48 protein-coding genes (1 of these 48 only partly in view) are annotated in these 55,106 nt (G+C 33.0%); 32 read left to right on the top strand and 16 right to left on the bottom strand.

The annotated features are described in order from the left end of the window. Both LX78_RS13325 and LX78_RS13320 read left to right on the top strand, forming a co-directional pair. Window positions 1-3,807: T9SS type A sorting domain-containing protein (locus tag LX78_RS13325; RefSeq protein ID WP_146192586.1), on the top strand; the 3,807-nt coding region annotated here is incomplete at its 5' end. Window positions 3,808-3,967: 160 nt separating this feature from the next. Continuing rightward, window positions 3,968-9,130, top strand: a complete 5,163-nt coding sequence (locus LX78_RS13320; RefSeq protein ID WP_109683272.1) for an immunoglobulin-like domain-containing protein — start codon at window positions 3,968-3,970, stop codon at window positions 9,128-9,130. A 90-nt stretch (window positions 9,131-9,220) separates the two neighbouring features. Here LX78_RS13320 and LX78_RS13315 read toward each other — a convergent pair whose 3' ends face one another. Together LX78_RS13315 and LX78_RS13310 are read right to left on the bottom strand one after the other, a co-directional pair. Continuing rightward, complete coding sequence (locus LX78_RS13315; RefSeq protein WP_109683271.1) at window positions 9,221-10,336, bottom strand: BamA/TamA family outer membrane protein; 1,116 nt, start codon at window positions 10,334-10,336, stop codon at window positions 9,221-9,223. Beyond that, entirely contained in the window at window positions 10,336-10,959 is a 624-nt protein-coding gene (locus LX78_RS13310; protein WP_109683270.1) for a hypothetical protein, read from the bottom strand. The genes LX78_RS13315 and LX78_RS13310 overlap by 1 nt, the downstream gene beginning before the upstream one ends. A gap of 226 nt (window positions 10,960-11,185) precedes the next feature. On the opposite strand from LX78_RS13310, the gene era reads away from it, so the two are divergent. Beyond that, window positions 11,186-12,061, top strand: coding sequence for a GTPase Era (era, locus tag LX78_RS13305; RefSeq protein ID WP_109683269.1), 876 nt, complete (start codon window positions 11,186-11,188; stop codon window positions 12,059-12,061). Here the strand turns inward: era and LX78_RS13300 are convergent. Further along, a complete protein-coding gene (locus LX78_RS13300; protein ID WP_109683268.1) occupies window positions 12,058-12,570 on the bottom strand; it encodes a GTP-binding protein in 513 nt (170 codons plus the stop codon). The genes era and LX78_RS13300 overlap by 4 nt on opposite strands. A gap of 13 nt (window positions 12,571-12,583) precedes the next feature. Further along, window positions 12,584-13,315 (bottom strand): SIMPL domain-containing protein, encoded by a 732-nt coding sequence (locus tag LX78_RS13295; protein ID WP_109683267.1) that lies wholly within the window; start codon window positions 13,313-13,315, stop codon window positions 12,584-12,586. Between the two features lie 82 nt (window positions 13,316-13,397). Here LX78_RS13295 and der point away from each other — a divergent pair, with 82 nt between their 5' ends. Then, window positions 13,398-14,705: a ribosome biogenesis GTPase Der gene (gene der / locus LX78_RS13290; RefSeq protein WP_109683266.1), complete on the top strand. Its 1,308-nt coding sequence runs from the start codon at window positions 13,398-13,400 to the stop codon at window positions 14,703-14,705. A 75-nt stretch (window positions 14,706-14,780) separates the two neighbouring features. Here der and LX78_RS13285 read toward each other — a convergent pair whose 3' ends face one another. The 5 genes from LX78_RS13285 to LX78_RS13265 are packed head-to-tail and all read right to left on the bottom strand — an operon-like array spanning window position 14,781 to window position 17,990. Beyond that, window positions 14,781-15,590 (bottom strand): TPM domain-containing protein, encoded by an 810-nt coding sequence (locus LX78_RS13285; protein ID WP_109683265.1) that lies wholly within the window; start codon window positions 15,588-15,590, stop codon window positions 14,781-14,783. Next, window positions 15,590-16,027: a TPM domain-containing protein gene (locus LX78_RS13280; protein WP_109683264.1), complete on the bottom strand. Its 438-nt coding sequence runs from the start codon at window positions 16,025-16,027 to the stop codon at window positions 15,590-15,592. Before LX78_RS13280 ends, LX78_RS13285 begins: the two co-directional genes overlap by 1 nt. Before the next feature lie 5 nt (window positions 16,028-16,032). Further along, complete coding sequence (locus LX78_RS13275) at window positions 16,033-16,632, bottom strand: LemA family protein (RefSeq protein WP_109683263.1); 600 nt, start codon at window positions 16,630-16,632, stop codon at window positions 16,033-16,035. 57 nt (window positions 16,633-16,689) lie between these two features. Next, entirely contained in the window at window positions 16,690-17,019 is a 330-nt protein-coding gene (locus LX78_RS13270; protein WP_109683262.1) for a MerR family transcriptional regulator, read from the bottom strand. Then, window positions 17,019-17,990 carry a M23 family metallopeptidase gene (locus LX78_RS13265; protein ID WP_109683261.1) on the bottom strand — a complete coding sequence of 324 codons (972 nt, stop codon included), beginning with the start codon at window positions 17,988-17,990 and terminating at the stop codon, window positions 17,019-17,021. The genes LX78_RS13270 and LX78_RS13265 overlap by 1 nt, the downstream gene beginning before the upstream one ends. Before the next feature lie 231 nt (window positions 17,991-18,221). On the opposite strand from LX78_RS13265, the gene alaS reads away from it, so the two are divergent. The 7 genes from alaS (at window position 18,222) to LX78_RS13230 (ending at window position 26,338) form a co-directional block, all read left to right on the top strand. Then, window positions 18,222-20,837, top strand: coding sequence for an alanine--tRNA ligase (gene alaS, locus LX78_RS13260; protein WP_109683260.1), 2,616 nt, complete (start codon window positions 18,222-18,224; stop codon window positions 20,835-20,837). Window positions 20,838-20,840: 3 nt separating this feature from the next. Further along, window positions 20,841-21,791, top strand: coding sequence for a GSCFA domain-containing protein (locus LX78_RS13255; protein ID WP_109683259.1), 951 nt, complete (start codon window positions 20,841-20,843; stop codon window positions 21,789-21,791). A 114-nt stretch (window positions 21,792-21,905) separates the two neighbouring features. Continuing rightward, entirely contained in the window at window positions 21,906-22,436 is a 531-nt protein-coding gene (locus LX78_RS13250) for a DUF6252 family protein (RefSeq protein WP_109683258.1), read from the top strand. Window positions 22,437-22,800: 364 nt separating this feature from the next. Then, the gene (locus LX78_RS13245) at window positions 22,801-23,010 is read left to right on the top strand and encodes a hypothetical protein (RefSeq protein WP_109683257.1); all 210 of its coding nucleotides are present in this window, start codon (window positions 22,801-22,803) and stop codon (window positions 23,008-23,010) included. A gap of 4 nt (window positions 23,011-23,014) precedes the next feature. Further along, a complete protein-coding gene (locus LX78_RS13240; RefSeq protein ID WP_109683256.1) occupies window positions 23,015-24,970 on the top strand; it encodes a tetratricopeptide repeat-containing sensor histidine kinase in 1,956 nt (651 codons plus the stop codon). A 55-nt stretch (window positions 24,971-25,025) separates the two neighbouring features. Then, complete coding sequence (locus LX78_RS13235) at window positions 25,026-25,676, top strand: response regulator (RefSeq protein ID WP_109683255.1); 651 nt, start codon at window positions 25,026-25,028, stop codon at window positions 25,674-25,676. 47 nt (window positions 25,677-25,723) lie between these two features. Then, window positions 25,724-26,338: a DUF4230 domain-containing protein gene (locus LX78_RS13230; protein WP_109683254.1), complete on the top strand. Its 615-nt coding sequence runs from the start codon at window positions 25,724-25,726 to the stop codon at window positions 26,336-26,338. On the opposite strand, the gene LX78_RS13225 is transcribed toward LX78_RS13230, so the two are convergent. Further along, window positions 26,333-26,638 carry a rhodanese-like domain-containing protein gene (locus tag LX78_RS13225; RefSeq protein WP_109683253.1) on the bottom strand — a complete coding sequence of 102 codons (306 nt, stop codon included), beginning with the start codon at window positions 26,636-26,638 and terminating at the stop codon, window positions 26,333-26,335. The two genes, LX78_RS13230 and LX78_RS13225, sit on opposite strands and share 6 nt — an antisense overlap. A 179-nt stretch (window positions 26,639-26,817) precedes the next feature. On the opposite strand from LX78_RS13225, the gene LX78_RS13220 reads away from it, so the two are divergent. The 19 genes from LX78_RS13220 to LX78_RS13135 all read left to right on the top strand — a co-directional run bounded on the left by LX78_RS13220 (window position 26,818) and on the right by LX78_RS13135 (window position 44,283). Further along, window positions 26,818-27,387, top strand: coding sequence for a TetR/AcrR family transcriptional regulator (locus LX78_RS13220; RefSeq protein WP_109683252.1), 570 nt, complete (start codon window positions 26,818-26,820; stop codon window positions 27,385-27,387). A 67-nt stretch (window positions 27,388-27,454) separates the two neighbouring features. Further along, on the top strand, window positions 27,455-28,528 hold the full coding sequence (locus tag LX78_RS13215; protein ID WP_109683278.1) for a 2Fe-2S iron-sulfur cluster-binding protein: 1,074 nt from the start codon (window positions 27,455-27,457) through the stop codon (window positions 28,526-28,528). A gap of 124 nt (window positions 28,529-28,652) precedes the next feature. Beyond that, window positions 28,653-29,609 (top strand): 1,2-phenylacetyl-CoA epoxidase subunit PaaA, encoded by a 957-nt coding sequence (gene paaA / locus LX78_RS13210; RefSeq protein ID WP_109683251.1) that lies wholly within the window; start codon window positions 28,653-28,655, stop codon window positions 29,607-29,609. An 11-nt stretch (window positions 29,610-29,620) separates the two neighbouring features. Then, on the top strand, window positions 29,621-29,905 hold the full coding sequence (gene paaB, locus LX78_RS13205; RefSeq protein WP_109683250.1) for a 1,2-phenylacetyl-CoA epoxidase subunit PaaB: 285 nt from the start codon (window positions 29,621-29,623) through the stop codon (window positions 29,903-29,905). A 92-nt stretch (window positions 29,906-29,997) separates the two neighbouring features. Next, entirely contained in the window at window positions 29,998-30,753 is a 756-nt protein-coding gene (gene paaC, locus LX78_RS13200) for a 1,2-phenylacetyl-CoA epoxidase subunit PaaC (RefSeq protein WP_109683248.1), read from the top strand. A 76-nt stretch (window positions 30,754-30,829) separates the two neighbouring features. Next, window positions 30,830-31,330, top strand: coding sequence for a 1,2-phenylacetyl-CoA epoxidase subunit PaaD (paaD, locus tag LX78_RS13195; protein ID WP_109683246.1), 501 nt, complete (start codon window positions 30,830-30,832; stop codon window positions 31,328-31,330). A gap of 81 nt (window positions 31,331-31,411) precedes the next feature. Then, window positions 31,412-32,197 carry an enoyl-CoA hydratase-related protein gene (locus tag LX78_RS13190; RefSeq protein ID WP_109683245.1) on the top strand — a complete coding sequence of 262 codons (786 nt, stop codon included), beginning with the start codon at window positions 31,412-31,414 and terminating at the stop codon, window positions 32,195-32,197. Window position 32,198: 1 nt separating this feature from the next. Next, complete coding sequence (locus LX78_RS13185) at window positions 32,199-33,353, top strand: 3-hydroxyacyl-CoA dehydrogenase NAD-binding domain-containing protein (RefSeq protein ID WP_109683277.1); 1,155 nt, start codon at window positions 32,199-32,201, stop codon at window positions 33,351-33,353. Next, complete coding sequence (locus tag LX78_RS13180) at window positions 33,354-33,758, top strand: hotdog fold thioesterase (protein WP_109683243.1); 405 nt, start codon at window positions 33,354-33,356, stop codon at window positions 33,756-33,758. 134 nt (window positions 33,759-33,892) lie between these two features. Beyond that, on the top strand, window positions 33,893-35,101 hold the full coding sequence (gene pcaF, locus LX78_RS13175) for a 3-oxoadipyl-CoA thiolase (protein WP_109683242.1): 1,209 nt from the start codon (window positions 33,893-33,895) through the stop codon (window positions 35,099-35,101). A 2-nt stretch (window positions 35,102-35,103) separates the two neighbouring features. Continuing rightward, window positions 35,104-37,602, top strand: a complete 2,499-nt coding sequence (gene paaZ, locus LX78_RS13170; RefSeq protein ID WP_109683240.1) for a phenylacetic acid degradation bifunctional protein PaaZ — start codon at window positions 35,104-35,106, stop codon at window positions 37,600-37,602. 87 nt (window positions 37,603-37,689) lie between these two features. Further along, entirely contained in the window at window positions 37,690-38,442 is a 753-nt protein-coding gene (locus tag LX78_RS13165) for an enoyl-CoA hydratase/isomerase family protein (RefSeq protein ID WP_109683238.1), read from the top strand. Between the two features lie 63 nt (window positions 38,443-38,505). Then, window positions 38,506-38,643 carry a GIY-YIG nuclease family protein gene (locus LX78_RS14950; RefSeq protein WP_245881536.1) on the top strand — a complete coding sequence of 46 codons (138 nt, stop codon included), beginning with the start codon at window positions 38,506-38,508 and terminating at the stop codon, window positions 38,641-38,643. Next, the gene (locus tag LX78_RS14945; RefSeq protein WP_245881535.1) at window positions 38,630-38,803 is read left to right on the top strand and encodes a GIY-YIG nuclease family protein; all 174 of its coding nucleotides are present in this window, start codon (window positions 38,630-38,632) and stop codon (window positions 38,801-38,803) included. Before LX78_RS14950 ends, LX78_RS14945 begins: the two co-directional genes overlap by 14 nt. Before the next feature lie 31 nt (window positions 38,804-38,834). Beyond that, window positions 38,835-39,458, top strand: coding sequence for an acyltransferase (locus LX78_RS13155; protein WP_109683236.1), 624 nt, complete (start codon window positions 38,835-38,837; stop codon window positions 39,456-39,458). Continuing rightward, window positions 39,455-39,775: a GIY-YIG nuclease family protein gene (locus tag LX78_RS13150; protein WP_245881534.1), complete on the top strand. Its 321-nt coding sequence runs from the start codon at window positions 39,455-39,457 to the stop codon at window positions 39,773-39,775. The genes LX78_RS13155 and LX78_RS13150 overlap by 4 nt, the downstream gene beginning before the upstream one ends. Continuing rightward, a complete protein-coding gene (locus LX78_RS13145) occupies window positions 39,765-41,111 on the top strand; it encodes a dihydrolipoamide acetyltransferase family protein (RefSeq protein WP_245881533.1) in 1,347 nt (448 codons plus the stop codon). Before LX78_RS13150 ends, LX78_RS13145 begins: the two co-directional genes overlap by 11 nt. A 53-nt stretch (window positions 41,112-41,164) precedes the next feature. Beyond that, window positions 41,165-42,235 (top strand): branched-chain amino acid aminotransferase, encoded by a 1,071-nt coding sequence (locus tag LX78_RS13140; protein WP_109683235.1) that lies wholly within the window; start codon window positions 41,165-41,167, stop codon window positions 42,233-42,235. Then, entirely contained in the window at window positions 42,232-44,283 is a 2,052-nt protein-coding gene (locus LX78_RS13135; protein WP_109683233.1) for an alpha-ketoacid dehydrogenase subunit alpha/beta, read from the top strand. Before LX78_RS13140 ends, LX78_RS13135 begins: the two co-directional genes overlap by 4 nt. A gap of 54 nt (window positions 44,284-44,337) precedes the next feature. On the opposite strand, the gene LX78_RS13130 is transcribed toward LX78_RS13135, so the two are convergent. Then, window positions 44,338-44,529, bottom strand: coding sequence for a cold-shock protein (locus LX78_RS13130; RefSeq protein WP_109307599.1), 192 nt, complete (start codon window positions 44,527-44,529; stop codon window positions 44,338-44,340). Window positions 44,530-44,727: 198 nt separating this feature from the next. Here LX78_RS13130 and LX78_RS13125 point away from each other — a divergent pair, with 198 nt between their 5' ends. Beyond that, window positions 44,728-45,084 carry a hypothetical protein gene (locus LX78_RS13125; protein ID WP_109683231.1) on the top strand — a complete coding sequence of 119 codons (357 nt, stop codon included), beginning with the start codon at window positions 44,728-44,730 and terminating at the stop codon, window positions 45,082-45,084. Window positions 45,085-45,134: 50 nt separating this feature from the next. Here LX78_RS13125 and LX78_RS13120 read toward each other — a convergent pair whose 3' ends face one another. The 3 genes from LX78_RS13120 to LX78_RS14845 all read right to left on the bottom strand — a co-directional run bounded on the left by LX78_RS13120 (window position 45,135) and on the right by LX78_RS14845 (window position 48,000). Further along, entirely contained in the window at window positions 45,135-45,728 is a 594-nt protein-coding gene (locus tag LX78_RS13120) for a DUF4136 domain-containing protein (RefSeq protein WP_109683229.1), read from the bottom strand. A gap of 15 nt (window positions 45,729-45,743) precedes the next feature. Continuing rightward, window positions 45,744-47,738 (bottom strand): urocanate hydratase, encoded by a 1,995-nt coding sequence (locus tag LX78_RS13115; protein ID WP_109683228.1) that lies wholly within the window; start codon window positions 47,736-47,738, stop codon window positions 45,744-45,746. A 109-nt stretch (window positions 47,739-47,847) separates the two neighbouring features. After that, window positions 47,848-48,000, bottom strand: coding sequence for a DUF5522 domain-containing protein (locus tag LX78_RS14845; RefSeq protein ID WP_170109854.1), 153 nt, complete (start codon window positions 47,998-48,000; stop codon window positions 47,848-47,850). A 48-nt stretch (window positions 48,001-48,048) separates the two neighbouring features. On the opposite strand from LX78_RS14845, the gene LX78_RS13110 reads away from it, so the two are divergent. Beyond that, window positions 48,049-48,372 (top strand): hypothetical protein, encoded by a 324-nt coding sequence (locus LX78_RS13110; protein WP_109683226.1) that lies wholly within the window; start codon window positions 48,049-48,051, stop codon window positions 48,370-48,372. Window positions 48,373-48,376: 4 nt separating this feature from the next. Here the strand turns inward: LX78_RS13110 and LX78_RS13105 are convergent, their stop codons facing one another. Then, window positions 48,377-53,890 (bottom strand): GEVED domain-containing protein, encoded by a 5,514-nt coding sequence (locus LX78_RS13105; RefSeq protein WP_109683224.1) that lies wholly within the window; start codon window positions 53,888-53,890, stop codon window positions 48,377-48,379. Window positions 53,891-54,150: 260 nt separating this feature from the next. Further along, window positions 54,151-55,106, bottom strand: the final stretch of a protein-coding gene (locus tag LX78_RS13100; RefSeq protein WP_109683222.1) for a fibronectin type III domain-containing protein. 4,756 nt of this gene lie beyond the right edge of the window; the window shows 956 of its 5,712 coding nt (coding positions 4,757-5,712); its start codon lies beyond the right edge, outside the window — the gene reads right to left on this strand; the stop codon is at window positions 54,151-54,153.

Here is a 55,106-nt window from a genome sequence, read left to right as displayed (position 1 = left end):
GGAGGTGGATTACAAGTAACCATAACAGTTATGGATGAAAATGGAAATTCAACGTCATGTCAAGCAGATGTTTCCTTAGTAGATGCAGGAAACCCAATACCAGATGTAGCAACATTACCAGATGCTATAGGTCAGTGCGATGTAACTTTAACGCCACCAACAGCAACAGACGCTTGTTCAGGAGTCATTACAGGAACAACAACAGATCCAACAACATATACAACACAAGGCACCTTTACAGTGACTTGGACTTATGATGATGGAAACAACAATAGTGTGACACAACAACAAACGGTTATTGTGGATGACACAGAAGCACCAGTAATTACATGTATCCCAGATGATGTAAGAAGTACAGATCAAGGGAATTGCGATTACACGATTCAAGGAACAGAATTTGATGCGACTTTTACAGATAACTGTACATCAGGAAGCATTAGCAATAGTGTTAATGGTGGTTCTAGTTTAGCAGGAGAAGTATTCACATTAGGAGCAACAATAGTAACATGGACAGTAGACGATGGACATGGAAATGTAGTAACATGTTCAACTACTATAACAATTGAAGATAATGAAGCACCAGAAATTACATGCATCTCAGATGATGTAAGAAGTACAGATCAAGGAAATTGCGATTACACGATTCAAGGAACAGAATTTGATGCTAGTTTTACAGACAACTGTACAGCAGGAAGCATAAGCAATAGTATTAATGGCACCTCTAGTTTAGTAGGTGAAGTATTCACATTAGGAGCAACAACAGTAACATGGACAGCAGACGATGGACATGGACAAGTTGTTACCTGTACGACTACAATAACCATAGAAGATAATGAAGCACCAGTAATCTCATGCATCCCAGATGGTGTTAGAGATACAGATCAAGGCGTATGTGAATATACCATACAAGGAACAGAATTTGATGCAACTTTTACAGACAATTGTACATCAGGAGTCATTACAAATAGTATTAATGGTACTGCAACTCTTGCAGGTGAAATATTACAAAAAGGAGACACGAATATTACATGGACTGTAGATGATGGCAATGGCCAAGTGGTTACTTGTGCAACTACAATTACAGTTGAAGATAATAAAGCACCTATTGTAGACTGTTTAAGCTTACAAGTACAGCTTGATGAGTTTGGTAATGGAAGTATTGATATTAGTGATATCAATGGGAACTCTACTGATAATTGTGAAATTGCAAGTGTAACTCTTTCTCAAATGAATTTTGATTGTAATGATATCGGAGGAGATTTAGACACCTTATTAATTTCAGAATATATAGATGGTTCTGGTAATGATGATTGTATTGAAATCTTTAATGGAACAGGTAATCCAGTGAATCTATATACTGAAGGATATACCTTAAGGTTTTATTACGATGGTAGTACCTCTTACTCAGAAATACCATTATTAGGAGTTATTGCAGATAGAGATGTTTATGTTATTTGCAACCCATTTGGACCAGGTGCAACCCAAGCAGATCAAACAGGAGGTTTTGCCTTTGATGGTAATGATGCGATTGCCTTATCACGTGCTGGTAATGTAGTAGATATTATTGGAGAAATAGGAGTGAACCCAGGAACAGGATGGAATGTGTCTCCTAATACAACTTTTGGAACAACATTGGTTAGAAATAGCGATGTATTATATGGAAATGTTACAAGTGTTTCTGGTATCGGTTCAGAGTGGACGCAATTCCCACAAAACAACATATCTCATTTAGGATATCATGATATAGAAATTACAGATTTAGCTAATAATGTGATATTAACTGTAACAGATACAAGTGGAAATGTGTCTACTTGTGAAGGAAATGTAACTGTAATTGATAATACACCTCCAGAGGCAATTTGTCAAAATGTGGTTGTTCAGTTAGACGCAAATGGGGTTGGAAGCACAACAGCTCAAGCAGTAGATAATGGTTCTAATGATGCTTGTGGAATAGCAAGTTTAACATTAGACAATGCAGACTTTACTTGTGCTGATGTTGGAACTAATACTGTAACGCTTACAGTAACAGATAATAATGGAAATACATCTACTTGTACAGCTACAGTAACAGTAGAAGATAATGTAGTTCCAACAGTAATAGCAAATGATATTACAGTACAATTAGATGCCAATGGGGATGTAAGTATTACGCCTTCTCAAATTGATGGTGGTTCAACAGATAATTGTGGTATAGCAACAAGTGTTGTTGCTCCAAATTCATTTGATTGTTCTAATATTGGACCAAATACAGTTACTTTAACTGTAACAGATATCAATGGTAATGTCTCATCAGATACTGCAATTGTTACGGTTGAAGATATGGTTAATCCACTTGCAGTTTGTAACCCAATAACGGTTATGCTAGATGCTACAGGTTCTTACACCTTATCACAATTTGATATGGATGATATTGCAAATGGAAGCTCTGATGCTTGTGGAATAGCTAGTTTGTCAGTCTTCCCAAATGTCTTTGGATGCGATGAAATAGGTGATAATACAGTGACATTAACTGTTACAGATAATTATGGTAATACGGACACATGTACCACAACAGTAACAGTTGAAGGTATTGTTCCAGAAGTTACAATTACACAAGGTGAACTTCCGGAATTCTGTCAAGGAGCAGTTGTTGTATTAACTGCTAATAGTGCAGAAGCTACCGAGTATTTCTGGAATTCTGGAGAAACGACTCAATCTATTGAAGTAGATGGAAATGGTATTTATGGCGTATTAGTAACATCGGCTACAAATTGTACTACCTATGCTGAATATGAAGTTACAGGATTTGATGCAGGCTCATTAATAGCTGCTTATACTATTTTAGCAATTGACGAGGTATATTTACATGGAGGAAATTTAGTGCAATCAGGAGGAGTAGGAGCTATGAATCCTAATACAGGGAACATAAAACTACATCAAGCCACTAATGTTGTCGAGTTTGCTCAAGCACCTACTATTACTTTAAATCATGGTAGTACAGTTGGAAATTCCATATTTGCAGCTGCTAATCTAACTATTCCACCATTTGTGTATAATACCTATTCAAATAGCAGTAGTCTAGACGCTACCATAAATAACAATCAAACAATTACTTTAACAGACGATGTGTATGATGTTGTAACAGTTAAGCAGAATGCTACAGTTATTTTTAGTCAGTCGAATGTGTACATCAATGAATTAAAAACATTTGATGGAGCAAGTATTGAATTTGCAGGTTGTGCTAATGTCTTTATTAACGAAAAGTTTATGTTAGCTCAAAATGGTACAATTAATTCAAATGGAAATAAAGTGGTATTCTATGTAAATGAAGATGTGCAAATTGAAAAAGGTTCTGACGTTCGAGCGAGCATTCATGCCTATAACCATGAGATAATGGCTAAAGGTCTTAATAGTAATGGGAATAATGGTGGTGAGCCAACGTATATGACAGGACTCTTTATTGCCAAAAAAGTTCATGGTAATAAAAATGTTATTTGGAATGCTGATGACTTATGTAGTCCGTGTCCAATATCAACACCATTAAATGGTACTAATGGAGAACAAGAAAATGTACAAAGATCGTTAGAACTGCATTTAGATGCTTGGCCTAACCCTTCAGATACAGATTTTAACTTAAGATTGAAAACTGATAATTTATTAGATATAGCTGAGATAAATGTATTTGATATGAATAATAGATTAGTCCATAAAGGAGAATTCAAACCAGAAGAAGTTTACACGTTTGGTAACGAATTTGATGGAGGTGTCTATTTAGTAAAAGTGACACAAGCAGGTAAAGATGTATATACTAGAGTTGTAAGATTTTAAATAGAATAATTATAAAAAGTCTAGCCCTAAATATTTTTTAGGGCTAGACAATAATTTACTACATTTAGTAGCTTTTATTTTGATTGAAAATCAGACAGATAGAATGATAATTTGAATTAAATAATTAAAAAGATGTTACTTTTTAATTTATTAAACGATAATGAAAAATAAATACACAACCTTTCTTTTTCTATTTTTTATATCTATTTACTCTTATAGTCAATGTTCTCCTGATGTTACACCACCTGAAATAATATGTCCAGGAAATATTATTGTAGCTTGTCCTCTAGAGGTTGGTTCTATTGTTCCAACTACATCAGATAATTGTGGCTCAATAGTTTTACAAACTTACACGTTAACTGGAGCAACAGTTCTGTCTAGCCCAACTACAGGTATTAATGATGCTAGTTCAGTTATTTTTCTAGCTGGTACAACAACAGTTACTTATACGATAGAAGATGCAAGTGGAAATTCAGCAAGTTGCAGTTTTACTGTAATTGTAAACGATTTCACAAATCCAATTGTAGTATGTCAAGGAGATATTACAACTACTAATGATTCAGGTCAATGCTCAGCTTACGTAAATATGTTTGCTTTAGATGTTTTTCCAACGGCTTATGATAGTTGTTCAGGAATATCAACAGTGGCTTCAGGTATTCCACCTGGTGGAATATTTCCAGTTGGTACAACTACTGTAATTTGGACAGTTACTGATGCTGCTGGAAATTTTGAAACTTGTTCGCAGAATGTTACTGTAACAGATGATGAACTACCAACAATAACATGTCCAAATAATATATCAGTAAATGCTATTGCTGGACAGTGTGATGCCAATGTCACTATACCATTGGTTGTGGCTTCAGATAATTGTTCCATTTCTTCAGTAACCAATGATTTTAATGGTGGAGGAGCAGATGCCAGTGACGTTTATCCCCTTGGAACAACAACTGTCACTTTTACAGCAACTGCTATAGATGGTAATGTGGTAAGTTGTACTTTTGATGTTACAGTAGTGAATGTTCAAAATCCAGTAATTACTTTATTAGGCGATAATCCTATAACAATAGAAGCATGTGGTACTTATTCAGAGTTTGGTGCTACAGCAAATGATACGTGCATAGGAGATATTTCTGGAGATATTATCATTGACGATTCCAATGTAGATACAAGTCAAGTAGGCACTTACATTGTTACTTATAATGTTACTAATGCTAATGGAAATACAGCTATTGAAGTCATTCGAACTGTTAATGTTGTTGATACTACAAGTCCTTCATTAAGTTTGGTAGGAGCAAATCCACTAACAATTGGTGATTGTTCAACTTATACTGAACTTGGAGCTCTAGCAATAGATCCTTGTTTTGGTGATATTTCTGGAAATGTTGTTATAGATAACTCTTCTGTAGATACAAGTACTTTAGGTACTTACATTGTAACTTATAATGTAACAGATGCTTCAGGAAATTCAGCAATACAAATAACCAGAACAGTAGAAGTTATTGATGTAAGTGGTCCTGAAATTATATTAGTAGAACCAAACCCACAAATTATTGAATTGTGTTCTCCTTATGTAGAACTGGGTGCCACAGCAATAGATCCTTGCTTTAATATAGATTATACATCAGATCTTGTTATAGATACATCTGCATTAAATATAAATATCGTTGGATCGTATCCTGTAACTTATAATGTAGTAGATGTCCATGGTAATGTAGCAGAAGAAGTTATTAGAACAGTTGAGGTTGTAGATACTGTAATGCCTACAATTACCTGTCCAGGAGATTTGATTATAAATTCTGATACTGGAAATTGTTCTGCTATAGTAAATTATAATATCCAATTTACAGACAATTGTCCAGGTGAAACAGTTATACAAACATCTGGCTTGGCTTCTGGTTCTGCTTTCCCTATTGGTATAACCACCAATACCTTTGAACTAACGGATGCTCATGGAAATATGGCAACATGTTCATTCACCATTACTGTGAATGATATAGAAGTTCCTACAGTTGTTTGTCAGGATATTAGCTTACAATTAGATTCGAATACTGGGACTATAACTCTTTTACCTTCAGATATAGATAATGGATCTTCAGATAATTGTAATTTTAATTTGAATGTATCACAATCTACATTCGATTGCAGTCATATTGGAGTAAATACAGTCACATTAACCATAACTGACGATTCTGGAAACTCTAGTTCCTGTGATGCATTTGTTACCATAACAGATTTAAGTGAGAATGCAGACGTAAGTATTATAAGTTCATCTTCTAGTATTTGCCAAAATGAATCTGTTTTATTTACTGCAACGCCAATTAATGGAGGCTCAACCCCTTTTTATCAATGGCAGATAAATGGTATGAATCAGACTGGAGAGACTTCAAGTACATTTACATCTTCGGCACTGCAAAATGGAGACATTATTACAGTAATAATGACTTCAAGTATGTCAGCCTGTGCTTTACCAATAACAAGTAATTCAATAACAATAATTGTAAATGATTATAATGCTCCAGCAGATGCTGGGTTAGATATAGTTAATACAATCTGTACAAATACGACTGTTACTCTAGCAGGAAATGCCATAACAGGTAGTGGTTCTGTAGGCCTTTGGACGGTTACTTCTGGGCAGATAAGTGGGTTTTCATTTTCTGATGCAACAAGTCCAACAGCTACTTTTATAGGAGACATTGGGGAAACATATACCTTAACTTGGACTATTGACAATCCAGAACCTTGTATAGATACAAGCGATAGTATGACTATAACTTTTATAACCTGTAATGCTTTAGATTTTGACGGAGTTGATGATAATATTACATTTCGTGATAATTATAATTTAGGAAATACGTTCTCATTTGAAGTGTGGATAAAGTCTGATGTTACCAATAATAACATTCAAACTATTTTGTCTAAACGAGAATCGAATAATTTAATGGATGGATATGATTTAAGATTGGTAAATAACATCATTTCTTTTAATTGGAATAATGGACAATCTTTAGCCTCACCATTTCCTATAGATGCGAACAAATGGTATCATCTAGCAATTACTTATGGAAGTGGAACGTATGTTTTGTATATCGATGGCATAGAAGTAAATAATGTTAGTGGTGCAGCACCAATAACGAATTCAGTTGATTTTATAATTGGAGCCATGGACCAAACATTAATAGTGCCTTTTAAGCCACTTAATTATTTTAATGGAGGCATGGATGAATTACGAATTTGGGATGTTGCTTTAACAGAAGCCCAAATTAGGCAGATGATGAATCAGGAAATCAACGATAAAAATCCATCTTCAAATACTTCAGATGGACCAGTTTATGGTTCTGTCTTGCCTTTGCCAATTTCTGAGCTTTCATGGGCAGGTTTAAATGGGTATTACCAAATGAATCAGAATACAGATTTATCTAGTGGTAGTTTAATATCTATAAGCAATACTATTGATGGTGTTTTACGATATATGACCACCTTGCAACCTGAAACTGCACCAATACCTTATCAAACAGTTGCAGGTGGCAATTGGGTTAATCCAAGCACCTGGCTCTATGGCAATACACAAGCAATACCCAATAGTATGGGAATTGATGGCGCTACAATGGTTGATTGGAATATAGTAAGGAGCTCACATAACATCTCGTCAAGTGATGCTAATTTAACACTGCTTGGATTAGAAATTAATGCTAATACCTTGCAGATACGAAATACCGATTCATCTGATGGGCAAAGTCTTCGCATATCGAACTATTTAATTATAGATGGGCTAGACACGGTTTTAAAATTAGTGGGTGAATCACAATTACTTCAAGATACTGGTAGTGTAATTGATTATTCAGGAACCGGAAAATTGTATCGTGATCAACAGGGAACAAGTAACTATTATAATTATAATTATTGGGGATCTCCAGTAAGTGAAGATGGTTATACGTTTGCATTACAAAATATACTTTATGATGGAGCTCAGCCTGTACAATGGACTACAGCTCATAATGCTAATCCAAATACCACACCAATAACAATGAGTAGTCGTTGGTTGTATTTATATGAAAATTATCCTATTAATTCCTATGCTGATTGGCATGCAATAAATGAAGATGACCCTATCGATGTTGGTTTAGGTTACCTTATGAAAGGAAGTGGGAATACTGGACCTGAACAAAATTATACCTTTGTTGGAAAACCTAATAATGGCACAATTAGCTCTCCAATAACTCCTAATTATGAAGCATTAGTTGGTAATCCTTATCCTTCAGCGATTGATTCACATGAGTTTATAAATGATAATAGCGGAAGTATTCTTGGTGCTATTTATTATTGGGAACATTACACCACAAATGACACGCATGTGATTTTTGATTATCAAGGTGGTTTTGCTGCATATAATTTGTCAGGAGGTAATCCAGCTGTATCTCCTCCAGAAGTTAGTGGTTTAGGAGCACCATCTAAAATTCCAGAAAGATATATACCAATAGGACAAGGGTTTAATGTTAATGGAAGTGTCACTGGTGGTTCAGTTGTGTTTGAAAATGATCAGCGAGTATTTGTAAAAGAATCTGTTACAGGGGTTTTGGATGATGGATCGGTATTTATGAGAACAACAAGTGAAACACAAAATAATTCAGAACCTATTCAACGCGTTCGGATTGATTTTACGACTCCTGAACAAGCTATAAGACCAATTATGCTGGCTTTTGTTTCAAATAATTTAGCCACTGATAGTTTTGATTTTGGTTATGATGCAATTAATACCGAAAGCTTACCTAACGACATGTCTTGGATGATTAATGATGAACCATATATTATTCAAGGTGTTGGTGATTTTGATATAACTAAACAATATCCAATAGGTATCTTTCTAGAAGAACAAGGAACTATAAAAATATCCTTGAGAGCTTTAGAGAATTTTGACACAAATATTGATGTGTTTGTATTTGATTCTTTAATGGGAACCTATACAAATATTAACAACATTGATTTTCAGATAACCTTAGACGCTCAGGATTATCTTAACAGGTTTTATATAACCTTTATGCAATCAGAAATACTTTCTACAATTGATAATGCATTAGAAAACATAGGAGTGTTTTTTATAAATAACACTCAGGAAATTCTTGTACAGACTCCAAATAATATAGATGTAGAAGAAGTTTATTTAATTAATATGTTAGGACAAACGGTTAAATCATGGAACACTAAAAACCTGTCATTATCTGATGAATTAAGAATCCCTGTTAAGCAAATTTCAGAAGGAAACTATATTGTAAAAGTATTAACTACAGCAGGAATAACTACTAAAAAAATAATAGTCAAGATTTGATTTATGTTGTTATGGCATCGCTTATTGTTTGCATTTCTAAATTAATTCAAAAAACAGTAAAACTAAATAAAACTATTTTTTAGTATGTAATTAAAAAGCTTCATTAACACCAAAATAAATACCACTACTTCCATCTATACCTATACCAGCATCAAGTCTAACCCAAGTGTCTTGATTCTTTAATAGTTTGAACCTTAGGCCACCACCAGCACTTGGTTTTAAATCGTTAAGACTAAATAATTGCTTTTGATCACTTGCAACCTTCCCAAATAGTCCAAATCCAGCTAAAGCAAATCGTGGTTTAAATCGATATCTATACTCTGCTTGAATTAGGTATAAACTGTTATCTATATATCTGCCTTGGTAGTAACCACGTGTTTTATTGCCACCACCATACCAAGCTAAACCCTGAAATGGTGCATTTCCATAATTCCCTTCATATAATAATTGAAGCGCTACAATACTTTTATTACTAATTTTTTGATAGGTTCTAAGATCTGCAATAAATTTATTGTACGTTTCGGTAGCTCCAAAAAGTTCGCTTGAAAATTGGGCATTCATTTTAAGTAAATGTCCAGACGTAGGAGAGCCAACGTTGTTTCTGGAGTCTAAATTGAAAATAATTCCAAAACCACTAATAACTGCTCCATCGCTTCCTAAAATTTCACCAGTACTTAAAAGACCACCTTCTTCTACTTTTGTTACATCGTGGTTTTCATAAATATATTCAAAGCCAAAATTTAAGTCTGGAGGTAATCTTTTAAGAAAGCTTACTTTCAGTATTTGCGATGTCATGTCATATGACTCTAAATTACTATTTGGTGTAGTATTACCAATTCCCCAGAAATCGTTTGGAAAAATCTTCCATTTAAAATTCATGTCTAAGAAATAATCTCCTTTCCCAAAATAAATTTGAGGAATGACATCTAAGATAAATTGCTTTTTGGAAGTCATTATAAAATCTACAAACACATTAGAGACACGGTCGTTATAGATGTTTTTCTGATTTAATAAAAATATTTGTCCTCCAGCTCCAAAACCAAAACTTGTTTCTGGTGTGTAAAAAACAATAGGAAAAGCTACTAATTGAATTTTTTTGTTTTTTTTATTTATTGTGTCAGATTTAATAACATCGTCTTTATTCTGCCCAAAACTATTTGGGATAATAAATAAGCAGATTAATATGAAGAAGACTGTTTTTTTCATTAAAGAGGCTTGCTATCTAATAATATTTTAAATCCAAAAGAGAATGACAAATTACTTAACTCGTAAGAATCTGACCCTAAATCTTGTCCTGTATTACTTTCTTGATCTAAATTCAACCAATATACATTGTAATTTAATCCTAAATCGAAAGACACACGGTCATCTATAACATAGGCAAAACCAAATGTAAAAAGGAATCCAAAACCACCACCTTTATTAACATTCTCTATATAAACATTATCTACTACACTTCCAGCTTTATCTCTGTATAAGGCATAACCTGGAGATAAACTAAAAAATATAGAACCAATACTACTACCAGATGCATAATAAGTTCCTTTTGGTCCAATAAAAAAAGATTCGGAAGTAAGTACTTCAACATCACTTTCTTCAATATTACTACGTTCCATATTGGCAGAAAGTCCAAGGTTTATTCGGTCTTTAATAAATTTACCTGTATTTAATTCAATTCGATATTGATTGCTTATGGATTTGGTTTTTGTATTTGTGTTTTCTGTAGAACCTGAACCTATAAATCCTGTTAGACCAGTTATCCATCTTCCTTTTCTAAAAGGTGTAACAGATTCATTTTTAGTAGTATCTTTTTCGGTTTCTTGTGCCATGCAAATTGGAGTAGATGCATAAAAAAATGCAATTAAAAAAACTACTAAAATGGATTTGTTTATCACGGAAAGATATTCTTATTATTAAGGGTTTGGTATTCTGCTACGAAAGTATAAAAAAAAACCTATAATAAAATTAAACAGCTAAAAGATATATAGTCCAACTGTATAATGCTTGAGGATTTAAAAATATTAAGGTTATCTTTGTGCAAAATTAAAATAGGTAATGCATAAAGCTGGTTTTGTAAATATTATTGGAAATCCAAACGTTGGTAAATCGACATTAATGAATGCTTTTGTAGGCGAGAAACTTTCTATTATTACATCTAAAGCTCAAACGACGCGTCATAGAATTTTAGGGATTGTAAATGGTGAAGATTTTCAGATGATTTTATCAGACACACCTGGAATTATTAAGCCAGCGTATCAATTACAAGAATCGATGATGGATTTTGTAAAATCGGCTTTCGATGATGCTGATGTTTTAATTTATATGGTTGAAATTGGCGAAAAAGAATTAAAAGACGAAGCCTTTTTTAATAAGATTACAAGCTCAAAAATACCTGTGTTATTGTTATTGAATAAAATAGATAAATCTGATCAAGAACAATTAGAAGAACAAGTACAAAGTTGGGCTATAAAAGTTCCAAATGCAGAGATTTTTGCTATTTCTGCTTTAGAAGGTTTTCAGGTAAAAGAGGTGTTTAATAGAATTATAGAGTTGCTTCCAGAGTCGCCACCTTTTTATCCAAAAGACCAATTAACAGATAAACCAGAACGTTTTTTTGTAAACGAAACCATACGTGAAAAAATATTAATGCACTACAAAAAGGAAATTCCTTATGCTGTTGAAATTGATACTGAAGAGTTTTTTGAAGAAGAAAACATTATTAGAATGCGTTCTGTAATTATGGTTGAAAGAGATACTCAAAAAGGAATTATTATTGGACACAAAGGTTCGGCTTTAAAAAGAGTAGGTGTTGAAGCTAGAAAAGATTTAGAAAAATTTTTTGGTAAACAAGTACACTTAGAGCTATATGTAAAAGTGAATAAAAACTGGAGAAACGACCAAAGACAATTAAAGCGTTTTGGATATAACTAGAATTCAGTTCCTCTTAATGTATCTCTCATAAAACCATGTAGGAGATACATCTCGTCCATTCCAGCTTTTTTACCTAATCTTCCAACAAAATATAATATAAACCAAAGAATAACCATAAAGAGCATTAGACTTAATTGTATGGCATAAGAAGATTCTAGAGACCAGTTAGAATAAGCCCAAGCTCCAAATCCTAAGAATAGACAGACAACTAAAAAGTGAAAAAACATAAACATGGTCCAAACGGTAGGATTCGGTCCAAATAAACCATGAATTCTACTTGTATTTCCATCTATTTCATCTATTTCCAGATGTAATTGTGGCGACCAAAAATGTTGTTTACTTTTTGGTAATTTTAAAAACACATGGTTATCTATTCTGGAGACAATAAAATCTGATTGGTCATTTTTTGCTTTGTCGAATAATGTTAGTAATTCTTCATTATTGTTATTTTTTTCGAAATCGAAACGTGGTCTTAAAACCACTTCATTCAGTGTAGAGGAGTTAGACATAAATAGTTTGAAATTATTTTACTTTATAATCTAGTTTCATAGTTATAGACGCTGTTTTTTCTTTAGATTCTGTGTTAAACGTTCCTCCCCAAGAATAGTCTTCGTCTGAATTCTGTCCAGTAATTTGGAAAATACCCATTTTGGCCGAAATTAATTCGCCTAAATTTCCACCTGAGTTTTCAGCAATCATTTCTGCTCTAATTCTAGCATCTGAAGTGGCTTTGGAAATCATTTCAATTTTTAAATCGGCTAATTTTGTGTAATAGTATCTAGGAGATTGAGAATAAAATTGAATGCCTTTATTTAAAAGCTCGGTAATTTCTCTAGAAACAGATTCTACCTTTTCAACATCGTTAGAATCAACTTGTAAAGATTGAGTTAAAACGTATCCTAAAAACTCTTCTCCAATATACTGGCCATCGTTATTGTATTTTCCACGAGTATTTTTTCTGCTATTAACAGCATTGAAAACTAATTCTTTTTCAGTGATTCCTTTGGAAAGTAGATATTCCGTAATAATTTTCTTGTCTTTTTCTAGGTCGCTATACGCTTCTTGTAGATTAAAACTTTCTTTGGAAAAAGAGCCTTCCCAGACAATTAAATCTGAAGTAAAGTTAGTTTTACCCAAGCCAGTTACCGAAATAGTTCCATCGGTTTGGTTTCTATTCATAAAGGCATTTCCTAGTAAATAGGCAGCAAATACTATTGCTAAGGAAAAAATAATGGCAGCAATGTTTTTTTTCATTTTTATAAAAATTATTTTGAACGATACAAAATACAACGAAATCATAAGCATATCATTATATTTGCACCAAAATTTATTTAAAATGAGTAACATAGTTGCTATTGTAGGAAGACCAAATGTTGGGAAATCGACTTTTTTTAATCGTTTAATACAACGAAGAGAAGCTATTGTTGATGCTACAAGTGGCGTAACCAGAGATAGACATTACGGGAAAAGTGACTGGAACGGAAAGGAATTTTCGCTAATTGATACTGGTGGATATGTTAAAGGAAGTGACGATATATTTGAAGCTGAAATTGATAAACAAGTAGAATTAGCAATAGATGAAGCAGATGCTATTATTTTTATGGTAGACGTAGAATCTGGAGTTACTGGAATGGACGAAGATGTTGCAACCTTACTTCGAAAAGTAAAAAAACCTGTTTTTTTAGTGGTTAATAAAGTAGATAATGCTAAAAGAGCTGAAGATGCAGTTGAGTTTTACTCTCTTGGTTTAGGCGATTATTTTACCATTGCAAGTATTAATGGTAGTGGAACAGGAGATTTGTTAGATGCACTTGTTGAAGCATTACCAGAAAAAGAAAATGTAGAAGAAGCAGAATTGCCAAGATTTGCAGTGGTTGGGAGACCAAATGCAGGAAAATCGTCGTTTATCAATGCACTTATTGGAGAAGATAGATATATAGTTACTGATATTGCTGGAACTACAAGAGATTCTATAGATACTAAATACAACCGTTTTGGTTTCGAATTTAATTTGGTGGATACAGCAGGAATTAGAAGAAAAGCTAAAGTTAAAGACGATTTAGAATTTTATTCTGTTATGCGAAGTGTTCGAGCTATCGAGCATTGTGATGTGTGTTTAATTGTTATGGATGCTACTCGTGGATTTGATGGCCAAGTTCAAAACATCTTCTGGTTAGCACAACGTAATAGGAAAGGAATTGTAATTCTTGTAAACAAATGGGATCTTGTTGAAGATAAAGGAAATAATTCTATTAAAGAATATGAACGTCTTATTAGAAAAGAAATAGAACCATTTACAGATGTTCCTATTGTTTTTATATCTGTACTTAATAAACAGCGTATCTTTAAAGCTATAGAAACTGCAGTTGAAGTATATAAGAACAGAACTAAAAAGATTAAAACAAGCGTGCTTAACGATGTTTTATTGCCAATTATAGAACATAATCCTCCTCCAGCTTACAAAGGGAAATTTGTTAAGATAAAATACATTATGCAATTGCCAACACCACAACCTCAATTTGCATTTTTCTGTAATTTACCTCAATATGTAAGAGAACCTTACAAACGTTTTCTTGAAAATAAACTACGTGAACATTTTAATTTCAATGGTGTCCCAATTAGTGTGTATATGCGTAAAAAGTAAATAAAAACTCAGTATATCAAAAAAAGGCTCTACATGATGTAGAGCCTTTTTTTGTTAGTTTCATAAAGTGTTTTTTTACCAGCCACCAGAAGCACCACCACCTCCAAAACCGCCACCTCCAAAGCCTCCTCCAAAACCACCTCCAGAGAATCCTCCACCAGATGAGCTTCCAAAACCACCTGAAGAGCCTCCATAGCTACCTCGTCCCATATTGCTTAATATAATGGCGTCAAGTATGCTAAAGCCTCCTCCAGAGTTGTTTCCAGGACCACCTCTTCGGTTTTTTGAAATTGAAATTAAAATGATAATGAATACAATAATTAGGAAAAAAATAACACCAATGGGAAACCCAGAATCATTAGAAGATTTTCTAGAACCTTGATATTCGCCAGTTAAGACTTCAAATATGGCTTCTGTTCCTCGATTTAGTCCTCCAGGATAATCATTTTGTTTAAAGTAAGGTATGATATCTCGTTCAATAATACGTTTAGACATGGCATCGGTTAATAAATGCTCGACTCCATATCCTGTATTGATAGCTATTTTTCTATCGTCCTTAGCTAGTATAACTAAAACTCCATTGTCTTCATTCGCTTGACCTATTCCCCATTTTTGTCCCCATTGAGCTCCTAGATAATTAATGTTTTCGCCATTAGTTGAAGAAATAATTACAACCACAATTTGTGTAGACGTGGTATCTGAATACCGAATAAGATTTTCTTCTAAATTACTTTTCTCAGAAGCTGATAATAATGAAATATAATCGTAAACACTTGTTTGTTCTTTTGGTATTTCTGGAATATCAAATTGAGCATAGCTATTTTGCGCAAATGTCACGCAAAACAACAATGTAATTATATATGAAATTTTTTTCAAAAATATCATTAGCCTTTAGATATGTCGTTTCTCAATTCGTTAGTATCAGTATGATGCCAAGGAAAGTTTTTCTCTAAAGCTTCTCCAGCTTTTAAAATACCATCTATTAGTCCTTGTTTGAAATTTCCTTTCTTAAATTGAGCTAAAATGGTATCTCTTGTTGAATCCCAGAAATCTTTGCCAACTATATCGTTAATGCCTTTATCTCCGTAAATAACAAATGTTTTGTCTTCTACAGCAACATAAATAAGCACTCCATTTTGTTGCTTGGTGTTGTCCATTTTTAATAAATGAAACACATCTTTAGCACGATTAAAAGCATCAATTTTTGAAGATTTTTCAAGATGTACACGAATTTCTCCAGACGTATTTTGTTCTGCAATTCTAATAGCATGAACAATTTCCTGTTCTTCAGTAATACTTAAAAAATCTTCAATTTTAGACATAACTTTTATTCGAATTCAAAATCGACATCAGGTGCGTTTTCGCTTCCTGGATCTGCTTTATAGCGAGGCATTTCTTCAAAACCAAATAATCCAGCTAATAATTTTCCTGGGAATACTTTGATGTGTTTATCGTAAATATTTACTTTTTCGTTATAACGATCTCTAGCAACATTTATACGGTTTTCAGTGCCTTCTAATTGAGATTGGAGTTCAAGAAAATTCTGATTAGCTTTAAGTTCTGGATAACGTTCAACAGATACTAGTAATTTAGAAAGAGCACCACTTAAACCCGATTGCGCTTGTTGAAATTGAGCCATATTTTCAGCTGTTAGATTACCTACATCAATGGTTGTTGAGGTAGCTTTTGCTCGTGCCTCAATAACCTCTCTTAAAGTTGTTCTCTCAAAATCTGCAGCTCCTTGTACAGTTTTTACTAAATTACCAATTAGATCATTTCTACGTTGGTATGAGCTTTCAACGTCAGACCAAGCTGTTTTAGCATCAGCTTCATATTCTACTGCAGTATTATTAAAACTTACAGCCCAATTGTAAATACCAAAACCAATTACGGCAATTATTATTACAGGAATTAACCATTTTTTCATGATGTATTGTTTTTAAGTGTTAGTGTTTGCTTATTAGTTGTTAAAGTTGTAAAAATGTTACAACTGATCTTTAATTTTAATTAGCTGCGATTTGATATCTTCTAATTTGCTAATAATTTCAAAATTGCTAAGAGATTTTTTTTTCTCTTCTTTAAGATGAGTCTTTGCACCATCTAAAGTAAATCCACGTTCTTTTACAAGATGATAGATAAATTTCAGATTTTTAATGTCTTCTGGAGTAAACTTTCTATTTCCTTTTGCATTTTTCTTTGGCTTAAGAGCATCGAATTCTTTTTCCCAAAACCGAATTAATGACGTGTTTACATTGAAAGCCTTAGCGACTTCGCCAATACTGTAATATCTTTTTTCTGGTAGTTCTATATGCATTAGTCTAAAGATTGGTTTTCTAAGGAAGCTCGCTCAAGTAATGTGTTAAATTCTTCAGCAGATAAACTTCCATAGTAGAAATTAATAGGATTAATACGTTGGTCATCTTTGAAGATTTCGTAATGTAAGTGTGGAGCTTCAGATCGACCTGTACTTCCAACAAAACCTATAATGTCACCTCGTTTAACTTTCTGATTTTTTCTAACATTGTATTTATACAAATGTGCATACAAACTTACATAACCATAACCATGATCTATTCTAACGTGGTTTCCATAGCCTGCAGCTCCATTATCTGCACGTTCTACAACACCATCTCCAGTTGCATAAATTGGTGTTCCTCTTGCTGCAGTAAAATCCATTCCCCAATGCATTTTTCTAACCTTAGTAAATGGGTCAGTTCTCATGCCATAACCTGATGCCATTCTAGTTAAATCTTCATTTTTTACAGGTTGTATAGCAGGAATTGCAGTTAATAATTTTTCTTTTTCTTCAGCTAATTTAGTTATTTCATCAAGGGATTTAGATTGCACTACAATCTGTTTCTGTAGTTGATCTATGCGTTTATTACTTTCAATAATTAATTTAGAATTGTCGAAACCTTCTAAGTTTTTGTAACGATTAATACCTCCAAAACCAGCTTTTCTTTGTTCGTCTGGAATAGGATTTGCTTCAAAATATAAGCGATATATATTGTTGTCTCTTTCAGCAATACTTGCTAAAACAGTTTCAGTTTCGTCCATTTTTTTGTTTAATAATTCAAGCTGTAATTGAGCATTTTGCAATTCATGCTTTAAGCCTTTTTCTCTAGGAGATTCTATGTATTGACTTGCTATAAAAACAAATAAAAATGCAAATAAGGCAGAAGCTAATAAAAACAACGAAATGTATTTTGCTGTTCTTCTTTTTTTACGCTCTATTTTTCTATATGAAAGCGTATCTGAATCATAATAATATTTTACCTTACTCATTATCTAATTTATGCTATTTTTGCATGTAATTAATATTAAACGATTTATCAATTAGTATTCAAAACGAACAAACCTGCAAATTATTTTCATTGTAAATTTAGTAAAACTAAAGGATAAAATGATGTTGTTGCTTCTCTCAATCCTAAATTTAAAATAGATTTGTAGAGAAATTGTAAAAATCGCTTCGTTTTATAGAAAATTTAACAAAAAACAAGCTTTCAAAATAAATAGATGAAGTCTCAAGAAGTACGCTCAAAATTTTTAAGTTTTTTTAAAGATAAAAAACATAGCATTGTAGCATCTGCACCAATGGTGTTAAAGGACGATCCTACATTAATGTTTGTAAATTCTGGAATGGCACCTTTTAAAGAATATTTTTTAGGTAATGCTGTGCCAAAAAATAACCGAATAGCAGATACTCAAAAATGTTTGCGTGTATCTGGAAAGCACAACGATTTAGAAGAGGTAGGTTATGATACGTATCATCATACACTTTTCGAAATGCTTGGAAACTGGAGTTTTGGAGACTACTTTAAAAAAGAAGCTATTGCTTGGGCTTGGGAATTACTAACAGAAGTTTATGGTATTGATAAAGACATACTTTATGTAACCGTTTTTGAAGGAAGTAATGATGCCGATAAATTATCGATGGATCAAGAAGCTTTCGATTTGTGGAAACAATTTATTCCTGAAGACAGAATCCTTTTAGGAAATAAGAAAGATAACTTCTGGGAAATGGGAGACCAAGGTCCTTGTGGTCCTTGTAGTGAAATCCATGTAGATATTCGTTCGGCTGAAGAAAAAGCTAAAGTTGATGGAAAATCTTTAGTTAATATGGACCATCCACAAGTGGTAGAAATCTGGAATCTAGTATTCATGCAATACAACCGTAAAGCTAATGGATCACTAGAAATTTTACCAAACAAACACATCGATACAGGAATGGGATTCGAACGTTTGTGTATGGTTTTGCAAGGTGTACAATCTAATTATGATACAGATGTTTTTACACCAATAATTAGAGAGATTGAAACTATTGCAGATAAGGAATATGGAAAAGATGAAAAGATAGATGTGGCAATTCGTGTTATTTCAGATCATGTTCGTGCAGTTGCTTTTTCAATTGCTGATGGTCAATTGCCAAGTAATACAGGAGCAGGATATGTTATTCGTAGAATTTTACGTCGTGCTATTCGATATAGTTTTACTTTTTTAGATCAGAAAGAACCATTTATCTATAGATTAGTAGACGTATTGACCAAGAAAATGGGTGTAGCTTTTCCAGAGCTTAAAGCTCAAAAACAACTAATTGAGAATGTAATTAGAGAAGAAGAACAATCCTTTTTAAGAACGTTAGATCAAGGCTTGGTGTTGCTTAATAGAATTGTTGAAGAAGAAAAATCGGATGTTATTTCTGGTGAAAAAGCTTTCGAACTTTATGATACTTTTGGGTTTCCAATAGATTTAACAGCATTAATTCTTCGTGAAAAAGGCTTGCAATTAGATGAAGCTGGCTTTCATGTCGAGATGAAAAAGCAAAAAGACCGTTCTCGTGCTGCTAGTGAAATGAGTACTGAAGATTGGACTATAATTAATGAAGATTCAGTTCAGGAATTTGTTGGTTACGACATGCTAGAGACCAAAGTTAAAATTACGAGATACAGAAAAGTAGTTTCTAAAAAAGATGGCGAAATGTATCAGTTGGTTTTTAATTTAACTCCTTTTTATCCAGAAGGTGGAGGGCAAGTTGGAGATAAAGGGTATCTAGAAGATATGCATGGAGACATTGTATATATTTTAGATACAAAAAAGGAAAACAACATTATCATTCACTTTGCTAAAAATTTACCTAAAAATTTAGATGAAATTTTCACAGCTTCGGTAGATGCTAAACAACGTTACAGAACCGAGTGTAACCATACTGCAACACACTTGTTGCATCAAGCTTTAAGAGAAGTGTTAGGCGATCATGTAGAGCAGAAAGGTTCTGCTGTTCATTCAAAATATTTACGTTTCGATTTTTCACATTTTTCAAAATTAACTTCAGAAGAATTACGAGATGTAGAAAGTTTTGTAAATGCAAGAATTGCAGGAAAACTAGCTCTTCAAGAAAAAAGAAACATTCCAATGGAACAGGCACTAGAAGAAGGAGCTATGGCACTTTTTGGTGAAAAATATGGAGATACAGTTCGTGCCATTCGCTTTGGAAAATCAATCGAACTTTGTGGAGGAACTCATGTTAAGAATACTGGCGATATTTGGTATTTTAAAATTGTGTCTGAAGGTGCAGTTGCAGCAGGAATACGTAGAATAGAAGCTATTACAAACGATGCTGTAAAAGACTATTTTGAAGATAGTAACAAAGCGTTTACAGAATTAAAGAGCATGCTAAATAATGCTAAAGAACCTGTAAAAGCTTTACAAGGACTTCAAGAAGAAAATGTTGATCTTAAAAAACAAATTGAAGCCTTATTAAAAGAGAAAGCTAAAAATGTAAAAGGCGATCTTAAAACTGAATTAACCGAAATAAATGGTATTCAGTTTTTAGCAAAAAAATTAGATTTAGATGCTGCTGGAATTAAAGATGTTTGTTTTGAATTAGGCAGTCAGTATAATAATTTATTCTTGTTATTTGGAGCAGAAAACGATGGGAAAGCATTGTTGTCTTGTTACATCTCGAAAGAATTAGTTTCCGAAAAAGGATTAAATGCTGGGCAAATAGTAAGAGAATTAGGAAAACACATTCAAGGAGGTGGAGGAGGACAACCTTTCTTTGCAACTGCTGGAGGAAAAAACCCAGAAGGTATTGAGGAAGCATTGAAAGCAGCAAAAGATTATTTAAAATAAAATTTGAAATTACAAACCAAAATAGCATTAGAATCGAAGCAGCATAATCAAATAGATTACAACTCTAGGTTGCTTTTAATTGGGTCTTGTTTTGTAGAGAATATAGGTAATAACTTAGAGTACTTTAAATTTCAAAATCTTCAGAATCCTTTTGGAATTTTATTTCATCCTATAGCAATAGAAAGCTTGATTACAAATGCTATTAACCAAAAAGAATTTTCAGAAGATGATGTCTTTTTTCAAAATGAACAATGGCATTGTTTTAACGCACATTCTAAACTAAGTAACACAAATAAGGACACTCTATTAAAAACACTTAATAGTCAAATTCAATTAACTGCCAAACAGCTAAACAGTTCATCACATATTGTTGTTACTTTAGGAACTGCTTGGTTGTATAGGTTTATTGAAACAGACACTATTGTTGCTAATTGTCATAAAGTGCCACAAAAGAAATTTTTAAAAGAACTGCTTTCGGTAGATGAGATTTCTGAATCTCTTGAATCTATTGTTGCTCTTATTAGAAGTGTTAATAGTTCAGTGTCAATTATATTTACAGTTTCTCCAGTAAGGCATTTAAAAGATGGCTTTATAGAAAACACTCAAAGTAAAGCCCATTTAATTTCTGCTATTCATCAGGTTGTTGAGCATAAAAAAAATCTACATTATTTTCCATCTTACGAAATAATGATGGACGAACTTCGAGATTATCGTTTTTATGCAGAAGACATGATTCATCCTAATAACATAGCTGTCAAGTATATTTGGGAGAAGTTTAAGGAAGTCTGGATAAATTTAGAAGCATATAAAACAATGGAAGAAGTGGATGTTATTCAAAAAGGTCTTCAACATAAACCTTTCAATCCAGATTCCGAAGCGCATAACCAGTTTATCCATAGGCTTTTGGAAAGAAAAGAAAAGCTTCAATCAGTTTTTCCACATATATCCTTTTAGCTTCTATTCAATTCATTTTTAGTCTTTTTTCAAAATATACGTAATTCTTCGTATTGATTACCATGTCTTTATATTGCAATTTTGGAATATTATTAACCCTAAAATATTTCAACAATGAAAACTTTAAAACATGTCACTTTATTATTAATGTGTTTTTCATTAATTACCTTTACTTCTTGCTCTGACGATGACGATGGAGGAGATGGTGGAGGAGGAGGTGGAGCTGCTTCAGGAACTATTACAGCAAAAATAAATGGAAACTCTTTTACATCGTTAGAAATGACATCTACAGCAACTTTAGTTTCTGGTGGAGGTCAAACTACTCTAACTATGCAAGGAAACACGCAAACTCAAGCTATTAATTTGATTATTAATGGTTATGATGGTGTTGGAACTTATGAAATTAGCGACGATAATGTATTTAGAATTGCTTCTTATGTAGAACCTAATGTAAGTAATCCTGCAAATTCCCAAACTTGGTCTGCACCTTTTCAAGACTCGGGAGTAATAGGTGAAATTAAAATTTCAGAAGAAACAGATTCTAACATAAAAGGGACTTTTAATTTTACAGGGAAAAACAGCAACGACGATTCTACTAAAAACGTTACTGAAGGCGCTTTTAACCTTTCAAAACAAATATTTTAAATCGTTTAATTCGATTTGAAATGACTCAACATTTTTATTTAGTTGTTGAGATAAGTTGATTAAGCGTAGTATAGGTAGGTTATTACGCTTAATCTTTTTTAAATATCTGTTTGTCGAAAAAATAATAACGATAAACCTTTAAGTTGTATTTTTATTATGCTATTAATCAATTTTATAAAAAAGCATCAAGCAATATCTATCTTTTGAGGGATTGAGTTTGATGTTTTTTTTTGTTTCAAATTGAAATAGTAGCATGCTTTTATAAATCTTAATAAAGCATTTGGTTATGGATCTTAATCTTCTTTTTTCTTCGATTTTATATATACTTATTAGTGTTTTGTTATTGTTAAGTATTAAAACTATAATGGCTACAAAATACGACGCTAAAATGTCTCAAGAAAACAATCTAAATCTGTTAAAACAAATGACTTATGAAAAGCAGAAACAGGAACAATTTATTCAAAAAAGTGCTTATTTAGAAAATTATAATTTGTCATTATTCAATAAATTATTTGAAATAACAAAAGAGCTCCTGTTAACAAAAAAGAGTATATTAGAAGAGCATTACAATTAATTATATGAAGAAATTATTACTCATTCTCATAAGCCTGTTTCTTAGTACATATGGGATTTCTCAAAATCCAGTAAAAATAATTGATAGTTTGAAAATTGAACTTTCAAAAAACCCATCCGATTCATTAAAAATAAAAGCATATAGTGATTTATGTTGGTATTATAGAACTATATCAACAGACTCTGCATTTACTTACGGTAATCTTGCATTAAAACTATCCCAAAAAACTAATAACCAAGTTGGAGAAGCTCAAGCTCATAACGACATTGGAATACTTTATTACGGCTTAGCAGATTATGGACAAGCTATGCAAGAATATAATTTAGCTTTAAAAATAAGAAAGAAATTACAAGATACTCTAGGTATAGCAAGTGTTTACAATAAAATTGGACTTTGTTATCAAAATACGTTCCAACTAGATTCTGCTATAGTATATAATACCAAAGCTTTAGAAATTTACGAACAGAAAAACCACTTAAAATATGCAAGTGCTTTAAAAGGAAATATTGCAAATATTTATAGAGGATTAAAGCAATATGACAAAGCACTTAAAACGCATTTAGAAATAACAGAAACAGCAAAGGAGATTGAAGACTATCCCTTATTAACACGTTCATATAATAACATTGCTAATGCGTATTTGCATATGCATGATACAATAAATAGTATAAAATATTTTAAACAAGGAATTGATGTTGCTATAGCAAATAATTTGAATAATGAATTAGGAGCTTTGTATAATAATTATGGCTCATTTTTATCTAGTACTGGGCAAATACCAGAAGCAATAGATTACACGCTCAAATCTTTATTAATTAGAAGGGAAATTAAAGATAATCATGGAATTGCTAGTTCTTCTTTAAATTTAGGTGATTTGTATTTAAAAATTGGAGAATATAAAATTGCAAAGAAATATTTAGATGAAGGAATAGTACTTGCAGAACAATATAAAGCTAATGAACTTCGTGTTAATGGTTACAATAATTTGTCTTATTATTTTGCTTACAATAAAGAAAGTGATAGCGTAAAATTCTATCAAAATAAGTATAAACAAATTGAAGATTCTATTTTTAATAATCGTATTACCAAGGAAGTTGCTGAGGTTCAAGAAAAATATAATGCTAATGAAAGAGAGAAACAAATTCTTACACAACGTGCAGAAATTGCAGAAAAAGAACGCGATTTAAGTCAGAAAAATAGTTTTATATTAGGGTTAGTTGGTTTAGCAGTCGTATTATCTTTACTTGGATTTTTAGTTTACAATCAACAAAAACTAAAAAACAGACAACTTAAAAAAGAAAGTGAATTAAAAGAAGCTTTAGTAAAAATTGAAACCCAGAATAAGTTACAAGACCAACGTTTAAGGATAAGTAGAGATTTACACGATAATATTGGAGCGCAATTAACCTTTATTATTTCGTCTTTAGATAATTTAAAATATGGTTTTAAACTGCCAGATAACTTAAACGATAAGCTAAAGTATATTAGTGAGTTTACTACATCAACCATTTACGAGTTAAGAGATACTATTTGGGCTATGAATAAAAGCGAAATTTCGTTTGAAGATTTACAAGCTAGAATTTCAAATTTTATTGAAAAAGCAGATAAAGCATCAGATAATATTGCTTTTAATTTTACTATAGATGATAAGTTAAAGAATAGTAAAGTATTTACTTCCGTTCAAGGTATGAACATATATAGAATTATTCAAGAGGCAATTAATAACGCATTAAAATATGCTGATGCTACACAAATAGATGTCGATTTCTCACTTAATGAAGGTGTTTTTCAAATGACTGTAACAGATAATGGAGCTGGGTTCGATGTTTCAAAAATTGAGTATGGAAATGGTTTAAATAACATGAAAAAACGTGCTCACGAATTAGAATCTGAATTCGAAATTAAATCTACTATTAATAAAGGAACAACCATTAGAGTGTTTAAATTAATTAATACGTAATTTATCGTATTTCAAGTAACCTTTTATTTGGTTATTTTAGTAAAAATTAATCATCATGAATATTAAAATAGCTATAGTAGACGATAATTCATTCCTTATTACTGCAGTAAAAGAAAAGCTGTCTTTTTTCGATGATTTGAATTTAAAGTTTTCAGCAATTAATGGATCAGATTTATTAATTAAGCTAGAGGATAATCATAACTTAGATTTAATTTTAATGGATATTGAGATGCCTGTTTTAAATGGTATTGAAACTACAGAAATTATTAAACAAAAATATCCACATATTAAAATTATTATGCTAACTGTTTTCGATAACGATGAAAACATTTTTAATTCTATTAAAGCTGGAGCAGATGGCTATTTATTAAAAGAAATCAATGCTCAAGATTTGCACGATGGTATTTTAGAAACTCTTAATGGAGGTGCAGCCATGAATCCTTCCATAGCCTTAAAAACCTTAAAACTACTTCGAAATCCGTTAAATATTGAAAACAAACAGGAGCAGGAAGATATTAAATTAACAACTAGAGAAATAGAAGTTTTAGAGCATTTAAGCAAAGGCTTAAGTTACAATGCTATTGCCCAAAACTTAATACTTTCAACCGGAACCGTTAGAAAGCATATAGAAAATATTTACAACAAACTTCAAGTCCATAACAAGATTGAAGCACTTCAAAAAGCCAAAAAGAACAATTTAATTTAAAATTAGAGTAAAAGAGTTTATCTATAATTTTTTGTCTATTTTTAGGTATGCGAAAAATTCTATTTGGTGTTATTATTACGTTAGTTGTACTTTTTACCTTCAAATATTGTGAAGATAAACAAGAAGATAAAATGGTTCTTAAAGAAAGCACAGCTTTAATTCAAGAACAAATTAAAAATGTAGGAAAACTAATTGTTACCGAAGGTCATTTTAGTGAAGTTTTTAATTATAAGAATTCAAAAGAAATTTTAGGAGACTATTTTACTTCAGATAAAAAAGCATTAGTGGTTGTTAATGCTGATGTTTATATTGCTTACGATTTAAGCAAAATAGAATTTGAAATAGATGAAACTTCAAAAACACTTACCATTTTAAATATCCCTAAAGAAGAAATTAAAATAAATCCAGATTTAGAATATTATGATGTTCAGGCAGATTTTTTTAATCCTTTTGAAGCCAAAGATTATAATGATATTAAAGAAACAATAAAAAAATCATTACTTAAAAAACTTCAAAAATCAGACTTAATACTAAATGCTGAAAATAGATTAATCAGCGAATTGTCTAAGTTTTATATTCTAACTAATTCTCTAGGTTGGACACTTAAATACAATCAAAATCCTATTAATAACATAGAAGAATTACAGGGCTTGAAACTATAGTTTATTACTTAAACTACTCCATCCTCCACCATTAATAGCTTCAATACCATTATTTTTTAATACAGAAGTAGCACTAGCAGAACGCATACCACTTGCACAACAAGCAATAACAGGTCTGTTTAGTTTTTTAATCTCATTAATCTTACTATTTAAAACTTGCAGAGGAATATTTTTAGAACCTGGAATAGCACCTTGGCTAAATTCTGATTTAGTTCTTACATCAATAATAATTGCTTTTCTAGATTGAAAATCTTTTATTTTATCACTTTTATTTCCTGTTAGAAAATCTAATAATCCCATAATTTTATTTTTTTACAAAGTACTTTATTTTTTTTCAAAATAAATGTAACAAGAGTTACAACTTATTTTTTTGATTATCTTCAACCTCAATTATAAAACATCCTTGTTAAAAGTTTTTATTACCTAAGTATGAAGGTAAGGGTGTTCAGTTACTGTTAGAAGGCAATAGATAAAAATACATGAAAGAAGAATCTCGTAAAGACGAAATTATTAATACGGCAGCCAAACTTTTTAAGGAGAAAGGTTATAGTGCTGTAACTATGAGAGATATTGCAACAGCTATGGGAATTAAAGCTGCAAGCTTATATAACCATATAAGTTCCAAGCAAGAAATCCTTAAGGAAATCATTATATCATTAGCTGAAGAGTTTACGCAAGGGATGGAGTTTATAAAATCGTCAAACTTTTCAAGTATTGAAAAATTAAAGAAAATTGTAAGCTTACATATTTCAATAACAAGTCAAAATACCTACGGAATGGCATCATTAAATAATGATTGGATGCATCTGGAAGAACAATTGCCTTATTATTTAAAACTTCGTTCTAATTATGAAAATGAGTTTAGAAAAATTCTTAAAGAAGGAATTAAAAAAAATGAAATTGCAAATTCAGATGTTGAGGTTATGCTTTTTTCAATGCTATCAACCTTAAGATCATTATATATATGGATTCCAAAAAAAGAAGATTTAAATTCAGAAGAATTATCTAACAACTTGAGTCATGTCTTAATTAATGGAATTAACAAATAATTTCAATTTATTTTCGTAATTTTGTCAAGCAAACTAACAAGTGTTAGTTAAATATTATACAATAAATATGGCTAAATTTTATAAGCTGAAAATTCAAGATATTTATAAAGAAACCAATGATTGTTCGGTTATTGATTTCTCAGTTCCTCAAGAATTTCAAAAAGATTTTAAATTCAGACAAGGGCAACATTTAACTTTAAAAGCAGACATTAAAGGCGAAGATGTTCGTCGTTCTTATTCGCTTTGCTCGAGTCCGTTAGATAACCAGTGGAAAGTAGCTGTAAAACAAATTCCAGGTGGAAAATTTTCCACTTATGTTAATGAGCATTTAAAATCTGGAGACGAGATTGAGGTAATGGCGCCAAGTGGAACATTTGGAGTTTCTGTAAATACAAACAAAGCAAAAAATTATTTATTCTTTGCAGCAGGAAGTGGAATTACACCAGTTTTGTCAATGATTAAAACACACTTGGCAGCAGAGCCAAGCTCAACTTGTAAATTATTTTATGTTAATAAGACAGCAAAATCAATTATCTTTAAAGAAGAGTTAGAACAATTAAGAAACACCTATTTTGGAAGGTTGGAAATCTATTACTTCTTAACTACAGAACGTCGTGATATTGATCTTTTTAATGGAAGATTTGACGATGAAAAAATGAAAGTTCTCACAAAAACCTTCATTGATATCCCAGATACTAGCGAAGTCTTTCTTTGTGGTCCAGAGCAGATGGTTAATTACGTGAGTAATTATCTTATAGAAGCAGGATTGCCAAAAGAATTAATTCATTTCGAATTGTTTGTTACAGGACTATCAGAAGAAGATATCAAACGAGCAGAACGTTTAGCAAAACAAAATGTAGAGGGTACACAAGTTACCATTATAGATGGTGGGAAAGAATTTTTCTTTACCATGACTAAAGAATACGATAATATTCTAGATGCTGCATTAGGTGCTGGAGCCGATTTGCCATTTGCATGTAAAGGTGGTGTATGCAGCACTTGTAAATGTAAAGTCAAGGAAGGTGAAGTAGAAATGAAAGTCAATTATGCATTAGAAGATCATGAAGTGAAACAAGACTTCGTATTGAGCTGCCAAGCAGTTCCAACAACAGACAAGGTTGTTGTAGACTTTGATGTGTGATATAATTGCAAAAAAACCGTTATTCTAAACTTGTTTTAGAATAACATTAATAAAAGAGATTTGCAATTCAGAGGAAAGACGAGGAATCTCAATAATATAGAACTATTCACTAATAACAAATAAAATGAGTGAAGAACAAATAAAAAATTTAGAAGAGCAATTTGAAGCACGTATCGTTCGTGATGATAAAATTGAACCAAAAGATTGGATGCCAGAAAAGTATCGTCAAACACATATTAGACAGATATCACAGCATGCGCATTCAGAAATTGTTGGTATGTTGCCTGAAGGAAATTGGATTACAAGAGCGCCTTCGTTAAGACGAAAAGTTGCCTTATTAGCGAAAGTGCAGGATGAAGGTGGTCATGGTTTGTATTTATATAGTGCTGCTGAAACTTTAGGCATATCGCGTGACGAAATGTTTGAACAATTGCATTCTGGAAAAGCAAAGTATTCATCTATTTTTAACTATCCAGCACTTACTTGGGCAGATATGGGAGCCATTGGTTGGCTAGTAGATGGAGCAGCAATTATTAATCAAGTAGCATTATGTGGTACGTCTTATGGTCCTTATGCTAGAGCAATGGTTAGAATTTGTAAGGAAGAAAGTTTTCATCAACGACAAGGTTATGAAATTATGTTGAAACTTTCAGAAGGAACGCAAGAGCAAAAAGACATGGCTCAAGATGCTTTGAATCGTTTTTGGTGGCCATCATTAATGATGTTTGGTCCTAAAGATGACGAATCACCACATACAGCACAATCCATGAAATGGAAATTGAAGCGTAAAACAAATGATGATTTACGTCAGCAGTTTGTAGATCAAACAGTTCCACAAGCGGAATTAATTGGGTTAACAATTCCTGATCCAGATTTAAAATGGAATGAAGATAAAAAAGGCTATGATTTTGGACCAATTGATTGGGACGAGTTTTGGCAAGTTGTAAAAGGTCATGGACCTTGCAATAAAGAGCGTATGAAAGCTAGAGTTAATGCATGGGAAGAAGGAGCATGGGTTAGAGATGCAGCAATGGCTTATGCTGAAAAACAACAAGAAAGAAAAGAAAAACAAGCGGTTTAAATTTAATAATTATGAAAAAAAACTGGCCACTTTGGGAAGTCTTCGTAAGAAGTAAAAACGGATTAGAACATCGTCATTTTGGAAGCCTACATGCTGCAGATGCAGATATGGCATTAGAAAATGCACGCGATGTCTATACAAGAAGAAATGAAGGTGTAAGTATTTGGGTTGTAGAATCAAAGCATATTACAGCTTCAAATCCAGAGCATAATGGAGAACTATTTGAACCAGCTCAAGATAAGGTATATCGTCACCCAACGTTTTATAATTTACCTGACGAGATAAAACATATGTAGCGATTGTGTTATTCCGAACTTGTTTCGGAATCTCATTAATTCATTACTAATTGTCACCTCGAGCGCAGTCGAGAGGTCTTTAAATAAAAATGATGAAACACGAAAATTTATATAAATACATTATAGGCATCGCAGATAACAGCCTTATTCTTGGACAACGCATGGGAGAATTATGTGGTCATGGACCAAGTTTAGAAACAGATATTGCCTGTACAAATATATCTTTGGATTTATTCGGACAGGTTAGAAGTTACTATCAATATGCAGCTAAAATTGCAGGAGATAATAGAACGGAGGATGATATTGCTATGTTGCGTAAAGAACGTGAGTATGTAAATGTACTTTTAGTTGAACAACCAAATACAGATTTTGCTTATATCATGACACGTCATTTTTTGTTTGATATGTATCATTATATGTTTTTGCAAGAATTGCAAAAAAGTCAAGATTTAACCTTATCAGCAATTGCTACAAAATCAATTAAAGAAGTGAGTTATCACTTGCGATTTTCAACAGATTGGATAAAACGATTAGGAGATGGAACGGAAGAAAGTCATTCTAAAATGCAAAATGCTATTGATGATTTATGGACCTATACAGATGAGTTATTTCATTTAACAGATGCCGATAAAGCTATGGTTAAAGCAGGTGTTGGAGTAGATGTTACAAAACTAAAGGACACCTATTATACAAAAGTTTCTGAAATTTTACAGGAAGCAACACTTGAAGTTCCAGAATCTAAATATTTCCAAAAAGGAGGTAAACAAGGTATTCATACAGAACACATGGGTTATTTGCTAGCTGAATTACAATATATGCAACGTGCTTATCCTAATATGGAATGGTAATAAACATCATTTCGAATGATTTTCTGTTAGATTGAGCTTGTCGAAATCAAAGAAAATTGTATCGAGAACAAACTAAATGGTAACAGAAAAACAACATATAGATAAAACTCTAATCCCAATTCTGGAAAGAGTATCAGATCCTGAAATTCCAGTATTATCAATAATTGATATGGGAGTTGTTCGATCTGCTGTTTTTGAAAATAACATTGTAAAAGTTCAAATCACACCAACATATAGTGGTTGTCCAGCTATGGATGTGATTGGAGATGATATAAAGAAAGCATTAAAAGATGCTGGATATCAATCAGAAATTAAATTGATTCTGGCTCCAGCTTGGACAACAGATTGGATTACACCTAGAGGACGAAAAGCATTGGAAGATTACGGAATAGCAGCACCTTTAGATGCTGAAGCAGATAAAGATGTATTGCTTCATGGAAAACGATTGGTCAAATGTCCACAATGTGGTTCAACAAATACAAAATTAGTAAGTCAGTTTGGTTCAACAGCTTGCAAAGCATTATTTAAATGTGATGACTGTCAAGAACCGTTCGATTATTTTAAATGTTTAAAATAAATGTCATTCAGAGAGAAGCGAAGAATCTATTATTAAGATTACCACATCCTTCGTCCTCGAAATGACAAATAAAAATAAGGTATGAGTAATAATTCAATTCTATTAAAAATTGAACAAAATGTAGCGTACATCACGCTCAACAGACCAGAAGTATTTAATAGTTTTAATCGTGAAATGGCGTTACAACTGCAATCTATTTTAGACGATTGCGAATCTAATAATGCTGTAAGAGCAATTGTTCTTTCTGGAAACGGTAAAGCATTCTGTGCTGGACAAGACTTAAAAGAAGTAACAGATCCTGATTTAAATCCAGGATTTAAAAAAATACTCGAAGAGCACTACAATCCTATAATTACAAGAATTCGAAGCATTAAAAAGCCAATCATTGGCGCAATAAATGGAGTAGCTGCTGGAGCAGGAGCCAATATTGCTTTGGCTTGCGATATTGTTGTTGCTCATGAAAAGGTGAGTTTCATTCAAGCATTTAGCTTAATTGGTTTAGTTCCTGATAGTGCTGGAACATTCTTTTTACCTAGGTTAATAGGTTTTCAAAAAGCACTAGCATTAGCTATGTTAGGTGATAAAGTATCTGCTGAAGAAGCAGAACGATTAGGAATGATTTACAAAATGATTCCTTTTGAAAGTTTTGAAGATGAGGTTGAAAAACTTGCTTTAAAATTGGCTAATATGCCAACTAAAGCACTAGGTATGATTAAAGAATTGTTTAATCAATCTATGACTAATGATTTAGAATCCCAATTAGCTTTAGAATCAAAATTTCAAATAGAAGCAGCCCAAAGTGAAGATTATAGAGAAGGTGTAGCTGCATTTATTGAAAAAAGAAAACCAAATTTCAAAGGAAGATAATATGAATGTTGGAATCATAGGTAGTGGAACAATGGGAAGTGGTATTGCACAAGTAGCTGCTACTTCAGGTTGTCTTGTAAAATTATTCGATACGAATCAAGCTGCTTTAGATAAAGCAAAAGTTGCGTTAGAAAAAATATTGAATAGACTCATTGAAAAAGGAAGAATAGATGTTGTCGAAAAAAATAGAATTCAAAACAACATTTCTTATGTAGATAATTTAAAGGATTTGGCAGATTCTAACTTAACCATAGAAGCTATAATCGAAAATCTAGATATTAAGAAAAAGGTCTTTTCAGAATTAGAAAGTTATGTGTCTGATGATTGTATTATTGCTTCAAACACGTCAAGTTTATCAATTGCCTCAATTGCAGCATCATTGAATAAACCTGAACGATGTGTTGGAATTCATTTTTTCAATCCAGCTCCTTTAATGAAATTGGTAGAGGTTATTCCTGCTATTCAAACATCTAAAGAAGTTTTAGAAAAATCGGTTAAAACTATTTCCGATTGGAAAAAGGTTGTTGCAGTAGCAAAAGATACTCCAGGATTTATTGTTAATAGAGTAGCAAGACCTTTTTATGGTGAATCTTTGCGTATTTATGAAGAAGGAATTGCTGATTTTGCTACTATAGATTGGAGTTTAAAAACTCTTGGAGGTTTTAGAATGGGTCCATTTGAATTGATGGATTTTATTGGAAACGACGTCAATTATACAGTTACAGAAACTGTATTTACTGCTTTCTATTTCGATCCAAGATATAAGCCTGCATTCACACAAAAGCGTTTTGCAGAAGCTGGATATTTAGGGCGAAAATCTGGAAAAGGCTATTATAATTATTCTCAAGGAGCAACTAAACCAGTTCCAAATGAAGATAAAGTATTAGCACAACAAATATTTGATCGCGTTTTAGTCATGTTAATTAATGAAGCTGCAGATGCATTGTTCTTAAACATTGCTTCAGCAGATGATATTGACAATGCCATGACCAAAGGTGTAAATTATCCTAAAGGGTTATTGGCTTGGGCAGATGAAAAAGGCATCGATTGGTGTGTGCAAAAATTAGACGAATTATACAGTGAATATCATGAAGATAGATATCGCTGTAGTCCCTTATTGCGCAAAATGAATAAAGAAAATAAAACATTCTTTTAAATGAAGGGAGAAGCTATTCCTCATAAAATGTTAAGTCAGGATGCCTTCAGTCAATGGTTAGGTATCGAGATATTAGAATGTGAAATTGGTCGCTGTAAAGTGGCTATGACTATACGGAAAGACATGCTAAATAGTATGAGTAAAGCTCATGGTGGAGTTAGCTATTCTTTAGCAGATACTGCCTTTGGTTTTGCAGCAAATACTCATGGTAAATATGCAGTATCAATTGAAACCAGCATTAATCATATTGAAGCTCTAAATGAAGGTGATTATTTAGTAGCAGAATCAGTTATAGAAAACGTAAAAAATAAACTAGGCTTTAACATAATAGAAGTCAAACGTGGCGATGAATTAGTAGCTCTTTTTAAAGGTGTGGTTTATCGTACTCAAAAAGAATGGGAATAAAATTCCTGCGAATGCAGGAATCTCATAATTAGAAATAAAATTTTAAATTGAAACGGAATGTCACCTTGAGCGCAGTCGAAAGGTATTAAATTAAAGTAAAATTAAATAGATACCCACTTTTGTGGGCATTAAATATGAAAGAAGCTTATATAATAGATGGAGTTCGTACTCCAATTGGAAGTTATCAAGGCACATTATCGGCTGTTCGTACAGACGATTTAGGAGCTTTAGTGATTAAAGAATTGGTTAATAGAAATCCTTCAATTCCAAAAGAAGTTTATGACGATGTAATTATGGGTTGCGCAAATCAGGCAGGAGAAGACAATCGTAATGTTGCGAGAATGTCTTTACTTTTAGCAGGATTACCATTTAATGTTCCTGGTGAAACTGTAAATAGATTGTGCAGTTCTGGTCTATCAGCAATTATTCATGCCAATCGTGCTATTAAAGCTGGCGATGGAGATATTTTTATTGCAGGTGGTGTCGAGAATATGACTCGTGGACCATACGTCATCGCGAAACCATCGAAAGGATTCGGAACCGATGCTAAAATGTATGATTCCAGTTTTGGTTGGCGTTTTATAAATCCTAAAATGCAAAAAATGTATGGAACAGATGGCATGGGAAATACAGCAGAGAATCTCGTGGAGAAATATAATATTTCAAGAGAAGATCAAGATAAGTTTGCGTATTGGAGCCAGATGAAAGCAGCCAAAGCGCAAGAAAACGGTCGTTTAGCTAAAGAAATCGTAACAGTTGAAATCCCACAACGTAAAAAAGACCCAATACAATTTTCAAAAGATGAGTTTGTTAAACCTACAACATCATTAGACGTATTGGCAAAATTAAGAGGTGCATTCAAAGCAGAAGGTGGAAGTGTAACTGCTGGAAATTCATCTGGATTAAATGATGGCGCAGCTGCCACGATTATTGCTTCAGAAGACGCCGTAAAAAAATATAATTTAAAACCATTAGCTAGAATCGTGAGTTCTGCTGTGGTAGGAGTAGAACCAAGGATTATGGGAATTGGTCCTGTTGAAGCATCTAATAAAGCGTTAGCAAAAGCAGGATTAACTATGGACGATATGGATGTTATTGAGCTTAACGAAGCCTTTGCAGCACAAGCGTTAGCTTGCACAAGAGCTTGGGGATTGGCAGATAACGATCCAAGATTAAATCCAAATGGAGGAGCCATTGCTATTGGTCACCCACTTGGTGTTACAGGAGCAAGAACAACTTATTCAGCAGCTTTAGAGTTGAATGAACAGAATAAACGATATGCATTGGTTACCATGTGTATTGGTGTTGGACAAGGATATGCAGCAATAATTGAAAGAGTTTAATTATGAAAAAATTACAAAATTACGTTACAGGACAATGGTTAGAAGGTAAAGGCGAAGGAGTCCCAATGTTTGATGCCATTACAGGAGAAATTGTAGGGCTTTCTGATACTGAAGGATTAGACTTTGCAGAAATTCTTCAATACGGAAGAACCAAAGGAGGTGAGAAACTACGTAAAATGACCTTTCAAGAACGTGGAAATATGCTTAAAAAATTAGCGCTCTATTTAGTTAAAAAGAAAGCCGATTTTTATGAGTTAAGTTATAGAACTGGAGCAACAAAAGTTGATAGTTGGATTGATATTGAAGGAGGTTTTGGAAACTTATTTGCTAATGCTTCATTAAGAAAGTTATTCCCAAATCAATCTTATCATGTAGAAGGTGATGCTATTGATTTATCTCGAGGTGGACGTTTTATGGCACATCATATTATGGTGCCAAAACGAGGCGTAGCAATTCATATTAATGCGTTTAACTTTCCGGTTTGGGGCATGTTGGAAAAATGTGCTGTCAATTGGATGGCTGGAGTTCCAGCTGTTGTAAAACCAGCAACCAATACCTCATTTTTAACCGAAGCTGTTGTACGCGAGATTATTGCCTCAGGAATATTGCCTGAAGGCGCTTTACAACTCATTTCGGGGTCTGCAAGAACCATTTTAGATACTGTAGATTCTCAAGATGTTGTAACATTTACAGGTTCAGCATCAACAGGAAGGTTATTAAAATCTCATAAAAGAATAATTAATGAATCTGTACCTTTTACAATGGAAGCCGATTCATTAAATGCTTCTATTTTAGGTGAAGACGCTATTCCTGGAACACCAGAATTCGATTTGTTTATCAAAGAAGTTAGAAAAGAAATGACTGTTAAATGTGGGCAAAAATGTACTGCAATTAGAAGAGTTATTGTACCACAAAATTTAGTTGAAGATGTTCAAATAGCATTAGGAAAAGCTTTAGATAAAATAACTATTGGAGATCCTCGTCTAAAAGAAGTTAGAATGGGAGCTTTAGTAAGTAAAGACCAAGTAACAGAAGTTAGAGATCGTGTTCAAGAATTAGCTAAAACTGCAAGTATTGTTTATGGCGATTTAGATAAAATTGAAACCATTGGAGCAGATGCAAAAAAAGGAGCGTTTTTGAGTCCAATTTTACTACGTGAAGACAACCCTTTTAAAAATTTATCGGTTCATGAAACTGAAGCTTTTGGTCCTGTCAGTACCATTATGCCTTATAAAAATTTAGAGGAAGCTATTACTTTGGCACAAATGGGTAAAGGGTCTTTAGTGTCTTCAATTGCTACTAACGATGATAATATAGCAAAAGAATATGTTATAAATGCTGCAAGTCATCATGGAAGAATATTAGTGCTTAATAGAGAAAGTGCAAAAGAAAGTACAGGACATGGTTCGCCATTACCAAGCTTGGTTCATGGAGGTCCAGGACGTGCAGGTGGAGGTGAAGAAATGGGAGGCATGCGAGGCATTAAGCATTATTTGCAACGTACAGCTATTCAAGGTTCGCCAACAACCTTAACAGAAATAACAGGCATTTATCAGCCAAATGCAGCTTATAAAGAAGCAGAAATGCATCCTTTTAAATATCATTGGGAAGACATTGAGCCTGGAATGTCATTAAAAACACATAAGCGAACATTTACAGATACAGATATCATTAATTTTGCCAATCTTACTTGGGACCATTTTTATGCGCATACAGATATCACATCTTTAGATGGAAGTATTTTCGAAAAAAGAACGGCTCATGGTTATTTCATTATTTCAGCAGCAGCTGGATTATTCGTGTACCCAAATAAAGGACCTGTTTCTGCAAATTATGGATTAGAAGAATGTCGATTCTTGCGTCCATTATATCATAATGACACTGTTTATGTGAGATTAACGTGTAAGCAAAAAGTGGATAGAGATGTGGCTTCAGCTGAACACCCAAGTGGAATCGTGAAATGGTTTGTTGAGGTTTTTGATGCAGAAGATGAGTTGGTTGCTGTTGCAACAATTCTAACTATGGTTCAGAAGAAACAAGAAGTATTTGTTGAAATGACTGATGAAAAAATTCAGGAATGTTTAAATAAGTTAACAGCAGAAGCGAAACCTAAATGGGGAATCATGACGCCTCAACATTTAATGGAGCATCTTGAACTTACCTATAAGATTGCTTCAGGTGAAATTCAAGACTTTGAAATTGCAACTCCTGAAAAGGTTTTGGAAAAAGTGCATAACAGTCTTTATAATTATAAAAAATTCCCAAAAAACACACCATACCCAACTAGTAAAAAAGGAGAATTAGAAGATTTAATACATCCAGATTTTTTAACAGCCAAAGAAAAATTTTTAGAGCAAAGAGAGAAATACAAGACTTTTTTCAAAGAAAATCCAGATGCTATTTTGAAAAATTTAGTTTTCGGTGAATTGAATAGATATGAATCTTATCTGTTAGAAAGAAAGCATTTGAATCATCATTTCGAGCAATTTGGATTGATATAAACTAAATGTCATTCAGAGCGAAGCGAAGAATCTCAAAAGAAAGATTGCCACGTCCTTCGTCCTCGCAATGACAACAAAATAAAATTTATGAGTGACCCATACGTAAAACAAACTATAGAAAACGAAGTAGGATATATTGAGTTTTTTCATCCTGCTCACAACTCTTTACCAGGAGATGTATTAGCTAAATTAGCTCAAACCATTACAAATGCTGGCAATAATAATGAAATTAAAGTCATTGTATTAATGAGTGGAGGCGATAGAACCTTCTGTGCTGGAGCAAGTTTTAAGGAATTAATTAGTATAAATGATGAAGCAACAGGAAAAGTATTCTTTTCAGGTTTTGCTAATGTCATTAACGCAATGCGTAAATGTCCAAAATTCATTATTGGTCGTATTCAAGGAAAAACCGTTGGAGGAGGAGTTGGATTAGCAGCATCAACAGATTATTGTATGGCTTCAAAATTTGCTGCCATAAAATTGAGTGAATTAAACATTGGTATTGGACCTTTTGTAGTAGGACCAGCTATTGAAAGAAAAATGGGATTAAGTGCCATGTCACAAATCGCTATAGATGCTAATTCATTTTATCCTGCTGAATGGGCAAAAGAAAAAGGACTATTTACACAAGTATTTGAAAATACAGAAGCACTAGACGAAGCAGTTAAAACTACTGCAGAACATTTGTGTACTTACAATACTGAAGCCATGCAAGAGATGAAAAATGTATTCTGGCAAGGAACAGAAAATTGGGATGCACTTTTAGCAGAACGTGCAGCAATAAGTGGGAGACTCGTGCTTTCAGAATTTACTAAAGAGAAATTAAAAGGGTTTAAATAACCAATTCCTGCGAAGGCAGGAATCTCATAATAATAAAAAATAGAATTCTGGTATGTCTGCATCATGGCAAATAAACCAAATGGAGTAATTTATATAGGAGTTACAGATAATATAAACGAAAGAGTAAAAGAACATAAATGTAGAATATATCGAAAGTCTTTCACAGCGAGATATAATTGTGAAAATCTTGTTTTTTTTTGAGGAGTTTGAAAATGGAGAAGAAGCTTCAATAAGAGAAAGACAATTCAAAAAGTGTAAGAGAGATTGGAAAGTGAATCTAATAGAAGAGATGAATCCAAGTTGGTCAGATTTAACTGCTAATTGGAATATAGATACTAGAAAATTTAGAATTAACGAATAAGAAAATTCCTGCTTTCGCAGGAAGTAGAAATATGATTTACAGCTTCAAAAATTACACACCAGTTGTTCACGAATCTAGTTTCGTGCATCCTTTGGCTGCAGTAACTGGAAATGTCATTATTGGAAGAAATTGTTATATAGGTCCAGGAGCAGCCATTCGTGGAGATTGGGGACAAATTATTTTAGAAGATGGTGTTAATGTTCAGGAAAACTGTACAATTCACATGTTTCCAGGAAAATCTATTACACTAAAAGAGAGCGCTCATGTTGGTCATGGAGCTATTATTCATGGCGCGAATTTGGGCAGAAATTGTTTGATTGGAATGAATTCGGTTATTATGGATGATGCCGAGATTGGTGACGAAAGTATTGTTGGAGCTATGGCTTTTGTTAAAGCAGAAACTATAATTCCAAAGCGAAGTCTAGTTGTTGGAAATCCTGCAAAAGTGATTAAACAAGTTAGTGATGAAATGATTGCTTGGAAAACCAGAGGCACACAGTTATACCAGCAGTTGCCAGCTGATTGTCATGAGAGTTTAAAGGAAGTGGAACCTTTGAGAGAAGTTCCAGAAAATATGAAAATGCAGGAAGATGTCTATAAGACGCTTCGTGAACATTTCCTGCGAAAGCAGGAATCTCATATTAAAAAGAAATGAAACGTTGGTATGTTTATATTATGGCAAACAAACCTAATGGAGTAACTTATATAGGTATGACTGATGATATTGAGGAAAGAATTAAAGAACACAAACTGAAAATTCGTCCAAAATCATTTACTGCAAAATATAACTGTGATAAACTCATATATTTTGAAGAGTATGAAGTTGACGAAAAAGCAATAATTAGAGAACGACAACTTAAAAAATGGAAAAGAGACTGGAAAATAAAGCTGATTGAGGAAATGAATCCTAGTTGGACGGATTTAAGTACGAACTGGAGTTTAGATTTTAATAAAATTAGAAATGAAAGATAAAGAGATTCCTGCCTACGCAGGAAGTTTTGAATTTAAAATGCCAAAATTAGGCGAAAGTATTACAGAAGCAGCCATTATTACATGGTTCAAAAATGTTGGCGATACTATTGAAGAAGATGAAATGCTATTAGAAGTTGCTACAGATAAAGTAGATTCTGAAGTGCCTTCAACTATTTCTGGTGTAATTGAACAGATTCTTTACAAGGCAAATGAAGTTATTAAAATAGGTGAAACCATAGCCATTATTAAAACAGATGGTAAAACATCATCTTCAAAATTATCAAAAAAGCAAAATGTCATTCAGAGCGATAGCGAAGAATCTCTAAAGCAGAAGAGAGAAGTTAAAAAGAAACGAACTATCACTTCAGAAACTGTTGAAGGATCTCAATCATTTTCAGTTTCAAATTCAAACACGTTTTTTTCACCATTAATTATTTCAATTGCTAAAGAACAACACATTAGTTTTGAAGAACTAGCTAGAATTCCGGCTACAGGAAATGATGGAAGATTGCGCAAAAGTGATGTTTTTAATTATATAAACGAAGGCAGACCTTATCAGTTTGTACAACCTGTAACAACACAAGATCCAACAGCATACAGAATTCCACAATTAAATTTCGATAAAGGCAAAGGGAAAGTAATAGAAATGGATAGAATGCGCCAAATGATTGCTGATCGTATGGTTTATTCAAAACACACTTCGCCTCATGTTACAGCCTACGTAGAAGCCGATTTAACAAATATGGTAAATTGGCGAAATACCAATAAAGTAGCTTTTGAAAAGAAGTATGGCGAAAGATTAACTTTCACACCATTATTTGTTGAGGCAGTATCAAAAGCAGTCAAAGATTTTCCAAATATTAATGCTTCTGTAGATGGTAAGAATATTATAGTAAAAGAAGAAATCAATATAGGTATGGCAACTGCTTTGCCAAGTGGAAATTTGATAGTTCCTGTTGTGAAAAATGCAGACCAGAAAGATTTAAAAGCATTAGCTAAAAACGTAAATGATCTAGCAATAAAAGCTAGAGAAAATAAATTGGTAGGAGACGATATTAAAGGAAGTACTTTCACCATATCGAACGTAGGAACGTTTGGAAGCGTGATGGGAACACCTATTATTAATCAGCCAGAAGTTGCCATTTTAGCTCTAGGAATTATAAAAAAACGCCCAGAAGTTATTGAAACAGAAAAAGGTGATGAAATTGCCATTCGAAGTATGATGTATTTGTCTTTATCCTTTGATCATCGTGTAGTTGATGGATTTTTAGGAGGAAGTTTTGTACGTCGTGTTGCTGATTATTTTGAACAATTTGATATCAATAGAGAAATATAAATCGCGTTGTTATTCCGAGTATGTCGAGGAATCTCAACTCAAAAAAATATAAAATGTCTAATAACATTTCAATTACCAAAGTAGAAAAATCAAGAGTCGATACATTAGACTTTAACAACATTCCGTTAGGAACAACATTTACGGACCATATGTTTATTTGCGATTACGAAAATGGACAATGGGTTAATCCTAGAATAGAACCTTTAGCTTTAATTCCAACGCATCCTGCAGCAATGGCATTACATTATGGTCAAGCCATTTTTGAAGGGATGAAGGCTACGGTTGATGCCGAAGGAAACCCTATGTTATTCCGTCCAAATAAAAATGCAGAACGCTTGAATTTTAGTGCAGACAGAATGGGTATGCCAGATTTCCCTGAATCTCTTTTTGTAGAAGGATTAAAGCAGTTAGTAGCCTTAGAAAAAAGTTGGATTCCACCTCAAGATGGAAGTGCATTGTATCTTCGACCTTTTATGTATGCCGATGAACCTTTTATAGGTATGCGAGCAGCCACTCATTATAAATTCATAATTATTGCTTCACCAGCTGGACCATTCTTTAGCAAACGCATAAAATTATGGGCAGAGAAAAAATACATTAGAGCAGTAGCAGGAGGAACAGGAGAGGCTAAAGCTGCTGGTAATTATGCTGCAGCCATTCGTCCAACAGAACTGGCAAAATCCAAAGGCTACGACCAAGTTTTGTGGTTAGATGCAGTTGAACATAAATACATCCAGGAAGTTGGAACCATGAACATCTTTTTCAAAATTGATGGTAAAATAATCACTCCAGGAAGAGATGGAGCCATATTAGATGGCATCACGCGTATTAGTGTTATGGAATTATTAAAACATAAAGGATTTGAAGTTGTTGAACGACCAATTAGTATCGACGAAGTTAAAGAAGCTTCTAATAACGGTACTTTAGAAGAAGCTTTTGGTACAGGAACAGCAGTAGGTATAGCTTATATTCAAGACATTGGATTGAATGGAGACGTTATTCATGTGTCTAACGAAAGCCCAGTAGGTTTGGATATTAATAATACATTGAATGGAATTAAAACAGGTAAGATTGAAGATACATTCAATTGGATGGTTAAAATAGAAAAGGTTTTAGTTAAATGAAGAAAGAAATTTTAAGAAAAGGATTTTCAAATTTATGTACTGCCAAATCTATGGCAGAATTATACGAAGCTAATTTTAAGCAAGTATCTAAATACGTGCATGCAACGTCAAGAGGTCATGAAGCCATTCAAACAGCTTTAGGCATGCAATTACTGTCTCAAGATTATGCTTTTCCATATTACAGAGACGATGCCATGTTATTGTCGTTCGGATTAAAACCTTACGATTTAATGTTGCAATTATTAGCAAAAAAAGACGATCCATTTTCTGGAGGAAGAACTTATTATTGCCATCCTAGTTTAAAGGATGCAGATAAACCAAAAATACCTCATCAATCTTCAGCAACAGGCATGCAAGCTATTCCAGCAACTGGAGTTGCCATGGGAATGCAGTATAAAGAATTACAAGGGTTAGATGATAAAACACTAAAAGAGTTGCCTCTTGTGGTTTGTTCTCTTGGAGATGCATCAGTAACCGAAGGTGAAATTTCAGAAGCTTTTCAAATGGCTGTTTTAAAGCAAATGCCAATTTTATATTTGGTACAAGATAATGGTTGGGATATTTCGGCGAATGCAGCAGAAACCAGAGCGCAAAATGCCTTCGAATATGCTAAAGGATTTAAAGGTTTAGAAGCTATTTCTATAGATGGAGCCAATTTTATTGAAAGTTACGAGGCTGTTGAAAAAGTAATAAAAACTATTAGAAAAGAACGTCGACCGTTTTTAGTTCACGCTAAAGTACCATTATTAAATCATCATACATCTGGTGTGCGAATGGAATGGTATCGAGACGATTTAGAAGAAGCAAGATCTCGTGATCCATATCCAGTTTTAAAACAACAGTTGTTGGACAATGGTTTTTCTTCTGAAGAAATTCAAGAGATTGAGAATTCTGCAATAGAAAAAGTTGAAAAAGATTTTCAGAAAGCACTCAAAGCAGAAGACCCATCGCCTGAGGATTTATTTACAAACGATTTTGTTCCAACGCCAATCACAGAAGAAAAAGGTGAGCGTTCCCCTAAAGGAGCCGATAAAGTTGTGATGGTAGATTGTGCCTTATTTGCAGTTGAAGAACTTATGAGAAAACATAAAGAATGTTTGCTTTATGGACAAGATGTTGGAGGAAGGTTAGGAGGCGTTTTTAGGGAAGCAGCAACGCTAGCTCAGAAATTTGGAGACGACAGGGTTTTTAACACACCTATTCAAGAAGCTTTTATTGTAGGTTCAACAGTTGGTATGAGTGCAGTAGGTTTAAAACCCATTGTTGAGGTACAATTTGCCGATTATATTTGGCCAGGATTAAATCAATTATTTACTGAAGTAAGTAGAAGTTGTTATTTAAGTAACGGAAAATGGCCAGTAAGTATGATTCTTCGTGTGCCAATTGGTGCTTATGGAAGTGGAGGACCTTATCATTCTTCTTCTGTAGAAAGTGTTTTAACAAATATTCGAGGGATAAAAATAGCTTATCCAAGTAATGGAGCCGATTTAAAAGGTTTAATGAAAGCTGCTTATTACGACCCAAATCCTGTAGTAATTTTAGAACACAAAGGTTTGTACTGGTCTAAAGTTCCAGGAACACAAGGAGCTACTTCGGTAGAGCCTGCAGAAAATTACGTTTTACCTTTTGGTAAAGCATGGATTCTTCAAGAAATCTGGAAACAGGAAGATGTTGAAACATTAACAGTTGTATGCTATGGAATGGGTGTGCATTGGGCATATAATGCGTCTAGTGAATTAGGTATGCGAGAACAAATAGAAATCATTGATTTACGTACATTGTTTCCTTTGGATGAAGAAACCATTATGAAATCGGTTAAAAAAACCGGAAAGTGTTTGGTAGTTACTGAAGAACCTAGTAATAATAGTTTTGCAAGAGCATTATCAGGAAAAATTCAAGAAGAATGTTTTAAATTTCTTGATGCTCCAGTTATGGTTATTGGTAGTGAAAACATGCCAGCTATACCATTAAATGCTACTTTAGAGCAAACCATGATACCTTCTACAGAAAAGGTAAAAGCTAAAATTCAAGATTTATTAAAGTATTAAAAATAAAAAAGCCTATCGTAGGATAGGCTTTTTTTAAAAGTTTAAAAGTAAATCTTAGATTACTTTTACGTTTATAGCGTTTAGGCCTTTTTTACCTTCTGTTAAATCGAATTCAACTGTGTCACCTTCTCTAACCTCATCGATTAGTCCTGAAATGTGCACGAAATGCTCTTTATTGTTTCCTTCTTCTGTGATGAATCCAAAACCTTTAGAGTCATTAAAAAATTTTACTGTACCAGTACTCATAATAATAATTTATTTAATTAAGTTGCAAAGGTAATCTAATATTCTGATTTTTAAAGCTTTTTCGAATATAGTTTGAAAATAAAGAGATTTAGCTATATTTAAAATAATTTTATCAGAGATAGAGATATTTAAAAATAAATAAAGATATATTGATATTTTTTGTATATTTATTTTTTAATTAATTAACTAATTACTATCATGAAAAAATACATTTCATTTTTAAGCTTTATAGCTTTATTTTTTATTGGCATGCAATTTTCTTCTGCACAAACTGCAGATAAACAGCAAAGTCCAGAGGCCATTGCAAAACAACAAACGTATCAACTTCACAAACTTCTTAACTTAACGGGAGATCAACAAGGAGATATTTTTAGAGTATTGGTTGATGCACAACAAAACTTACAAGTACTCGATAAAAAAGACAATACAGATATAATTAAGCAGGAAGGTACTAGAACAGTAAATAATAATGTTGAAGCTAGTTTTAAAAAGATTTTAACTCCAGAGCAATTTAAAACTTACCAAGAGTCCCTAGTAAAAGAGGAAAAAAAATAAGTATTACATTTAATTTATAAAAAAAGCGACTCATCGAGTCGCTTTTTTTATTAGTTATTTTCAGCATTTGGAGGGTATTTCACCATGATTGCTGCAACAAATTCTTTAATGCGCTCTTCTTTTTTATTTGTATTCTGACTTAAATAACCAGTACCAACGCCTTGCCAAACAAGTTCTTTTTTATTAGCATCAATTAAATCAATATATAATACACCCTCTGTTGATGTGGTTACTGTGTTGTAACTGCCCCAATAATAAGGGCTCCAGCCCCAACCATAACCATATGGGTAATAACCTGAACTTTGTACATTTACTTTTTCTCTAGATTTGGTAAAAATGCTTACTAATAAATCAGGAGTTTCAGATTTTGTAAATCCTTTAGCTAACATTTCAGATTCAATGGCGCGAAGAATTCTTCGCTTATCTAAATCACTAATTTCAGCTTTATCAATTCCTGTTTTATAAAATGCAAAGGTCTTGTAATCTGTAAAATTTGCTTCTTTGTCATAATCTGAAGCAACATTAATTGAAACACATGAAACAATACTGATAAATAAGAAGAAAATGGTTACATGTTTTAAGATGCTCCTTTTATTCTTAATGAGGTTTAGAGTTTGATTAGGTAAGTGATTAATTTTTTTCATAGCAAGATTTTTAAGTTAAAACGAGTCTAGTAAACTATCATCAACTAAGTTTGGGAGTGTTACTTTTAAATTAGGTTCTACTTCCATGGCTCTTTTAATGGCAAAAATAGCTTCGTTGTTTCTTGCCCAACTTCGTCTAGAAATGCCATTATTAACATCCCAGAAGAGCATAGATTTTAGGCGTCTTTCTGCATCTTTACTACCATCAAGAACCATACCAAATCCACCGTTTATAACTTCTCCCCAGCCAACACCACCACCATTGTGGATGCTTACCCAAGTGGCTCCTCTAAAGCTATCTCCAATAACATTTTGAATAGCCATATCTGATGTGAAACGTGAACCATCATAAATATTACTGGTTTCTCTATAAGGTGAATCTGTTCCAGAAACATCATGATGATCGCGACCTAGAACCACATAACCAATCTCTCCTTCTGAAATGGCATTATTAAAAGCTTCTGCAATTTTCATTCGTCCTTCTGCATCAGCATAAAGGATTCTTGCTTGTGAGCCTACTACCAATTTGTTTTCTTGTGCTCCTTTAATCCATTTTATGTTATCAGCCATTTGTTGTTGTATTTCTAATGGGGAATTGGTTTTTATTTCCTCTAAAACTTTACAGGCAATAGCATCGGTTTTAGCTAAATCTTCTGGCTTACCTGATGTACAAACCCAACGGAATGGACCAAACCCATAATCGAAACACATTGGACCCATAATATCTTGAACATAACTAGGGTACTTGAATTCTCTGCCAATTGTTGGGTTTTTAGACATAACATCTGCTCCAGCACGTGATGCTTCTAATAAGAATGCGTTTCCATAATCGAAAAAATAAGTGCCTTTAGCTGTGTGTTTATTGATAGCTTTTGCATGACGACGTAATGTTTCCTGTACTTTTTCTTTAAATAATACAGGATTGTTTGCCATCATCTCATTTGCATCATCAAACGATATTCCAACAGGATAATAACCACCTGCCCAAGGGTTATGGAGCGAAGTTTGGTCACTTCCTAAGTCAATATAAATATTTTCTTCATCGAATTTTTCCCAAACATCCACTATATTTCCTAAATAGGCTATGGAAACTGTTTCTTTTTTTGCTTTAGCTTCTTTAACTCTTTGAACTAAAACATCTAGATCTATTATTTTTTCATCTATCCAACCTTGGTCTAAACGTACTTGGGTTATTTTTGGATTGACTTCAGCACATACAGTTATACATCCTGCAATATTACCAGCTTTTGGTTGTGCTCCACTCATACCACCTAAGCCTGAGGTTACGAATAGATTTCCTTTTGGTTCTTTTTTTATTTTTCTAAAGCCATTTAAAACTGTAATGGTTGTTCCATGGACAATACCTTGAGGGCCAATATACATATAACTTCCAGCAGTCATTTGTCCATATTGGGTAACTCCTAGTGCATTAAATTTCTCCCAATCGTCTGGTTTAGAGTAATTTGGTATCATCATGCCATTAGTAACCACAACTCTTGGTGCATCTTTATGGCTGGGAAATAAGCCCATTGGGTGTCCAGAATAGATTACTAAAGTTTGCTCATCATTCATTTCAGCTAAATACTTCATGGTTAATCTGTATTGCGCCCAATTGGAAAATACAGCGCCATTTCCTCCATATGTAATTAGCTCATGAGGATGTTGTGCCACTGCATGATCTAAATTATTCTGAATCATAAGCATAATAGCTGCTGCCTGCTTTGATTTTGCTGGATACTCTTCTATTGGTCTGGCATAGATTTCATAATCCGGATGAAAACGATACATATAAATTCTTCCATAAGTTTCTAATTCACTTTTAAATTCTGGAAGTAAAATTTCATGATGTTTTTTATCAAAATAACGCAAGGCATTTTTAAGAGCCAGTTTTTTTTCTTCAGCTGTTAAAATATCTTTTCGTTTCGGTGCATGGTTCACGCTTGGGTTGTATGCTTTTGATTGTGGTAAAATATTTGGTATGCCTTCTAGTATTTGTTCTTGAAATGTCATAAATTCAGTATTCAGTATTCAGTATTCAGTATTCAGTATTCAGTATTCAGTATTCAGTATTCAGTATTCAGTATTCAGTATTCAGTATTCAGTATTCAGTATTCAGTATTCAGTTCGTTTTATTATTAAACCCATAAGGACAATGTCTACATCCACTCTCACAGCAATAGCCTCTTTTTAAAAGATATTGCTCAGTAAAACACCTATATCCTTCAGGAGTTAAATAGTAATCGCCTTCTTCTAATGGGATATATTTCTTCATAAGGCAAAGATAATGTAAATTGGATTGATTTTTGAATGGTTAAAAGACATGATTTTATTTTCAAAATATATGGTGCCAAAGGGTTATTCGGGGATTACCATTTTTCCTTTTGTGATATTAAGACATTATAGTTTAAAGCAAGATTCTGTTTTAATTAATCATGAAAAAATTCATCTAAAACAACAATTAGAATTATTAGTGTTGCCATTTTTTATTATTTATAGTTTTGAATTTCTTATTAGATTGTTTCAATATAAATCTTGGAATTTAGCTTATAAGCAGATTTCTTTTGAACGAGAAGCTTATGTAAATGAAAAAGACCTTAACTATTTAAAGTCAAGATCTTTTTGGAGTTTTATTAAATATTTCTAATTTTTTATTTTAGTATCACTTTTTGTGTTTTTTGAAGTCCGTTAGCTAAAGTTACTTTAACTACTAATGCACCTGAAGCATTATTTAAGTCGTTAATAATAACTTCTGATTTAAGGATATTCTTATTATCAAATATTACTCTTCCTAATAAATCGAAAATCTCGATATTCTTAATAACATCTTTAGTAGAAGTTACTTTTATATAGTTGTTCTTTGGAGCAGTAATGTTTAAATCTATAATTTCGTTTTGTTGTTCTACACTTAATAAGTTGTTTGTATAACGTAATACGAAACGGTTGTCTAATACACCATTTATAACATTAAAACTATATGGTTGATCACGTAAATTGTGAATGATGTTCAATTCTAAATCTTCTAAGTATATATCTTGTGTTTCATCTTCAAATAGTCCATCTACACTGTGAATTGCAATTGTGTAGTTTCCTGCAATAGGAATAACTGCGCCAATTGGTATTTGGTCTTCAGTATTAAAAGGTAATGGACGTCCTTGAATAAGCATACGCTCATCTTCAATTAATGAAAACAGGTTCATTGCATTGTTTTCTATTCCATAAGCATCGAACATTCGGTCTTTAGCTTGAGTAGCACCTTCAATATAACCAACTAAGCTTGTTGCTGTTTGGTTTGTAGGTGAGATGATACTTAGCCAGATTCTATGACGTTCTATATCTGGGTTAATACCTGATTGTTGTGTTCTGTAAAATTCACTATTATCATAAGATTTATGTCTCATATTATTATTGAAATTCACATCAGTATCTGCTGCACCATGATTCATCATCACGAAGAAACCTTGTCCTGAAGCAATATTTCCTCCAAAAGTACCAGCTCCAGAAGATGCACCAGAAGCGTTATAAGTTAGATAGTCATTAATATTATAGCTGAATTCATAATCCTCATAAAAAGGAGGTGCATTTGTTGTGTTTATTTGTGTACCATGAGTCCAAATATGTACTGCTCCTTCGATATTAGTATTTGCATTTAAGAAATCAATAGCATTTATTGCAGAAGGATATGGATTACCAATCAAGTTCCAGTTGTCATCATTTTTAGTTACCATTGTGCTAGATGAACCAGTATAATCCACTCCATCATAGGTGCCACTTGTAATAGGCATACTTATATTTCCATTATTGAATACTCCTCTAAATATTGTGTTTACAGGTGTATCTGCAGTATTGTCGCTATTACTTGTGCCTGCACGAACAATATACCCTTTTCCTATAGTCATGTTACCAGAAGCATAAGTCCAATCTCCATGTCCATTCGTATTAGTTCCAAGAGTTGGAATCCATTGCCATCTTAGATAGTTTGGAGTCGTAGGAGATATTCCTGCAATATCATAACTATCAATAGGAGAAGACCAATAGATGTAATCTGTATCTCTAACATTTGCTGAATTTCGCTTTACTTCACCTTGACCAGTATTAATAACATTATCTATTTGTATTAGACTTGCTTCATTTTCAATTTCGAAAGTACCTCCAGATCTAATGTCTGAGAAATTAACAATTGTTAAAGACCCTTTTGGTTGTATGGTTAATGTTCCTCCATTTTTAACAGTTACGTTTTTAGCATCACCATCAGTCGAGCCATCAATAATACTTGTATAGGTGTTAGAAACAATAACACAATTATCTGAAGTTGGAACTCCAATAGGTTTCCAGTTATTTGGATCGTTCCAATTAGTAAAGCTATTGTTTGGACCTTTAAAATATTTAGTGTTATTCGCAATAGAAACATCAGTAGAAGCACTACACCCATTACTTAAAATTGCTGTTGCTGTAAATGTAAAGTTCGTGTTTTCTAATTGTGTAGGCGTTGGTTTTACATAAATTGTAGCCACAGGAGCACTTGTGCCTGAAATATATGGAGTAGTTGCAGAAGCATCAGTATATGCATCTGCTGTGATACTCCAGTCGAAATTCGTGCTTAGTGGTTTTTCACCAAAAAGTTGAATGTTATCTAAAGCGACACCATCTGACCAGAAATTTGAATGATAATAAAATGATATAACTAAGTTTGGTTCATTTATATATGAAGATAAATCTAAACTCAATCGCTCAAATTTTGTTCCAACTCCAACATCAGTATTATAATCTAATCTTTCAGTGGTCCATGTACTTCCTCCATTTCTAGAAACTCTAACTGTTACATAATCTCCTGTTGGAGAACCTGAACTATCAGTCTCATAGTAATCTGAATAATACATGTCGAATTTAAGAGTAAGATTTAAGTAATCAATTGAACTTACAGTTGCAGATCTTAATTCATTTTGAAAAGGAATTGGATTACCACCACCATTTCTTGCATTAATATCTGAATTTGACATCACAAACTTATTTGCTCCAAAATCTGAAGCAATTGCTGGAAACCAAACTAATTTAGTTGGAATATAGGTGCTTGTATGTTGTGTCCATTCTGTACTAGAAATAGGATGCGTATTCACACTTGTTCCACTTGAATATTGATTGCTTGTAAATGAACCTAAGCCAGTTCCTTCAAAATCTTCATCTATTAAATAAACGGTTTCCTTATCACCAAAAGCTGTAATTTCAACAATTGTATCTTCACCACAGAGCAGAGGTGTGCTAGGTGTAAAATTTAATGTAGGAATGGGTTTAATATTTGCAATTATTTCAGTTCTTTTTAATGATTCACAACCGTTTATTGCAGTAACCCAATAGGAAGTTGTACTACTTATTGCAGGTGTTGTCCATGTACCAGTTGGATTTGTTCCACCCGTAAAAGTTGGTGCAGGAGTTAACGGACTACCTCCAGTTTCATTTGCATATATATTAAAACCTGTTATGCCTGATGATCCTTCAAATTCTAATAAAACATTTTGATTTGAGCCACAAGCTACACCATCAGTTACACTTGTAATAATATTAGTGCATTTTGGGACTACTTCAAATAAATAATCTTCAGTTTCTCCCCAATATACTATATTACCACATGGTCCATAAGTAGAACCTCCACCAGATTCACTCGCTCTTATTCTAAGCCTATAAAATCCAGTAGGTTGTGTTGATGGTATTACAAAACCAAATGTTGAAGATAATATGGTTTGGTTATCTGTGTCGTAAATTAAATCTCCGGAATCAGTAAAATCGCCATTTTTATTCCAATCAACCCAAGCTTTAACATGAACAGGATTTACTGGAATTTCATATTCAGCATAAACATTGACACCTTCACCTTGTGCTTGTTGACTAATATTCGCTAATGGTAAGCCTGAAAAATCTTGATACCCTGTAGGTGAACTAGAATAAGTTGATGAATTAGTGGTATTTTTTAGAGTTCCAACAAAATCTACTCTTCTAATATAGGTGTCATTTTCATATCCACTTGACACAGAAGGTGTGCAATAAGTAGCTGTACCAGTTATTTGACTCCCAGATAAAAAGTTTATGTTGTATAATGGACCACCAGTACAGTTTGTATTAAATGCATATACAAAGAAATGATATGTTGTAGAGGCAGTTAAGCCTGTAGCAGTAAAAGCCGTATTGTTATCGTTATCTACAACAGTTGCGCCTAAGCTAGTATCACCTATAGTATATGAAGTGCCATTAGATGGAGCAGTAGGTGTGGTTCCAGTTGTGTTCATTAAAACCAAATAGTTGTCAGCTCCAGGTGCTGCAGCTGCCGTAAAACTACCAGAAATACTATTTCCAGTAACACTACTAAATGTTAAATTTGTTGGTTGTGTAATTGGTGTAACACATGGTAAAGGTGTAGCTACTATTATAGTATAATCTTCAGCTTGCCCATAAGTATATGTAGTTGTACATGGGTCAATTGGATCTCCACCATAAGCTTTCATAATTCTCATGACTGTTGAACCAACTGATGCAGTTAAAGGGACATTAATAGTTGTACTTGCTTGAATTCCATCTATTCCAGTCGAGTTTGATATAGAACCAATGTATGTAGATTCTCCTAGGTCTGTAAAATCACCATTTTGATTCCAATCAATAAAGGCTCTAAAATGGTCTGTAAAATTTCCATCCGTGTTACCTTCAACTGTAATAGTATGAGTTGTATTTTGTAATACTGTAGTTGAGATTGTTGCTGTAAAATCTTCTAAATCTGGAGTGCCATTTACGACTTCTGAAGTCGTATTATTTATAGTTACAAAATTAACATTTGTAATAGGTTCTACATTCGTAACAAAATTTGGTATACAATAACAAGGTGTTGCTTTTGTTGTAAAACTCCATGTGGTTGGACTTCCAGACGAAACACCACAGGCTGTTCTTGGAACTATTCTCCAATAGTATGTTGTATTTGCTGCAAGAGTTACAGCATAAGAGTTTGTAGCTACATTTGCTGTTATTGAACCAGGTAAGCTACCAGCTCCAAAATAGACATCGTAACTTGTAGCTCCAGCAGCTGCAGTCCAAGTTAGATTTGATACGATTCCAGAACCTGCATAACAAATTCCTGTTGAACCATTTGCTGGACTTGGAGATGATACAACTGTTGAAATTGGGTTATTTACTATTACAGCTCTACTTCCAGAACCGTTACTCCAACAGCCAGTTGTATTGTTTTGTGCTCTTAGATAATATGTGCCAGATGTATTTACCACATAAGTTGCGCCACTATTTGTTGTAGATGTTCCATTTGCTGTTGTTTGCCAATACCAAGTAATACCACTTGGAGGAGAACCAACTCTGGATAAGGTTACACCAGTTGGGTTACATTGTGGAGAGTTACTATTCGGATTTACTGGGTCTGCAGGTAAAGGGTTTACTGTAAATGTACCTGCACTTGTTGCAGAACCACTTCCTGTAGTTACTGAAACCGTTCCAGTTGTACCTGAGCCTACAGTTACTGTAACTGTTGTAGCTGTATTTCCGGTAATTGTTGCAGCTGTTCCACCAATCGTAACTGATGAAGCTCCAGTTAAATTTGTTCCTGTAATTGTTAATGAAGACCCAACACATCCTGAACTAGTACTAAGACTTGTAATAGATGGAGGAACTGGAGAATAGATACAGATATTACCTGACATACTTCCATTATGATTATATCGTTGTATTCTTACTTTATATACTGTACTTGGGGTTGTTGCATAAGTAATTGTTTCTGCACCACCATTTCCATTATCATCAGCACATGCTAATGCAGCCATTGTTGGTGAACATGTTCCAGTAAAAAGAGTTAAAATTGCATCTCTTGAGTTTGGTGAATATGTAATTGTTGTCGTAGTACTTGTAGCAGTAAACCAACCCCAAGCATCATCTCTATCTGTGGCATTACATCCAGCAGCTGAATCCCAATAATCTGTATCATTACTACTTCCCCAAGCTGTTGTAGTACAACTTGAACCAACAGTTAATTCAGAACCAATTGCTGTCGAGCAATCATCTGATGGAGTTTGTCCAAAACTATAAGATGCAGATAGTAACGTTATAAAAATAAAATAAATTTTAAATTTTGCACACAAAATACGTGTCGACACTGAGAGAGAGTAGGATTGTTTCATATTAGTTTGGGGTCTAATTTTTTATCTGATTAATAAATATGCATTTGGTTTTAATACAAAATTTAATAATCAATAAGCAAACATAAAAAAAAAATGCAGTTCACCCATAGAAACTTGCATTTTATCGATGAAATACAGCTTTTTAGTATTCAATTTTAAAATTGAATACTAATTAATAGTATAGATAATAGTAATTAGCTTAATAAAAAAGCCCTCGATTTAATTAAATCGAGGGCTTGGAGTTAGTAATTAACTATATTTTACTGTTTTAATACTACTTTTTGTGTTTTTTGTAGACCATTAGTTAAAGATGCTCTTACAAATAGAACACCATCTGAATTACTAACGTCGTTAATGATAAACTCAGAAGCATTAACGTTTACATTGTTATATAAAACGCGACCTAGCACATCATAAACAGCAACACTCTTAATAGGTTCTGTAATTGAAGTTACTTTGATATAGTTATTATTAGGAGCAGAAATTTGAATACCAGTATTCATTTCATACTCTTCAGTACTTAATCTATCATTTGTATAACGTAATATAAAACGATCATCAAACTCACCTAGTTCTGTATTGAAACTATAAGGCGCAATTCTTAAATCATGGATAATACCATTATACGTATCTTCTAAATAGATGTCTTGTTGCGAACCATCAAATAAACCATCAACGGTATTGATTGCAATGGTATAATTACCATCTGCAGGAACTACTAAGCCTAAATGCACTAAATCAGTTTCCTCAAAAGGAATGCTTCTACCTTGAATAGACATCTTTTCTTCTTCAATTAATGAATAAAAACTTTTGTCAGATCCAGCATTTACATGACCATCAAATATTCGGTCTTTACTATTAGTAGCGCCTTCTATATAACCGACAAGAATAGATGTCGCTAATTCATTAGAATCTATAAGATCTAACCAAATACGATGTTTTTCAACACCTGAAGCTGGTTCAGAAGATTCATTTACTCTAAAAAACTGACTATTATCAATTGTTTCACTACGCATTGTGTTATTAAAAGTAATATTTTCTGATGTTGATGGAGTCGTATGTAGCATTTCTACAAAGAAACCTTGTCCAGCAGCTATGTTTCCAAAAGAAGAACCTGGAGGATTAGCTCCTGAACCATTGTAACTAATATAATCACTTCCATAATTATATAAAAAATCAGAATAGAAAGGACTACCATTACCGCGAATAGGTGTAT

Origin of the sequence: Xanthomarina spongicola (assembly GCF_003148645.1) — a bacterium.
Classification (GTDB): Bacteria; Bacteroidota; Bacteroidia; order Flavobacteriales; family Flavobacteriaceae; genus Xanthomarina; species Xanthomarina spongicola.
The sequence above is the reverse complement of the archived record's forward strand: the minus strand, read 5'-3'. Positions and strand labels throughout refer to the sequence as shown.

What these genes read in the sequence shown, in the direction of transcription:
- LX78_RS13320 (WP_109683272.1), top strand. Translation starts at nt 3,968, where the DNA reads ATGAAAAATAAATACACAACCTTTCTTTTTCTATTTTTTATATCTATT.
- LX78_RS13315 (WP_109683271.1), bottom strand. Translation starts at nt 10,336, where the DNA reads ATGAAAAAAACAGTCTTCTTCATATTAATCTGCTTATTTATTATCCCA.
- LX78_RS13310 (WP_109683270.1), bottom strand. Translation starts at nt 10,959, where the DNA reads ATGGCACAAGAAACCGAAAAAGATACTACTAAAAATGAATCTGTTACA.
- era (WP_109683269.1), top strand. Translation starts at nt 11,186, where the DNA reads ATGCATAAAGCTGGTTTTGTAAATATTATTGGAAATCCAAACGTTGGT.
- LX78_RS13300 (WP_109683268.1), bottom strand. Translation starts at nt 12,570, where the DNA reads ATGTCTAACTCCTCTACACTGAATGAAGTGGTTTTAAGACCACGTTTC.
- LX78_RS13295 (WP_109683267.1), bottom strand. Translation starts at nt 13,315, where the DNA reads ATGAAAAAAAACATTGCTGCCATTATTTTTTCCTTAGCAATAGTATTT.
- der (WP_109683266.1), top strand. Translation starts at nt 13,398, where the DNA reads ATGAGTAACATAGTTGCTATTGTAGGAAGACCAAATGTTGGGAAATCG.
- LX78_RS13285 (WP_109683265.1), bottom strand. Translation starts at nt 15,590, where the DNA reads ATGATATTTTTGAAAAAAATTTCATATATAATTACATTGTTGTTTTGC.
- LX78_RS13280 (WP_109683264.1), bottom strand. Translation starts at nt 16,027, where the DNA reads ATGTCTAAAATTGAAGATTTTTTAAGTATTACTGAAGAACAGGAAATT.
- LX78_RS13275 (WP_109683263.1), bottom strand. Translation starts at nt 16,632, where the DNA reads ATGAAAAAATGGTTAATTCCTGTAATAATAATTGCCGTAATTGGTTTT.
- LX78_RS13270 (WP_109683262.1), bottom strand. Translation starts at nt 17,019, where the DNA reads ATGCATATAGAACTACCAGAAAAAAGATATTACAGTATTGGCGAAGTC.
- LX78_RS13265 (WP_109683261.1), bottom strand. Translation starts at nt 17,990, where the DNA reads ATGAGTAAGGTAAAATATTATTATGATTCAGATACGCTTTCATATAGA.
- alaS (WP_109683260.1), top strand. Translation starts at nt 18,222, where the DNA reads ATGAAGTCTCAAGAAGTACGCTCAAAATTTTTAAGTTTTTTTAAAGAT.
- LX78_RS13250 (WP_109683258.1), top strand. Translation starts at nt 21,906, where the DNA reads ATGAAAACTTTAAAACATGTCACTTTATTATTAATGTGTTTTTCATTA.
- LX78_RS13245 (WP_109683257.1), top strand. Translation starts at nt 22,801, where the DNA reads ATGGCTACAAAATACGACGCTAAAATGTCTCAAGAAAACAATCTAAAT.
- LX78_RS13240 (WP_109683256.1), top strand. Translation starts at nt 23,015, where the DNA reads ATGAAGAAATTATTACTCATTCTCATAAGCCTGTTTCTTAGTACATAT.
- LX78_RS13235 (WP_109683255.1), top strand. Translation starts at nt 25,026, where the DNA reads ATGAATATTAAAATAGCTATAGTAGACGATAATTCATTCCTTATTACT.
- LX78_RS13230 (WP_109683254.1), top strand. Translation starts at nt 25,724, where the DNA reads ATGCGAAAAATTCTATTTGGTGTTATTATTACGTTAGTTGTACTTTTT.
- LX78_RS13225 (WP_109683253.1), bottom strand. Translation starts at nt 26,638, where the DNA reads ATGGGATTATTAGATTTTCTAACAGGAAATAAAAGTGATAAAATAAAA.
- LX78_RS13220 (WP_109683252.1), top strand. Translation starts at nt 26,818, where the DNA reads ATGAAAGAAGAATCTCGTAAAGACGAAATTATTAATACGGCAGCCAAA.
- LX78_RS13215 (WP_109683278.1), top strand. Translation starts at nt 27,455, where the DNA reads ATGGCTAAATTTTATAAGCTGAAAATTCAAGATATTTATAAAGAAACC.
- paaA (WP_109683251.1), top strand. Translation starts at nt 28,653, where the DNA reads ATGAGTGAAGAACAAATAAAAAATTTAGAAGAGCAATTTGAAGCACGT.
- paaB (WP_109683250.1), top strand. Translation starts at nt 29,621, where the DNA reads ATGAAAAAAAACTGGCCACTTTGGGAAGTCTTCGTAAGAAGTAAAAAC.
- paaC (WP_109683248.1), top strand. Translation starts at nt 29,998, where the DNA reads ATGAAACACGAAAATTTATATAAATACATTATAGGCATCGCAGATAAC.
- paaD (WP_109683246.1), top strand. Translation starts at nt 30,830, where the DNA reads ATGGTAACAGAAAAACAACATATAGATAAAACTCTAATCCCAATTCTG.
- LX78_RS13190 (WP_109683245.1), top strand. Translation starts at nt 31,412, where the DNA reads ATGAGTAATAATTCAATTCTATTAAAAATTGAACAAAATGTAGCGTAC.
- LX78_RS13185 (WP_109683277.1), top strand. Translation starts at nt 32,199, where the DNA reads ATGAATGTTGGAATCATAGGTAGTGGAACAATGGGAAGTGGTATTGCA.
- LX78_RS13180 (WP_109683243.1), top strand. Translation starts at nt 33,354, where the DNA reads ATGAAGGGAGAAGCTATTCCTCATAAAATGTTAAGTCAGGATGCCTTC.
- pcaF (WP_109683242.1), top strand. Translation starts at nt 33,893, where the DNA reads ATGAAAGAAGCTTATATAATAGATGGAGTTCGTACTCCAATTGGAAGT.
- paaZ (WP_109683240.1), top strand. Translation starts at nt 35,104, where the DNA reads ATGAAAAAATTACAAAATTACGTTACAGGACAATGGTTAGAAGGTAAA.
- LX78_RS13165 (WP_109683238.1), top strand. Translation starts at nt 37,690, where the DNA reads ATGAGTGACCCATACGTAAAACAAACTATAGAAAACGAAGTAGGATAT.
- LX78_RS14950 (WP_245881536.1), top strand. Translation starts at nt 38,506, where the DNA reads ATGGCAAATAAACCAAATGGAGTAATTTATATAGGAGTTACAGATAAT.
- LX78_RS13155 (WP_109683236.1), top strand. Translation starts at nt 38,835, where the DNA reads ATGATTTACAGCTTCAAAAATTACACACCAGTTGTTCACGAATCTAGT.
- LX78_RS13150 (WP_245881534.1), top strand. Translation starts at nt 39,455, where the DNA reads ATGAAACGTTGGTATGTTTATATTATGGCAAACAAACCTAATGGAGTA.
- LX78_RS13145 (WP_245881533.1), top strand. Translation starts at nt 39,765, where the DNA reads ATGAAAGATAAAGAGATTCCTGCCTACGCAGGAAGTTTTGAATTTAAA.
- LX78_RS13140 (WP_109683235.1), top strand. Translation starts at nt 41,165, where the DNA reads ATGTCTAATAACATTTCAATTACCAAAGTAGAAAAATCAAGAGTCGAT.
- LX78_RS13135 (WP_109683233.1), top strand. Translation starts at nt 42,232, where the DNA reads ATGAAGAAAGAAATTTTAAGAAAAGGATTTTCAAATTTATGTACTGCC.
- LX78_RS13130 (WP_109307599.1), bottom strand. Translation starts at nt 44,529, where the DNA reads ATGAGTACTGGTACAGTAAAATTTTTTAATGACTCTAAAGGTTTTGGA.
- LX78_RS13125 (WP_109683231.1), top strand. Translation starts at nt 44,728, where the DNA reads ATGAAAAAATACATTTCATTTTTAAGCTTTATAGCTTTATTTTTTATT.
- LX78_RS13120 (WP_109683229.1), bottom strand. Translation starts at nt 45,728, where the DNA reads ATGAAAAAAATTAATCACTTACCTAATCAAACTCTAAACCTCATTAAG.
- LX78_RS13115 (WP_109683228.1), bottom strand. Translation starts at nt 47,738, where the DNA reads ATGACATTTCAAGAACAAATACTAGAAGGCATACCAAATATTTTACCA.
- LX78_RS14845 (WP_170109854.1), bottom strand. Translation starts at nt 48,000, where the DNA reads ATGAAGAAATATATCCCATTAGAAGAAGGCGATTACTATTTAACTCCT.
- LX78_RS13110 (WP_109683226.1), top strand. Translation starts at nt 48,049, where the DNA reads ATGATTTTATTTTCAAAATATATGGTGCCAAAGGGTTATTCGGGGATT.
- LX78_RS13105 (WP_109683224.1), bottom strand. Translation starts at nt 53,890, where the DNA reads ATGAAACAATCCTACTCTCTCTCAGTGTCGACACGTATTTTGTGTGCA.